At 75.3% G+C, this 47,201-nt stretch carries 42 protein-coding genes, 1 tRNA gene, 4 pseudogenes and 1 riboswitch (1 of these 48 only partly in view); of the genes and pseudogenes, 24 read left to right on the plus strand and 23 right to left on the minus strand.

From position 1 onward, the window contains the following. Window positions 1-1,301, minus strand: partial view of an efflux RND transporter permease subunit gene (locus BJF88_RS00750; protein WP_255371612.1) — the beginning only. 1,447 nt of this gene lie to the left of the window's left edge; 1,301 of the gene's 2,748 nt are visible here — the first part of the coding sequence; its start codon is at window positions 1,299-1,301; its stop codon lies beyond the left edge, outside the window. Between the two features lie 33 nt (window positions 1,302-1,334). Here BJF88_RS00750 and BJF88_RS20715 point away from each other — a divergent pair, with 33 nt between their 5' ends. Next, window positions 1,335-1,535, plus strand: a complete 201-nt coding sequence (locus BJF88_RS20715) for a hypothetical protein (protein WP_255371626.1) — start codon at window positions 1,335-1,337, stop codon at window positions 1,533-1,535. On the opposite strand, the pseudogene BJF88_RS20720 reads toward BJF88_RS20715, so the two are convergent. Further along, a pseudogene (locus BJF88_RS20720) lies at window positions 1,463-1,825 on the minus strand (efflux RND transporter permease subunit); the annotation flags it as partial. The gene BJF88_RS20715 and the pseudogene BJF88_RS20720 sit on opposite strands and share 73 nt — an antisense overlap. A 96-nt stretch (window positions 1,826-1,921) precedes the next feature. On the opposite strand from BJF88_RS20720, the gene BJF88_RS00755 reads away from it, so the two are divergent. Next, window positions 1,922-2,461, plus strand: coding sequence for a MarR family winged helix-turn-helix transcriptional regulator (locus tag BJF88_RS00755; protein WP_075827380.1), 540 nt, complete (start codon window positions 1,922-1,924; stop codon window positions 2,459-2,461). A gap of 7 nt (window positions 2,462-2,468) precedes the next feature. Here BJF88_RS00755 and BJF88_RS00760 read toward each other — a convergent pair whose 3' ends face one another. Next, window positions 2,469-3,701 carry an MFS transporter gene (locus BJF88_RS00760; protein WP_075827381.1) on the minus strand — a complete coding sequence of 411 codons (1,233 nt, stop codon included), beginning with the start codon at window positions 3,699-3,701 and terminating at the stop codon, window positions 2,469-2,471. A gap of 157 nt (window positions 3,702-3,858) precedes the next feature. Between BJF88_RS00760 and BJF88_RS00765 the strand changes: the two genes are divergently transcribed. Next, window positions 3,859-4,311, plus strand: coding sequence for a MarR family winged helix-turn-helix transcriptional regulator (locus BJF88_RS00765; RefSeq protein WP_255371613.1), 453 nt, complete (start codon window positions 3,859-3,861; stop codon window positions 4,309-4,311). 14 nt (window positions 4,312-4,325) lie between these two features. Here BJF88_RS00765 and BJF88_RS00770 read toward each other — a convergent pair whose 3' ends face one another. Then, on the minus strand, window positions 4,326-5,171 hold the full coding sequence (locus BJF88_RS00770) for an oxygenase MpaB family protein (protein WP_075827383.1): 846 nt from the start codon (window positions 5,169-5,171) through the stop codon (window positions 4,326-4,328). A gap of 108 nt (window positions 5,172-5,279) precedes the next feature. On the opposite strand from BJF88_RS00770, the gene BJF88_RS00775 reads away from it, so the two are divergent. Then, window positions 5,280-5,906 (plus strand): transcriptional regulator, encoded by a 627-nt coding sequence (locus tag BJF88_RS00775; protein WP_075827384.1) that lies wholly within the window; start codon window positions 5,280-5,282, stop codon window positions 5,904-5,906. 285 nt (window positions 5,907-6,191) lie between these two features. Here BJF88_RS00775 and BJF88_RS00780 read toward each other — a convergent pair whose 3' ends face one another. Together BJF88_RS00780 and BJF88_RS00785 are read right to left on the minus strand one after the other, a co-directional pair. Further along, entirely contained in the window at window positions 6,192-6,545 is a 354-nt protein-coding gene (locus BJF88_RS00780; RefSeq protein WP_083648746.1) for a helix-turn-helix domain-containing protein, read from the minus strand. 128 nt (window positions 6,546-6,673) lie between these two features. After that, entirely contained in the window at window positions 6,674-7,465 is a 792-nt protein-coding gene (locus BJF88_RS00785) for a TenA family protein (RefSeq protein WP_083648747.1), read from the minus strand. Beyond that, a riboswitch (TPP riboswitch) is annotated at window positions 7,456-7,588 on the minus strand. (Overlaps the previous gene by 10 nt.) An 82-nt stretch (window positions 7,589-7,670) precedes the next feature. Between BJF88_RS00785 and BJF88_RS00790 the strand changes: the two genes are divergently transcribed. Further along, window positions 7,671-8,081, plus strand: a complete 411-nt coding sequence (locus BJF88_RS00790; RefSeq protein ID WP_369824431.1) for a VOC family protein — start codon at window positions 7,671-7,673, stop codon at window positions 8,079-8,081. Continuing rightward, window positions 8,078-8,440, plus strand: coding sequence for an MmcQ/YjbR family DNA-binding protein (locus BJF88_RS00795; RefSeq protein ID WP_075827386.1), 363 nt, complete (start codon window positions 8,078-8,080; stop codon window positions 8,438-8,440). The genes BJF88_RS00790 and BJF88_RS00795 overlap by 4 nt, the downstream gene beginning before the upstream one ends. 11 nt (window positions 8,441-8,451) lie before the next feature. On the opposite strand, the gene BJF88_RS00800 is transcribed toward BJF88_RS00795, so the two are convergent. The 5 genes from BJF88_RS00800 to BJF88_RS00815 form a co-directional block, all read right to left on the minus strand. Then, window positions 8,452-8,525: transfer RNA gene (locus BJF88_RS00800), tRNA-Leu, on the minus strand. A 10-nt stretch (window positions 8,526-8,535) separates the two neighbouring features. Beyond that, window positions 8,536-10,224 carry an NAD(P)/FAD-dependent oxidoreductase gene (locus BJF88_RS00805; protein ID WP_083648748.1) on the minus strand — a complete coding sequence of 563 codons (1,689 nt, stop codon included), beginning with the start codon at window positions 10,222-10,224 and terminating at the stop codon, window positions 8,536-8,538. A gap of 89 nt (window positions 10,225-10,313) precedes the next feature. Beyond that, on the minus strand, window positions 10,314-11,474 hold the full coding sequence (locus BJF88_RS00810; protein ID WP_158068852.1) for a sodium:proton antiporter: 1,161 nt from the start codon (window positions 11,472-11,474) through the stop codon (window positions 10,314-10,316). Continuing rightward, the gene (locus BJF88_RS17900) at window positions 11,387-11,899 is read right to left on the minus strand and encodes a cation:proton antiporter (protein ID WP_158068853.1); all 513 of its coding nucleotides are present in this window, start codon (window positions 11,897-11,899) and stop codon (window positions 11,387-11,389) included. The genes BJF88_RS00810 and BJF88_RS17900 overlap by 88 nt, the downstream gene beginning before the upstream one ends. 67 nt (window positions 11,900-11,966) lie before the next feature. After that, on the minus strand, window positions 11,967-12,989 hold the full coding sequence (locus tag BJF88_RS00815) for a Ppx/GppA phosphatase family protein (protein ID WP_083648751.1): 1,023 nt from the start codon (window positions 12,987-12,989) through the stop codon (window positions 11,967-11,969). A 138-nt stretch (window positions 12,990-13,127) separates the two neighbouring features. Between BJF88_RS00815 and BJF88_RS00820 the strand changes: the two genes are divergently transcribed. Together BJF88_RS00820 and BJF88_RS00825 are read left to right on the plus strand one after the other, a co-directional pair. Beyond that, window positions 13,128-13,574, plus strand: a complete 447-nt coding sequence (locus BJF88_RS00820) for a PAS domain-containing protein (protein WP_075827387.1) — start codon at window positions 13,128-13,130, stop codon at window positions 13,572-13,574. 23 nt (window positions 13,575-13,597) lie between these two features. Continuing rightward, window positions 13,598-15,316 (plus strand): SpoIIE family protein phosphatase, encoded by a 1,719-nt coding sequence (locus BJF88_RS00825; protein ID WP_075827388.1) that lies wholly within the window; start codon window positions 13,598-13,600, stop codon window positions 15,314-15,316. Window positions 15,317-15,358: 42 nt separating this feature from the next. Here the strand turns inward: BJF88_RS00825 and BJF88_RS00830 are convergent, their stop codons facing one another. From BJF88_RS00830 to BJF88_RS00845, 4 genes and pseudogenes are all read right to left on the minus strand, one after another. Continuing rightward, on the minus strand, window positions 15,359-15,886 hold the full coding sequence (locus tag BJF88_RS00830) for a DUF501 domain-containing protein (protein ID WP_075827389.1): 528 nt from the start codon (window positions 15,884-15,886) through the stop codon (window positions 15,359-15,361). Between the two features lie 55 nt (window positions 15,887-15,941). Next, window positions 15,942-17,003 (minus strand): septum formation initiator family protein, encoded by a 1,062-nt coding sequence (locus BJF88_RS20725; RefSeq protein ID WP_255371614.1) that lies wholly within the window; start codon window positions 17,001-17,003, stop codon window positions 15,942-15,944. After that, window positions 16,885-18,163: pseudogene (eno, locus tag BJF88_RS00840) on the minus strand (phosphopyruvate hydratase). The gene BJF88_RS20725 and the pseudogene eno overlap by 119 nt, the downstream one beginning before the upstream one ends. 98 nt (window positions 18,164-18,261) lie before the next feature. Further along, the gene (locus BJF88_RS00845) at window positions 18,262-19,008 is read right to left on the minus strand and encodes a MazG nucleotide pyrophosphohydrolase domain-containing protein (RefSeq protein WP_255371615.1); all 747 of its coding nucleotides are present in this window, start codon (window positions 19,006-19,008) and stop codon (window positions 18,262-18,264) included. A 131-nt stretch (window positions 19,009-19,139) separates the two neighbouring features. Here BJF88_RS00845 and BJF88_RS00850 point away from each other — a divergent pair, with 131 nt between their 5' ends. The 4 genes from BJF88_RS00850 to BJF88_RS00860 all read left to right on the plus strand — a co-directional run bounded on the left by BJF88_RS00850 (window position 19,140) and on the right by BJF88_RS00860 (window position 21,720). Beyond that, window positions 19,140-20,138, plus strand: coding sequence for an ABC transporter permease (locus tag BJF88_RS00850; protein ID WP_255371616.1), 999 nt, complete (start codon window positions 19,140-19,142; stop codon window positions 20,136-20,138). Beyond that, window positions 20,129-20,656, plus strand: a complete 528-nt coding sequence (locus tag BJF88_RS20730) for an FtsX-like permease family protein (RefSeq protein ID WP_255371617.1) — start codon at window positions 20,129-20,131, stop codon at window positions 20,654-20,656. The genes BJF88_RS00850 and BJF88_RS20730 overlap by 10 nt, the downstream gene beginning before the upstream one ends. Window positions 20,657-20,708: 52 nt before the next feature. After that, entirely contained in the window at window positions 20,709-21,383 is a 675-nt protein-coding gene (locus BJF88_RS00855; RefSeq protein WP_075827391.1) for an ABC transporter ATP-binding protein, read from the plus strand. 118 nt (window positions 21,384-21,501) lie between these two features. Next, the gene (locus tag BJF88_RS00860) at window positions 21,502-21,720 is read left to right on the plus strand and encodes a PLD nuclease N-terminal domain-containing protein (protein WP_075827416.1); all 219 of its coding nucleotides are present in this window, start codon (window positions 21,502-21,504) and stop codon (window positions 21,718-21,720) included. Between the two features lie 63 nt (window positions 21,721-21,783). Here the strand turns inward: BJF88_RS00860 and BJF88_RS20735 are convergent, their stop codons facing one another. The 4 genes and pseudogenes from BJF88_RS20735 to mfd form a co-directional block, all read right to left on the minus strand. Next, entirely contained in the window at window positions 21,784-22,095 is a 312-nt protein-coding gene (locus tag BJF88_RS20735) for a phytanoyl-CoA dioxygenase family protein (RefSeq protein ID WP_255371618.1), read from the minus strand. After that, a complete protein-coding gene (locus BJF88_RS20740; protein ID WP_255371624.1) occupies window positions 22,053-22,268 on the minus strand; it encodes a phytanoyl-CoA dioxygenase family protein in 216 nt (71 codons plus the stop codon). Before BJF88_RS20740 ends, BJF88_RS20735 begins: the two co-directional genes overlap by 43 nt. A gap of 109 nt (window positions 22,269-22,377) precedes the next feature. After that, complete coding sequence (locus BJF88_RS20745) at window positions 22,378-22,680, minus strand: hypothetical protein (RefSeq protein WP_255371619.1); 303 nt, start codon at window positions 22,678-22,680, stop codon at window positions 22,378-22,380. Window positions 22,681-22,826: 146 nt separating this feature from the next. Further along, window positions 22,827-26,525: pseudogene (gene mfd / locus BJF88_RS00870) on the minus strand (transcription-repair coupling factor). 236 nt (window positions 26,526-26,761) lie between these two features. Here mfd and BJF88_RS00875 point away from each other — a divergent pair. Then, complete coding sequence (locus BJF88_RS00875) at window positions 26,762-27,412, plus strand: phosphatase PAP2 family protein (RefSeq protein ID WP_075827392.1); 651 nt, start codon at window positions 26,762-26,764, stop codon at window positions 27,410-27,412. Here the strand turns inward: BJF88_RS00875 and BJF88_RS00880 are convergent. Continuing rightward, the gene (locus tag BJF88_RS00880; RefSeq protein WP_075827393.1) at window positions 27,397-28,557 is read right to left on the minus strand and encodes a glycosyltransferase family 4 protein; all 1,161 of its coding nucleotides are present in this window, start codon (window positions 28,555-28,557) and stop codon (window positions 27,397-27,399) included. The two genes, BJF88_RS00875 and BJF88_RS00880, sit on opposite strands and share 16 nt — an antisense overlap. 238 nt (window positions 28,558-28,795) lie before the next feature. On the opposite strand from BJF88_RS00880, the gene BJF88_RS00885 reads away from it, so the two are divergent. Beyond that, window positions 28,796-29,839 (plus strand): glycosyltransferase family 1 protein, encoded by a 1,044-nt coding sequence (locus tag BJF88_RS00885; RefSeq protein WP_255371620.1) that lies wholly within the window; start codon window positions 28,796-28,798, stop codon window positions 29,837-29,839. A 32-nt stretch (window positions 29,840-29,871) separates the two neighbouring features. Here BJF88_RS00885 and BJF88_RS00890 read toward each other — a convergent pair whose 3' ends face one another. Both BJF88_RS00890 and BJF88_RS00895 read right to left on the minus strand, forming a co-directional pair. Beyond that, window positions 29,872-31,368 (minus strand): hypothetical protein, encoded by a 1,497-nt coding sequence (locus BJF88_RS00890; RefSeq protein ID WP_075827394.1) that lies wholly within the window; start codon window positions 31,366-31,368, stop codon window positions 29,872-29,874. Further along, a complete protein-coding gene (locus BJF88_RS00895) occupies window positions 31,284-33,032 on the minus strand; it encodes a hypothetical protein (RefSeq protein ID WP_075827395.1) in 1,749 nt (582 codons plus the stop codon). Before BJF88_RS00895 ends, BJF88_RS00890 begins: the two co-directional genes overlap by 85 nt. Before the next feature lie 410 nt (window positions 33,033-33,442). Between BJF88_RS00895 and BJF88_RS18715 the strand changes: the two genes are divergently transcribed. The 9 genes and pseudogenes from BJF88_RS18715 (at window position 33,443) to BJF88_RS00930 (ending at window position 41,037) form a co-directional block, all read left to right on the plus strand. Further along, window positions 33,443-34,657, plus strand: coding sequence for an ABC transporter ATP-binding protein (locus BJF88_RS18715; protein WP_075827396.1), 1,215 nt, complete (start codon window positions 33,443-33,445; stop codon window positions 34,655-34,657). Between the two features lies 1 nt (window position 34,658). Beyond that, window positions 34,659-34,817, plus strand: a complete 159-nt coding sequence (locus BJF88_RS19375; protein WP_158068855.1) for a hypothetical protein — start codon at window positions 34,659-34,661, stop codon at window positions 34,815-34,817. Then, window positions 34,810-35,493, plus strand: a complete 684-nt coding sequence (locus BJF88_RS19380; RefSeq protein WP_255371625.1) for an ABC transporter permease — start codon at window positions 34,810-34,812, stop codon at window positions 35,491-35,493. Before BJF88_RS19375 ends, BJF88_RS19380 begins: the two co-directional genes overlap by 8 nt. Continuing rightward, window positions 35,493-36,335, plus strand: a complete 843-nt coding sequence (locus BJF88_RS00910; protein WP_075827397.1) for a hypothetical protein — start codon at window positions 35,493-35,495, stop codon at window positions 36,333-36,335. Before BJF88_RS19380 ends, BJF88_RS00910 begins: the two co-directional genes overlap by 1 nt. Beyond that, window positions 36,332-38,563 carry a glycosyltransferase gene (locus BJF88_RS00915; RefSeq protein ID WP_075827398.1) on the plus strand — a complete coding sequence of 744 codons (2,232 nt, stop codon included), beginning with the start codon at window positions 36,332-36,334 and terminating at the stop codon, window positions 38,561-38,563. The genes BJF88_RS00910 and BJF88_RS00915 overlap by 4 nt, the downstream gene beginning before the upstream one ends. Next, entirely contained in the window at window positions 38,560-39,018 is a 459-nt protein-coding gene (locus tag BJF88_RS00920; protein WP_075827399.1) for a hypothetical protein, read from the plus strand. The genes BJF88_RS00915 and BJF88_RS00920 overlap by 4 nt, the downstream gene beginning before the upstream one ends. 32 nt (window positions 39,019-39,050) lie before the next feature. Further along, window positions 39,051-39,446: pseudogene (locus tag BJF88_RS22795) on the plus strand (GNAT family N-acetyltransferase); the annotation flags it as partial. A gap of 74 nt (window positions 39,447-39,520) precedes the next feature. Beyond that, a complete protein-coding gene (locus BJF88_RS20750) occupies window positions 39,521-39,700 on the plus strand; it encodes a hypothetical protein (RefSeq protein WP_255371621.1) in 180 nt (59 codons plus the stop codon). 65 nt (window positions 39,701-39,765) lie between these two features. After that, window positions 39,766-41,037 carry a GNAT family N-acetyltransferase gene (locus BJF88_RS00930; RefSeq protein ID WP_139315843.1) on the plus strand — a complete coding sequence of 424 codons (1,272 nt, stop codon included), beginning with the start codon at window positions 39,766-39,768 and terminating at the stop codon, window positions 41,035-41,037. Here the strand turns inward: BJF88_RS00930 and BJF88_RS00935 are convergent. After that, window positions 40,986-45,599 (minus strand): LamG-like jellyroll fold domain-containing protein, encoded by a 4,614-nt coding sequence (locus BJF88_RS00935; RefSeq protein WP_075827402.1) that lies wholly within the window; start codon window positions 45,597-45,599, stop codon window positions 40,986-40,988. The genes BJF88_RS00930 and BJF88_RS00935 overlap by 52 nt on opposite strands. Before the next feature lie 298 nt (window positions 45,600-45,897). On the opposite strand from BJF88_RS00935, the gene BJF88_RS00940 reads away from it, so the two are divergent. Next, on the plus strand, window positions 45,898-47,201 hold a 1,304-nt coding region (locus tag BJF88_RS00940; RefSeq protein ID WP_139315844.1), incomplete at its 3' end, for a hypothetical protein.

Consider the following 47,201-nt stretch of genomic DNA (forward strand, 5'->3'; position numbering starts at 1 on the left):
GCCTCGTCCTGCGCGGCGAGCGTCGTGCCCGGGGCGAACGACTCGGTGACGGTGAGCGTGTCCTGCCCGGAGTCGCCGAGGAAGTTGGTCTCGAGCCGCGGCACGAGCGCGAGGGTGCCCGCGAGCACGAGGACGGCGACGCCGAGCGTCACGAGCGGGCGACGCAGCGCCCCGCGCAGCGTGGGCATGTACGCCCGCTGCCAGACGCCGCGGCGCTCCTTCGCCTCGGCCTCGGCGCGGGTGCGCTCCGCGACCCCGGCGGCCCGGGCCACCGACTCCGGCGACCCGTCGTGCTCGACGACGCCCTTCGGCGGCCTGATGAACCAGTACGCGAGCACCGGGACGATGGTCAGCGCGACGAAGAGCGAGGCGAGCATCGCGATCGCGACGGTCACGGCGAACGGCCGGAACAGCTCGCCGACCATGCCGCCGACGAGCGCGATCGGGGCGAACACTGCGACGGTGCAGACCGTCGACGAGGTGATCGCCCCGCCGACCTCGCGCACCGCCGTCACGATCGCCTCGCGCTTCGGCTCGCCGTAGGACAGGTGCCGCTTGATGTTCTCGATGACGACGATGGAGTCGTCGACGACGCGCCCGATGGCCACGGTCATGGCGCCGAGCGTGAGGATGTTCAGCGTGTAGCCGGTCACGTCCATGACGACGAACGTCACGCACAGCGACAGCGGGATGGAGATCGCGGAGACGAGCGTCGAGCGGACCGACGTGAGGAACAGCAGGATGACGACGACGGCGAAGACGAGCCCGAGCCCGCCCTCGGTCGCGAGGCCCTCGATGGACTCCTCGATGAACGGGGCCTGGTCGAACACGACGGCGACGCGCACGCCCTGGTCGGCCAGCGCCGCGTCGAGGTCGTCGAGCGCGTCCTGCACCGCGTGGGAGATCTCCACCGTGTTGCCCGCGGGCGTCTTGGTGACGGCGACCGCGAGGGAGGGCGCGCCGTCGAGCCGCGAGTACGACGTCGGGTCCGCGTCCACCGCGGCGACCGACGCGACGTCCGCGAGCGGCACGACCCCCTGCGTACCGCGGAGCGGCAGCGCCGCGAGCTCCTCGACGGAGGTGACCTGCGACCCGATCTGGACGGTGAGCTCCGTGTCGCCCTCGACGACGGTGCCGCCGGGGACCAGGACGCCGTTGTCCTCGAGGAGCGAGGACACGTCGCCGGCGGAGACGCCGGACGACGCGAGCGCCTGGGGGTCGAGGTCGACACGGACCTCGCGGTCCGCGACGCCGGTGACCGCCACCGACCGGACCTCGTCGATCTCCTCGAGACGCGGCACGAGGACGGACTCGACGACGGCCCGAGCTCGGCGGTGTCGAGGGCCGCGTCGTCCGCCGCGTCGTCCGCCGCGCCGTCGGTGCCCTCGGCGCCCGCGGCGGCGAGCTGGATCACCGGCAGGTCGTCGACCGACCCGGTCACGACCTGCGGCTCGACGTCCGCGGGGAGCTGGTTCTGGATGCGCGTGACCGCGGTCTGCAGCTGCTGGCTCGCCGCGTCCATGTCCGTGCCGTAGTCCAGCTCGACGGTCGTCACGGACAGGCTCGTCGACGCGGTCGAGCTGATGTCGGCGACGCCGTCGACGGCCTGGACGGCCGCCTCGACCGGCTCGGTCACCTGGTCCTCGACGATGTCCGGCGCGGAGCCGGGGTAGACGGCGACGACCGCCGCCGCGGGGATCTGGAGCGAGGGGATGAGCTCCTGCTTGAGCGAGCCGAGGCTGAGCACCCCGAAGACGGCCGCGGCGACCGCGATCAGGGCGACGACGGCGCGGTTCGCGAGCGACGTCCGGGCGAGGTGGAGCACGAGGCCTCCAGGGCGAGCGGGGGTGGGCCACGACGTCGTCGTCGATGTTTAGCCTAACGCTAAGCATCCCGGACGGGTTCCGGCTAGGGTCGAGGCGTGGATGGCGGGACGCCGCGGCGGGGCGAGCGGGACGAGCGCGAACGGGACGAGCGCGAGCGGCTCGCGGCGGGCATCGACGGTGCCGGCCGGGCGCTCGGCGAGCTGTTCCTCGCGCAGCGTCTCGAGCCGTTCCTCAGCACCCGCCTCACCGTGGTCCAGCTGCGCGCGCTCGCCGTGCTGCAGGTCGACGGGCCGAGCGGGGCGCACCACCTCGCGGACGTGCTCGGGGTGTCGGCGGCGACGGTCTCCGGCATCGTGGACCGGCTCGTCGCGGCGGGCATGGTGGAGCGCCGGCCCGACCCGCAGGACCGCCGCGTGCGCCTCGTCGCGACGACGCGGCGCGGCGCCGACGCCGTGCGGGAGCTCGCGGCGCGCGAGGAGCCGACGCAGCACCTCCTCGAGCGGCTCGACCTCGAGGACCTGCGTGCGCTCGCGCGAGGCGTGGACGCGCTGCTCGCCGCCGCGCACGACGAGCTGCGGGACGAGCCGGACGGCCGGGACGGTGGGGGCGACGAGGACGTCCCGGACCTCGCCTGAGCCCTCCTCAGACCTCGCCGAGCGCCTCGTCGGGCGAGCCCTCCACCGCGCGGGCGCGCCGGTCCCACCGCGACCACAGCACGCGCTCGCCGATCTCGCCCGCCATGCGGTGGGCGGTGGCGAGGAACACGACCACCCCGAGGACGAGCACGCCGGCGCCGACCCAGAACGGCGCGGTGGGCGAGACCGGGTGGAGCAGGCCGGCGATCACCGGCGCCGGCGCGGCGAAGCCCCAGCGCACGAGGTTGAACGCCCCGGTGGTCACGCGCCGGTCGGGGTCGCCGAGCGCGAGGGACAGGTCGGTGAGGTTGGCGTTCGCGACACCCATGCATACGCCCGACAGCACCACCACGACGACGGACCCGACGGTGCCGAGGTCGAGCGCGAGCAGGACCAGCGCCACGAGCACGCCCAGGACGGCGAGGCCGAGCGTCTGCACCGCACCCACGCGGTGCGCGAGCCGGTGCCCCACGACGAGGATGCCCACCGCGAGCCCGACCCCCCAGGCCGTGAAGACGAGGCCCAGCGGGACGACGGCGAGACCGAGGAACACGGGCGTGTAGCCGAGCACGACGAAGAAGCAGAAGTTGTACGCCGCGGTGACGGCCGCGAGCGCGAGGAACCCGGGCCTGCGGAACAGCCGGAACACCTGGCCCACGCGCAGCGTCGCCGGCCTCGCTGCCGGGTCCTTCAGGCGCGTGGCCGACACGAGCAGCGCGACGAGCATGAGGACGCCGCACGCGAGGAAGGGCACCCGCCAGGAGATCCCGCCGAGCAGCCCGCCGAGCAGCGGGCCGACGGCGAAGCCCAGGCCGACGCAGGTCTCGAAGAGCCCGACGACCCACTCGCGGTCGCGCGCGAGCGAGACGAGCAGGACCATCGCCGTCGCGAAGAACATGGCGTTGCCCAGGCCCCACAGGCCGCGGAGCGCGGCGAGCTGGCCGATCGTGCTGCTCAGGGCGGCGAACCCGGCCGCGACCGCGACGAGCGAGACGCCGGCGACGAGGATCTTCTTGTAGCCGAACCGGCCCGTGGCCATGACGGCGGGGATCATGCCGAGGGCCATGACGGCGATGTACGCGGTGAACAACAGCTCGATCTGCCATGTCGACGCCCCGATCTCCTCGCCGATGACGGGCAGGATCGGGTCGACGACGGCGATGCCCGCGATCGCGAAGAACGCCGTCAGCGCGGTGGCGTAGATCGCGGTCCGGTTCGGTTCGTCGCGCGCGGCAGCCACTCGTCCTCCTGCGGTCGGGATCGTCGTACGGGGCGCGCGTCGAGCCTGGGGCACGGTGTCGCACCGCAGTTGCCTGCATCTACCAGACAACTCGCTGTACGATACACCCATGTCCGTTGCCCGGGGAAACGATCGTCCGCGCGTCGCCGAGGACGCTGTGGCGACCGTCGAGCTGGAGGTGGCCCACCTCCTGCGCCGGGCGGAGCGCACGCGCACCACCGGGGAGCGCGGGGATCCGCGCCCGGACGGCTCGCTCGACCGGTCCGGCTACCTGCTGCTGCAGGCCCTGCGCATCCACGGGCCGCAGCACGTCACCGCCCTCGCGGAGCGCCTCGGCCTGGACGGGTCGACGGTCACGCGACAGGTCGTGGCGCTCGAGCGCGCGGGGCACGTGACCCGTGCGCGCGACCCGCTCGACGGCCGGGCCGTCGTCGTCGAGCCGACGAGCGCGGGCCTCGACCAGCTCGACCGCCACCGCACGGCTCGGTCGGCCGTGTACGCCGACGTCCTCGACGGGTGGTCACCGCTCGACCGCGCCCTGCTCGCGGAGCTGCTCGCGCGGCTCAACGACGACCTGGACGACTACCGCCGGCGCCGCGACGCCGACTGAGGCCGGGGCGCGTCTCAGGGCGCGGGCGGCAGGGCCCACCGGATGAGGCGGGTGACGAGCGCTCCTGCGGGCGCGGCCAGCGACCGGGGCACACGCACGTCGGGCATGCCCGCACGGGCCCAGTCCGGCAGGGACGCGAGCGCGGCGGCGGCGAGCCCCGCGTACACGGGCCGGACCGCGCGCGGCAGCGGGGGCTCGACGAGGAGGAAGCGGGCGGCGTCGCGCGCGGCATCGGTCAGCGCGAGGTCCGGCCGCGCGGCCTCGACCGCGGCATCGAGCTCGGCGCCCGTGCGCGGCACGTGCTCGACCCCCAGGCGCTGCCCGACCACGGCCGCCTGCGCGACGTAGTCGTCGCACCCGCGGGGGTCCAACGGGCGCCGCCCGTACAGCTGGTGCGCGACGAGGAAGCTCTGGGTCTCGGCGACGTGCACCCAGCGCAGGAGCCGCGGGTCCGCGGCCGCGTACGGGCGTCCGTCCGGGGCCGTCCCGCGGACCCGGTCGTGGACGGCGCGCACCGCGTCGACCGCGCGCTGCGCGTCGTCGGACGTCGCGAACGTCGTCGTCGCGATGAACGTCGAGGTCCGCTGCAGCCTCCCCCACGGGTCGCCGCGGTATCCCGAGTGGGCGGCGACGCCGGCCATCGCGAGCGGGTGCCAGCTCTGCAGGAGCAGGGCGCGCAGACCGCCCACGAACATCGACGCGTCGCCGTGGACGCGCTGGATCGGCGAGCCGGGCGCGAACCAGCGCGGCCCGGGGGTCTCGTGGATGCGCGCCCGCGTCGCGGTCGCGTCCGGACCGGCGACGCGCGCGAAGATCGCCGCGCCCGCCGACGTCCGAGCTCGCTCCAGCACCGGGACCATGACCCGATCATCACACCCGTCACGCCCGGCCACCGGACGGCGATGTGCAGAGAAGTCGCTGCAAAGAAACTCTTGCAAAGCTACCTTTGCGACTTTAGAGTCGACGCCATGAGCACCGAGGACACCCCCACCCCTGCCGCGGAAGGCCCCGCCTCGTCCGCGGAGCGCGTGCTCGGGCCCGAGCAGCTCAAGGCGCTCGCGCACCCCCTGCGGATCCAGATCCTCGACCTCCTGTCCTCACACGGGGCGCTCACCGCGAGCGGGATCGCAGACCTCGTGGGCGAGTCGAGCGGGTCGACGAGCTACCACCTCCGCCAGCTCGCGCGGCACGGCTTCGTCCAGGAGGTCCCCGGTCGCGGCACAGCACGCGAGAGGTGGTGGGAACGGCGTCCCGGCGGCTTCACCGTGGAGATGCCGGGGGATCCCGGCGACGTCGCCGCGACAACCACGACAGCGATGGTCAACCGCGAGTTCGAGAGCGCGCGTGCACGCAAGATCCAGGCCCTCCTCGAGCGCGGGCACGAGCTCGACCACCGCTGGCGCGACGCCTCTCGCCTGCAGACGGTCAGTCTCTGGCTGACCGCCGACCAGGCGAGCGAGGTCCTCGCCGCCTGGGACCGCTTCTCCGAGATCCTCGACCGCTACAAGGACCAGGACGACGCTCCCGGCGCCCGGCCCGTGCAGCTCCACTTCAACCTGTTCCCCCTCGTCGACGGCACGGAGAACCCCTCATGAGCGCGTACTCCCCCACCCTGCCCCGCACCGCCGAGCTGCGGGGCCTCGACCGGCACCTCGTCCGGCTCGGCTCCGCGCTCACCGCGCTCGGCCGGCGCCGCGCGGAAACGCGCAGCCGAGCCCTCGCGGCGGCGAGCGACCGCGCCGCGGCCCGGCCCGCGGTGGCCGCGTCCGGGCGCGGCACCTCGAGCGGCTGCGCGACAACGCCGCGCAGGTGCACCCCCTGCTCCTGCGCTGATCCCGCGCTGCGCGCGGGCACGTACCGACGCCGCGCGACGCGCCGCGTCAGGCGGCCAGCACCACCGCACCGCGCGACGTCGCCGCACCGCGCCGCGCCGGCGACGGTCCGGACAGCGCGTACACGCCGGCCGCGGGGCGCAGCTCCTCGCCCGTGCGCGCGACGAGGTCGAGGAGCCGGATCCCGAGCGCCGCGCAGACCGCGGCGAGCACCTCGGACGACGCCTCCTTCCGCCCACGCTCGACCTCCGAGAGGTAGGCCGTCGACACACGGGCCGCGGCGGCGACGTCGGCCAGGGTCCGCCCCTGGGAGGCGCGCGCTCGGCGGAGGATGCCGCCGATCACGTGGCGCAGCAGCGGTTCGGGCCGCTCGCGGGCCGCCGTGGTCCGTCGCTCGTCCATCGCCGCTCCCGTCCGCGCGTCGCCCGTCGACACGTGCGCCTCACGCTACTCCCGCCCCGGACCGCGAGGGCCGGGGCGGGAGCGGTGATCTGCTGACGGCGTAACGCCGCTCGTGGCCGCGCCCGGCCTCACCAGGTCTCGAGCGTGTGCGCCATCTGCCAGAAGCGGATCTCGTGGCGGCAGCTCAGCTCGAAGGCGAGCTCCATGCGGCGCCGCTCCGACGCGCCGGCGTCCGCGGCCAGCGCGTCGAGCCGCGCACGCTGGTCCGTGAGGACGGTCCCCGTGGCCTCGTCGGCGTAGAACTCCCACCAGCCGGCCAACGGGTGCTCGGGCGCGATCGCGCCGTCCGTCGTGGCCCGCTCGCCGAGCCAGAACCGGCGCGCCGACCAGATGTACGTCCACGGGCACGGCAGCAGCGAGGCGAGCAGGACGCCGAGCGAGTCCCGACCCGCCGCGAGCATGTGGTCGACGTACGCCTGGGCGCTCGGCGCGAGCCGGTTCGTCTGGGCCTCGGCGTACGAGACGCCGAGGAAGTCGCACATCGCGTGGTGGGCGTGGGACTCGTCGTCGAGCAGGAAGGCCGCCTTGTCGTGGAACCACGCCGCCCACGTGCGGTCGGGGGCGAGCGTCATGCCCAGGCCGTAGCAGCGCAGGTACGCCGTGAGGTACTGGTGGTCCTGACCGACGTAGCGCCGCACCGCCGCGGGCGCGACGGAGCCGTCGCGCAGGCCCGCGAGGAACGGGTGGTCGTAGAACTCGTCGAACAGGTGCGCGTACCGGCGGCCCAGCTCGGCGCTGAAGCCGGTCTCGTCGTCCGCGACGAGGACCCTCGGGTCCTCGCCCGGCGCAGTGCCCGTCGATGTGCCCGTCGATGTGCCCGTCGGTGCAGGGTTCAGGGTGATGGCAGCAGGCGTCGTCATGCCCACGTTCCTCCGCTCGTGCTAGCGAGATCAGGTTCGACGGGTCCGGGCGGCCGTACCGCCCGTCTCAGTCCCTCGGCCCGGCGACGCAGGTCACCGGACGGGACACCCCGCGTGGTTCGTCCGCACCCTAGCAGGACGGCGCGCACGTCCGGCGCCGGGGGCGCACCATGGGACGGACGGCGCCGTCGGCACCGCCACGGACCTGCGAGGAGGCGCGATGTTCCGCAGCCTGTTCCCGATCATCACGGTGTCCGACGTCGAGCGGTCGCTCGGCTTCTACCGCGACCTGCTCCGCGGGACCGTCGAGTACGCGTTCCCCGACGACGGCCCGCCCGTGTACGTCAGCGTGCACGTGGGCACCTCGCCGCTCGGCATCGGGCTCGACGCCGGGGCGACCTTCGACGGCAGCACGACGCTGTGGGTCTACGTCGACGACTGCGACCGCGCCGTCGAGCACCTCGCGGCCGCCGGGGTGACCGTCGTCGAGCCCCCCACGGACCAGCCCTGGGGAGAGCGCGTCGCGCGGGTGCGCGACCCGGACGGCCATCTCGTGGTCCTCGGGCAGGAGGCCGCTCCGGACCCGGAGCCCGAGGGCCCGACGGGGCTGTCGTGAGCGGGCCGTCCACGCGCCCGGGAGGCGCGGCCACCGCGTCGCAGGGCCGGTCGTTGTTCGCCGAGCTCTCGGAGCCGTTCCTCGAACGTCCCGGCGTCACGGCCGGGACGATGTTCCACAGCCCGGGCCTGCGCACCGGCGGGAAGTTCTTCGCCTTCGTCGACACCGAGGACGGGCTGGTCGTCAAGGTGCCGCGGGACCGTGCGGTCGAGCTCGTGCGCGCCGGGACCGCGGACGTCGTCACGCTCGGCCGGCGGACGCTGCGCGAGTGGGTCACGCTCCCGTGCCCGGCCCCCGGGCCCGCGGACGCCTGGCGCGACGCCCTCGAGGAGGCGTACGACTACGTCGCCTCGCTCTGACAGGGAGAGCGTGCCCCCACCGGGACTCGAACCCGGAACACGCCGGGTTTAAGCCGGCTGCCTCTGCCAGTTGGGCCATGGGGGCCGCCACGACCTTATCGCCGCCGGCGCGCGGTCCCGCCCGGACGCACCCCGAGACGCACATGACGCGAGGGGCGAGCCGACCGGTCGGCTCGCCCCTCGTCGTCGGGCCGGGACGTGAGGTCCCGGAGCGGCTCAGGAGGCCTGGCTCGCCGGCGTCCGCTCGTCGCGTCCACGGTCGGCTCGCCGGACCCGGACTCGGCCGCGGCGGCCGATCCCTGCGCCGTCTGCTTCACCTGACCGTCCTTCTTCGGCGGCACCGACGCGGCGCGGAACTCGGCGCGCGGGTCGTGCAGCGAGCCGAGCGAGACGAGCTCGCGGCCCATGAGGAACTGGCCCATCCAGCCGACGAAGATGCGGATCTTGCGGTTGCCGGTCGGCATCGCCATGACGTGGTACCCGCGGTGCATGAGCCACGCGAGCGTGCCGCGCAGCTTGAACACGCCGAAGAGCTCCGCCACGCCCTTGTAGAGGCCGAGGGACGCGACCGTGCCGACGTTCTTGTGGCGGTACTCGACGGGCGGCTCGCCGTGGAGCTCGAGCGCGAGGTTGTCGGCCAAGCGGGTGGCTTCGCGGATCGCGTGCTGGGCGTTCGGCGGGCAGAACTTGCCGGGGTTGAGGACGTCGGGCACGGCGGCGCAGTCGCCCGCGGCCCACGCGTTCGGCACGAGGTTGCCGTCGGCGTCCTCGACCTGGAGCGTCGGGCGCACGGTGACGCGGCCCATCTTGTCGACGGGCAGGTCGGAGTCCTCCTTGAGGACCGGGTTCGCCTTGACGCCCGCGGTCCACACGATCGTCTCGGAGTCGAACTCCACGCCGGTCGACGTGACGACGTGCCCGCCCTCGCACGAGGACAGGAACGTGTTGAGGTGGAACTCGATGCCGCGCTTCTTCAGCTCCTCGAGGGCCCACGCGGCCATCGGCTCGCTGAGCTCGGGCAGGATCCGGCCCGCGCCCTCGATCATCACGAAGCGCAGGTCCGTCTCCTCGATCGTCGCGTAGTTGCGCGTCGCGTGGCGGGCCATGTCCTCGATCTCGGCGAGCGCCTCGACGCCGGCGAAGCCGCCGCCGACGAACGTGAAGGTCAGCATGCGCCGGCGCAGGTCCGCGTCCCACGTGGAGGACGCGACGTCCATGCGGTTGATGACGTGGTTGCGGACCGCGATGGCCTCCTCCACGTTCTTGAAGCCGATGGCGTTCTCCGCCAGTCCGGGGATCGGCAGCGTCCGCGACACGGAGCCCAGGCCGACGATGAGGTGGTCGTACGTGACCGAGTAGTCGTCGCCCTCCTCCGGGTGGATCGTCACGGTGCGGTCGCCGTGGTCGATGCCGACGACCTTGCCCTGGAGCACGTCGATGCCCTTGAGCGCACGGCGGTGGGGCGCGACGACGTCGCGCGCGTCGATCGAGCCCGCCGCGGCCTCGGGGAGGAACGGCGCGTACGTCATGTACGGGCGCGGGTCGACCACGACGATGGCGGCCTCGCGGCGGCCGAGCTTCTTGCGCAGGCGGCGCGCGGCGTACAGGCCGACGGAACCACCGCCCAGCACGACGACGCGCGGCACCTTGCGCGGCCGCGGCGAGGCGGCCTGCGGGGCCACCGCGGTCGCCGTGGTGGGCGACGAGGCCACCTGCGTCGCGGCAGACGTCACCTCCGGCGCGTCCTGGGCACGGTCGACCGAGGTCAGGTCATTCTGAGGCATGGTCCCAGAGTATTACTGCTGAGGACCCCGGCACGTCGAGGAGGTCCGTCCTGCGGGCGTGACGCGCAGCACGGCCGGTCCCGGCCCGGTCACCGCACGTCCCGCACGGCGCGCGACTCCACCTCGTCGAGCACCGCGTCCGCGGCCTCGGCGCTGACGTCGCCGCGCGACCTCGCCTCGATCACGTGCTCGCGCTCCGCCTCGCTCGCGCGACGCAGCAGCTCCGTCACCTCGCGCCCCGGCTCGTCCTCGGGCCGTGCCGTCCCGTCCCGCGCCGCCGCGAGGGCCTCCTGCGCGCGCAGGCGCCCCTCGTACTGCAGCTCGACGGCGCGGCGCACGTCGTCCGGGTAGGGCCGCCCCCGCTCGTCCTCGGTCGCGGCCCGCACCGCGTCCAGCCCCGCACCGGCGGCGTCCCGGCGCAGCACCGACGTCTCGGCCGAGAGATCCCCCTCCTCCCCCACGCGCAGCGCCCGCACGAGCGGGGCGAGCGTCAGCCCCTGGGCGACGAGGGTCACGAGCACGCACACGAGCGCCGTGAACACGATGCCGCTGCGGTGCGGGAACGCCTCACCGCCGTCGATCGCCAGCGGCAGCGCGAGGGCGCTCGCGACCGTGACGACGCCGCGCATGCCGGCCCACGCCATGACGGTCGCCTCGCGCGGGGTGGCCGGCTCCGCGCTCCCGCGGCCCGCACGCCGCAGGCGGTGCCGCACCCACGTGACGGGGAAGATCCAGGCGAAGCGCACCGCCACGAGCACCCCTGCGACGACGAGCGCGGTCGCGAGGGTCGCGACGCGGTCGTCGCTGCCGTCGCGCAGCACCGCCGTCAGCTCGAAGCCGATGAACACGAAGACCAGGCTCGTGACGAGGTAGTCGGCGAAGTCCCACACGGAGCGGCCGAGCAGCCACCCGGCCGACGTCAGCGCGTCGTGGCCGGTGGTGCGCAGGTACAGGCCGAGCGCGAGGACGGCCAGCACGCCGGACCCGTTCAGCTCCTCCGCGCCGAGGTAGACGGCGAACGGGACGGCCAGGGTCACCGTGGTCTCGGGCGCGGCGTGGTGGAGGTGGCGCAGGGCGAGCCGCGTGAGCCACCCCGCGGCGAGACCGAGCCCGGTCCCGACGACGACGGCCTCGACGAGCTCGAGCCCGATCTGCCCGGCGCTCACCGTGCCCGCGACCACGGCCGCGACCGAGACGTTGTACAGGACCAGCGCGGTGGCGTCGTTGAACATGCCCTCGCCCTCGAGCACCGCCACCATCCGTCCCGGCAGGCGCAGCGTCGCGCGACCGCGGTCGCGGCCACCGGGTCCGGCGGCGCGACGACGGCCCCGAGGACGACGGCGGCTCCCCAGCCGAGGCCCAGCGCGTGCGCGACCACGGCCACGACCCCGGCGGTCACCACGGTGAGCCCCACGGCCAGGAGCAGGATCGGGCTCGCGTTGCGGCGCACGTCGTGCACCGACGCGCGCTGGGTCGCCGCGAAGAGGAGGGGCGGGAGCACCGCGGGCAGGATGTACTCGGGCTCGACCCGCAGCTCGGGCACGCCGGGCACGAGCGGGACCGCGAGACCGAGGACGGTGAGGAGCACCGGGGCCGGCACGCGCAGGCGGTCGGCCGCCGGCGTGAGCACGACGACGCCGGCGAGCAGCACGGCCACGAGCAGCGCGGTGGGCACGGGGGCGCCTCCTGGGTCCGGGGTCACGGCGAGGTCGGCGGGCGCACGCTCGCACCCGCCGGCGCGGTCAGGCGATCGACCAGGCGATCCCGTCGAGGATGTCGTGCTCGCTGGTGACGACCTCGGTGAGCGACCCGCCGGCGGCCGCGACGTCGTCGCGCACGCGCCGGACGACCTCCGACCACACGAGCGCGCCCGCACCGATGACGTCGACCCGTCCCGGGTGCATGAACCCGAGCGCGGCGCGGTCGGCGCGTGTGCGGTGGAGCAGGTCGTCGCACGCGGCGAGCACGTCCTCGACGGGCAGGACGGCGCCGTCGATGCGGTCCCGGTCGTACGCGGCGAGAGCGAGGGCGTGCGCCGTGACGGTGGTGACCGAGCCCGCGAGCCCGACCAGCGTCGCCGCCCGGCCCAGCGGGACGACGCCCGCCGCCTCGTCCAGCGCCGCGCGCACGTCGGCGCGCGCCGCGGCCTCCTCGTCCGCGGTCGGCGGGTCGCTGCGCAGGTGCCGCTCGGTCATGCGCACGCAGCCGACGTCCATCGAGAACGCGGCGTCCGGCGTCGCCGTACCGTGCACGAGCTCGGTCGACCCGCCGCCGAGGTCCACGACGACGTACGGCCCGGGCCGCACCTGCGCCACGGTCGACGTCGCGCCGCGGAACGACAGCTCGGCCTCCTCCTGACCCGAGACGACCTCCGGCTCGACCCCGAGCGCGTCGAGCACGCCGCGCACGAAGTCGTCACGGTTCTGCGCGTCGCGCGTCGCCGACGTCGCGACGAAGCGGGTGCGGGTCGCGCCGAGGTCGGTGATCACCTGCGCGTAGCGGCGCGCCGCGTCGAGCGTCCGCTCGAGCGCCTCGGGCGCGAGGCGGCCCGTGCGGTCCACGCCCTGGCCGAGGCGCACGACCTCCATGCGACGGTCCAGCTCGACGAGCGTCCCCGTGGCCGGGTCGACGTCCGCGACCAGCAGGCGGATCGAGTTCGTGCCGCAGTCGACGGCCGCGACGCGCGCGGGTGTGCTGCCGGTGGGGCGGTCGGTCTCGGGCACGGTGGTCTGCGCGGCGGTCGGCGAGGTGGAGCCAGGTGTCATGCGACCAGGGTGCCACCCCCGCCGCGCCCCGCGCGGCGCGCCGACACGGCCCGGGCGCGCCCGTGTGCACGCGCACGGCTCGCGACAGGGGATGATGTCCCGCGGAAGGATCGAACGCTCGGCGGAGGGGACACGCACATGCAGCACCCGGCGGGCAGCGGCGGGGAGCCGGCGCCCGACGCCGCCGGCCGGACGCGCCACGCGGTGGCGACCCGGGACGGGGACCTCGCGCCCGACGTCGAGGCGACGCGCGCCCAGCGTCTGGAGCTGCTCGACGCCGCCGCCCAGGCGGCAGGGCTGGGCACGTTCCAGTGGGACCTGTCGTCCGGCGCGCTGCACTGGGACGCGGCGCTCCTCGAGGTCTTCGGTTACGACGAGACGTCCTTCGGCGGCACGATCGACGCGTTCAACGCACGCCTGCACCCCGACGACCTCGGCCCGGTCACGGCGGCGCTCGACGAGGCGATCGCGGCGTGCGGTGTCTACGAGGCGGAGTTCCGCGTGCTGCGGCCGGACGGCTCGACGCGCTGGCTGACCGCACGAGGGCGGGCGCTGGGGGGCCTTCGGGCGTCGCCGAGCAGCTGATCGGCGTCACGACCGACACGACGGTGCTGCGCGCGGGCGAGGAGCGCGTCCGGCAGATCCTCGACGACATGACGGTCGGCTACTTCTGGCTCGACCCCGAGTGGCGCTTCGGGTACGTCAACCCGGAGGCGGAGCGCATCCTCCAGAGCACGCGCGAGCGCCTCGTCGGCGGGGTGATCTGGGACCTGTTCCCGGCGGCCGTCGAGTCGGTCTTCGAGGACAGCTACCGTGGGGTCGCGCGGACCGGCGAGCCCGTCGTCTTCGACGCCTACTACCCGGCCCCGCTCGACGCCTGGTACGAGGTGCGTGCCGTGCCCGAGCGCGGTGGGGTCGCCGCCTACTTCACGGACGTGACCGAGCGGCGCCGCGCGCTCGAGCTCGCGCAGCAGGCCCAGGAACGCTCGCAGCTCCTCGCGGCCGTCGCGGCCGAGCTCGCCGAGACGCTCGACCCGGTCCGGGCGCTCGAGGCCGTCCTCCCCCACCTCGTGCCCGCGGTCGCCGACTTCGCGATCGCGAGCGTCCTCGAGGAGGGGGCCGGCGGGTGGCAGCAGCGCCTGCGCGACGTCGCCTCGCTGCACGCCGACCCGGCGATGCAGCCGGTCCTCGACGCGTACGCGCAGGTGCGCGTGCCCGCCCTCGTCCCCACCTCGCTCGTCGCCCAGACGGTGGCCGGTGCGCCGCACGCGCTGCGCACCGGGACGCCCCGCCCGGGCGACCTCGTGGAGGAGGGGCCCGCGCACGACCTGCTGACGCGCCTGGAGCCCTACGCCATGGCCGTCCTCCCGCTGCGCGGGCGCGGCCACACCCGCGGTCTGGTCACGCTCGCGCGGCGGGCCGAGCGAGGCCGCTTCACCAAGGCCGACGTGGCCGCCCTGCGCGACGTCATGGCGCAGATCGGGCTCGCGCTGGACAACGCGCACCTGCACGCCGCCCAGCGCACCCTGGCCGAGGAGCTCCAGCGCAGCCTCCTCACCGCGCTCCCCGAGCCCGACCACCTGCACCTCGTCGCACGCTACGTCCCCGCGGCGACGGGCACCCAGATCGGCGGCGACTGGTACGACGCCTTCCTCGTGCGCGACGGCAGCACGTGCCTCGTCATCGGGGACGTCACGGGCCACGACCTGCGGGCCGCCGTCTCGATGGCCCAGGTGCGCAACGTCCTGCGGGGCGGCGCGCACGCCGTCGTCCGCTCCCCCGCCGCGATCTTCGAGTCGCTCGACTGGGCGATGCACGACCTCGGCGTCGGCGCGATCAGCACGGGCGTCCTGGCGAAGCTCGAGCAGCCGGAGGAGCTCGCCGAGCAGGGCCTGCGCCTGCTGCGCTGGTCGAGCGCCGGCCACCTCCCGCCGCTCCTCCTGCACCCGGACGGCCGGGCGGAGCTCCTGCACCGCTCGACGAACCTGCCGCTCGGCCTGCGCGTGCACGAGGAGCGCCACGACCACACCGAGATCGTCCCGCCCGGCTCGACCGTCCTGCTCTACACCGACGGGCTCGTCGAACGTCGGGGCGAGTCGCTGCACGTCGGCCTCGAGCGGCTGCGCACGACGGCCCAGGAGCTCGCGGAACTCCCCCTCGAGGAGCTGTGCGACCGCCTCATCGCGGACCTCGCGACGGACGGCGAGGACGACGTCGCGCTCCTCGCCGCACGCGCGTACCCCCAGGACCGCCCGCGTCCCGCGGAGGCCGGGCCCGAGGTCCTCCCGGGCGACCTCGACGAGGCGGCGCACCGCGACAACCTCTGACGCCCGGCGTCCGCGCCCGCCGCACGGACGGGTGCGACAGGGTCAGCAGGAGCAGCGGTCGGGGCGCCAGACGTCGCGGACGCGCTCGAGCGCCTCGTCGCCGAGCGGGTTGACACCCGCCCCGGCGGCGAGCGCGTGGCCCACCAGCACGTGCAGGCACTTGACGCGCGTGGGCATCCCGCCCGCCGAGATCCCCTCGATCTCCTCGACGTGGCCGAGCTCCTCGCGCTGCGCGAGGTAGTGCTCGTGCGCCGCCCGGTAGGCCTGCGCGAGGGCGGTGTCCTCCGCCAGGCGCTCCGTCATCTCCTTCATCACGCCGTTCGCCTCGAGGGTCGAGGCGGCCGCGACCGCGCCCGGGTGGGTGAGGTAGAACGTCGTCGGGAAGGGCGTGCCGTCGTCCAGCCGCGGCGCGGTGCGCACCACGAGCGGGCGCCCGCAGGCGCAGCGGGCCGCGATGCCCACGACGCCGCGCGGCGTCCGGCCGAGCTGCTCGGCGAGCACCTCGCGGTCGTGCGCGGACACCTCCGCGGCGGGGTCGTCGGCGGGGATGGCCAGGCGGGCGTCGGTCACAAGGAGTCCTCGGGGTGGCTCGGGCACGGGTCGGGCACGCGGCGCACGGGCCGCGTCATCCATTCTCCCCGGTCCCGGAGCCCTCCGTGCCCGTCCCCGCGGGCTGGCGCCCGGCGACCTGGACCGACTCCCACATCGCCTGGTACCACGGCGTGCCGTCCGCGTAGCCCTGGACCGGCCCGTCCGAGATGGGCCGTCCCGTCTGCGGGTCGACGTCGTCGACCACCGTCTCCGGGTCGAGCACGCGCCACGGGCGCTCGCCCGGCATGACGAAGTTGAGCCGGTCGCGGGCCTGCCGCTCGACGTACGCGCGGTCGTCCCAGCGCTCCAGCTCGGCCTCGAGACCGTCCCGCTCGGCCTGCGCGTCGGCGAGCTCGGTGCGCAGGGCGCGCAGCTCGTCCGTCTGGTTCACGTACGCGCGGACGGTGGGCAGCACGAGCACGACGGCGAGCAGCACGACGACGGACAGCACGAGCGTGCGGACCGTCACCACCTCGGGAAGGAGGAAGCCGTAGCGGCTGCGGCGCCGGTCCTCGGGGCCCGGGCCCGCCGGGCGGCGCGTCTCGGGCCGGCGCGCCGGGCGCGTGGACGACGAGCCCGACGACGCGGAGGACGCCCCCGTCGACGACCGCTGCCCGCCGCCCGACGGCGAGCCCGACGACGTGCGGGTCCCGCGGCCCGCACGGGGCGCGCGACGTGCCCGGGCTCGGGGGGCGACGGGAGGACGGCATGCCCCGATTGTGCCGCCCCGCCGCCACCCCGCGGGGCAGCACGCGCGGGTGCCGGGCGCCCGACCGTCGATCGACACGATCTCTTCACCACCGCCCGCCGTCCGGCGACGTGCCCGGCTCCCCACCGGGGACCGTTCAGGGACGTGCCCGGCTCGCCGCCGCGTCGCAGCGCCGTCCGCCCCGGACGCCGGAGGCCCGGCGGACCGTGACGGTCCGCCGGGCCTCGGCGTGCGGGCGAGGAGCCCGCGGGGGTCGAGCCGGAGCTCGTCAGGCCGACCAGCGCGGGAACGCACCGCGGCCGGCGTAGCGCGCGGCGTCGTCCAGCGCCTCCTCGATGCGCAGGAGCTGGTTGTACTTGTTGATGCGCTCGCCGCGGGCGGGTGCACCGGTCTTGATCTGGCCGGCGTTCGTCGCGACGGCCAGGTCGGCGATCGTCGTGTCCTCGGTCTCGCCGGAGCGGTGCGACACCATCGCGGTGAAGCCGTTGCGCTGCGCGAGCTCGACGGCGTCGAGCGTCTCCGTGAGCGAGCCGATCTGGTTGAGCTTGACGAGCAGCGAGTTCGCCGCCTTGAGCTCGATGCCCTTGGCGAGACGCTCCGGGTTGGTGACGAACAGGTCTCGCCGACGATCTGGACCTTGTCGCCGACCTCGGCGACGAGCTGCGACCACGAGTCCCACTCGTCCTCGGACAGCGGGTCCTCGATGGACACGAGCGGGTAGTCGCGCACGAGCTGCGCGTAGTACTCGATCATCTCGGCCGGCGACTTCGCGCCGCCCTCGAACTGGTAGGCGCCGTCGGAGAAGAACTCGGTCGAGGCGACGTCGAGCGCGAGCGTCACGTCGGTGCCGGGCGTGAAGCCGGCCTTCTCGATCGCGACGAGGATGAGGTCGAGCGCCTCGCGGTTGCTCGACAGGTTCGGCGCGAAGCCGCCCTCGTCGCCCAGACCCGTCGCGAGGCCCTTCTCCTTGAGCACGGACTTCAGGGAGTGGTAGACCTCGGCGCCGGTGCGCAGCGCCTCGCGGAACGAGGACGCGCCGACCGGCGCGACCATGAACTCCTGGATGTCGACGTTCGAGTCGCGTGCGACCCGCCGTTGAGGATGTTCATCATCGGCACGGGCAGGACGTGCGCGTTGGGACCGCCGACGTAGCGGTACAGGTCGAGGCCCGCCGACTTCGCGGCGGCCTTCGCCACGGCGAGCGACACGCCGAGGATCGCGTTCGCGCCGAGCTTGCCCTTGTTCGGGGTGCCGTCGAGGTCGATGAGCGCGGCGTCGATGAGGCGCTGGTCCTCGGCCTCGAACCCGATGAGCTCCGGGGCGATGTCGTCGATGACGGCGTTGACCGCACCCTCGACGCCCTTGCCCAGGTAGCGGGACTTGTCGCCGTCACGACGCTCGACGGCCTCGAACGCACCCGTCGACGCGCCCGACGGCACGGCGGCGCGGGCGAACGTCCCGTCGTCCAGGACGACCTCGACCTCCACGGTCGGGTTTCCACGGGAGTCGAGGATCTCGCGCGCTCCAACGGCTTCGATGCTGGCCACAGGTGCTCCTTCAGGCAGGGCTCGCAGGCGCTGCGTCGTCGGCCGTCCCGGGCACGGGAACCCGGGCGGCGCGTGCGCGCCCGCGACGGTGGTGGGGTTTACGGCCCCAGCCTAGTGCCCGGACGTGGCCCGCGCCGCTGCGTCCGCTCCGCGGGCGCGCTCCGCCGCCTCGATCCCGGCCTCGACGCGGCGCAGCTCGGCGCGCAGGGCCGCCTCGGCGTCGACGCCCTCCGCCTGGGCGCGCACGACCAGCGCGTACAGCTCGCGGCCGAGCGCGTCGGGGGTCGTGTCCGGGGTACCGCCCGACGGCGCGGGCGCAGCGCCCCGTGCGACGTCGCCGAGGCCCCCGCGCCCGGCGCGCGAGAGCACCTTCTGCGCCCGCGCGAGCGCGCCCTGCGTGTGCGAGATGCCCTCGAGCACGGACGACCGCTGCTTCTCCGCCTTCTTGATCGCGTCCCACCGGGCGTGCAGGTCGGCCGGGGCGCCGTCGAGGTGCCGGTGGCTTGGTCGCCGAACACGTGGGGGTGGCGCCGGACCAGCTTGGCGACGAGGTCGGCCGCGACGTCGTCGACGGTGAAGGGGTCGGGCTCCTCGCTCGCGATGCGCGCGTGGAACAGCACCTGCAGGAGCAGGTCGCCGAGCTCCTCGCGCATGCCGGCCCGGTCGTCGGTCTCGATCGCCTCGGCGAGCTCGTGCGCCTCCTCGAGCAGGTAGTGCACGAGCGAGGCGTGCGTCTGCTCGCGGTCCCACGGGCACCCGCCGGGCGAGTACAGGCGGTCCATGACCTCCACCGCGTCGCGCAGCGGGTCGGCCGTCGGCGGTGCGGTGGGCTGGGGTGCGCTCATCGCCCCATCGTAGGGACGCCGGGCGCGCGCCGGCGTGCACAGCGGGCGCACAGCGCCGTGCTGCGCCGGGCCCAGGAGCCGTTCCTACGGTCCCGGACGACACACGTCCGTCGTCCCGTGAAGGGTCTCCCATGTTCCTCACCTACCTCCGCCGCGAGCTCGGCAACCGGCGCAAGCAGACGGTGGTCGTCGCCGTCGGGCTCGCGCTCGCCGTCGCGCTCGTCGTCGTCGTCAGCTCCGTGTCCGCGGGCGTGCAGGCCGCCCAGACCACCGTCCTCGCGTCGGTCTACGGGGTCGGCACCGACATCACGGTGACACAGCCCGGGGAGCGCGGCGCGGGCGGCCCGGGCCGCTTCGACGTCGGCGCCGAGGACGGCGCCACCGACGAGGACGGCTCGCGCACCTTCTCCCAGGACCGCCTCGCCGTCTCGCCGCGCCGGCACCTTCGACGTCTCGGCGCTCGACGCCGTCGCCGGGCTCGACCACGTCACCGCCGTCGCCGCGACGCTGGAGCTGAGCAACACCTCGTTCGACGGCGAGATGCCCGACCTGTCGCAGACGGGTCAGGACGGCCTCCCCGGACAGGGCGGGCAGCCACCGGCGGGCGGGGCGGACGGGGCGGGAGGCAGCGCCTTCGAGGTCGACTCGTTCAGCGTGACGGGCGTCGACCCGACGGCCGGCGCGGTCGGCCCGCTCACCACCGTCGAGCTGGCCGACGGTCGCACGCTCGACGCGGACGACGCGGCGCGGAGGTCGCCGTCGCTGACGCGACGTATGCGCAGACGAACGAGCTCGCCGTGGGCGACACCGTGAGCGTCGGCGGGACCGACGTGGAGATCGTGGGCACCGTGACGTCGACGACCGGCGACGGCGTCGCCACCGCGAGCGACGTCTACGTGCCGCTCGCGCTCGCGCAGTCCCTCGCCGACCTCGACGGGCAGGTCAGCGACCTGTACGTCCAGGCGGACTCCGCGTCCGAGATCGACGCCGTCGCGGACGCGATCACGGACGCGCTGCCCGACGCGACCGTCTCCACCCAGTCCGACCTCGCGTCGTCGGTGACGGGGTCCCTGTCCACGGCGTCGAGCCTCGTCTCGAGCTCGGGACGTGGCTGTCCGCCGTGGTGCTGACCGCCGCGTTCGGCCTCGCGATCCTCTTCACCGTCTCGGGCGTCAACCGCCGCACGCGCGAGCTCGGCACCCTCAAGGCCATCGGCTGGCCGCGCGGCCGTGTCGTCGGTCAGGTCGCCGGCGAGTCGGTGGTGCAGGGCCTGATCGGCGGCGTGCTCGGGGTCCTGCTCGGCGTGGTCGCGGTCGTCGTGGTCAACCTCTCCGGCATCACCCTCTCCGGTGCGTCCGGCGGCTTCTCGTTCGGCGGGCCCGGCGGAGGCCCGGGAGGCGGCGCCGGCACGGCCGGGCAGACGGCGGGGCGGACGGCCGGACAGGGCGGCGGGCCGTTCGGCGACGGCGGCGACCCGTTCTCCCGGGCCGCGAGCGCCGTCGACGTGGTGCTCTCCGCGCCCGTGCTGCCGCTCGTCGTCGTCGCGGCCGTGGGACTGGCCGTCCTCGGCGGGCTGCTCGCGGGTGTCGTGGGCGGCGCCCGGGCGGCGCACCTGCGGCCCGCCGAGGCGCTGCGCTCCGTCGCCTGAGCACCCCACCCGAGACCTCGCCCCGACCGGGGCCCTCCCGAGAGGCACTGCCATGTACGAGATCAGCGGACTGACCAGGACGTACACCCAGGGCAAGCGCACGGTGCACGCGCTGCGCGACGTCGACCTGCACATCGACGACGGCGAGCTCGTCGCCGTCCAGGGACCCACCGGCGGCGGCAAGTCGACGCTGCTGCAGATGCTCGGCGGGCTCGACCGCCCCACGTCGGGACGGATCGCGCTCGACGGGACCGACCTCGCGACGACGGGCGACGCCGCGCTCACCGCGGTGCGGGCCCGCACCGTCGGTTTCGTGTTCCAGGGGTTCAACCTCGTCCCGACGCTCACGGCGCAGGAGAACGTCGAGACGGCGCTCGTGCCCCTGAAGGTCCCGGCCGCGCAGCGGAGCACGCGCGCGACGGAGGCGCTCGTCGCCGTGGGGCTGGGCGAGCGGGCCGGGCACCTCCCCGCCGAGCTCTCCGGCGGTCAGCAGCAGCGCGTCGCGATCGCCCGCGCGCTCGTCAAGGAGCCGCGGGTCCTGCTCGCGGACGAGCCGACGGGCAACCTCGACGAGGCGACACGCGACGAGATCGTCGACCTGCTCGAGGGCCTGTGGAAGGAGCAGGGCCTCACCGTCGTCATGGTCACGCACGACTCGGTCGTGGCGAAGCGTGCGCAACGGCGCCTGCGGATCGCGGACGGCCGGGTGACGGACCTGGGGCGCTGACCCGACGTCGGCGGGTGGGCGCCGCGCGGCGGCCCGTCCCGCGCGCCTCGCGCGCGCCGGACGTAGTCTCGTGCGCATCGCGGCCGTCCGGGCCGCGCAGCGGCAGGAGGGGACGACCATGGGTACGCACCGACGCTGGAAGGACCTCAGCCGCGGCCAGCAGGTGGCCGTCGGCGTCGTGGGGGCCGTGCAGGTCTCGTTGACGGCGGCCGCCTACCGCGACCTCCTGCGCCGACCGGACGACAAGGTCAACGGGACCAAGCTGGCGTGGGGCATCGCGCTCCTCGTGAACTGGGTCGGCCCCATCGCGTACTTCCTGGACGGCCGCAAGGACTGACCCCACGGCCGCGGCGGCGGGGCCGGCCCGAGGCCGGCCCCGCCGCCGCGGTCCTGCTGCCCGTCAGGCGAGCGGCGTCGCGTCCCGCCGGCCGATGTGGTCCGGCCGCGGCGCGGGGGCCGCGAACGGGTCGGTGAGCGCGTTCTCGACGCTGTTGAACACCAGGAAGATGTTCGAGCGCGGGAACGGGGTGATGTTGCTGCCCGAGCCGTGCATGATGTTGCAGTCGAACCACAGGGCCGACCCGGCGTCGCCGGTGAACTGGTCGATCCCGTAGCGGTGGGCCATCTCGGTGATGGCGTCCTCGGACGGCACGCCGATGCGCTGCTCCTTCAGCGAGGCCTCGTGGTAGTTCTCCGGCGTCTCGCGACGCACGGCACGAAGGTGCGGTGCGACCCCGGCATCACCATGAGGCCGCCGTTGTAGGGGTAGTTCGGCGTCAGCGCGATCGAGCAGCTCACGGCGCGCGGCGCCGGCATGCCGTCCTCCGCGTGCCACGTCTCGAAGTCGGAGTGCCAGTAGAACCCCGTGCCCTTGTAGCCCGGCATGTAGTTCACGCGCGCTGGTGCAGGTAGACGTCCGAGCCCAGGAGCTGGCGCGCCCGGCCGAGCACCCGCGGGTCCCGGCTCAGCGCGTCGATGGCGGAGCTGAGCTCCGTCACGTCGAACACGGAGCGCACCTCGCCCGACGCTTCTCCGTGATGACCCGCACGTCGCCGCGCAGGTCGGGGTCGGACGCGAGCCGGTCGAGCTCGGCCGTGTACGCGGTGACCTCGTCGGGCGTGATGAAGTCCTCGAGGATCGTGAACCCGCGCTCCGCGTGGGCCTCGAGGGCGGCGGCGTCGAACGGCCCGTCGTCGGGCCCTCCCCACACCGTCGGGTGCTCGCGGGGGATCATGGCACCCGGCGTCGTGAGCCTCGTCGGATAGTCGTCCGTCGTCGTCTGGATGGTCGCGGTCATGTCGCTTCCCGTCTCCCGGGGGATCCCGGGGTCGTGGTCGTGTCACTCTCGCCGCCGGTTCCCTCCGCCGCAGGCAGGAGGGTCCGGCACACCCAGCATGGCTACGCGAGCCCGCGTGACCCTGTCAAACAGGCCGGGACCACCGGTCAGCGCGCCGCGGCCGTCCCCACGGTCGCGGCGGCCGACACCTCGCCGAGGATCACGGCGTCGATCAGCTCTCGCGCCCAGTCGAGCACCTCGGAGCCGCGCAGCGGACGGCCGCCGATGCGCGCGGTCGTCGGGAACGGCACGAGGACCGCGCGGATCGCCGGCTTGAGCAGCGTGCCCGGGTAGAGCCGCTTGAGCCGCAGCTGCGCCGACTCGGGCAGGTCCACCGGGGCAAACCGCACGAACTTGCCCTGCGCGGTGACGTCCGTGAGGCCTGCGCGGCGCGCGTGGTTGCGGAAGTCGGCGACGTCGAACAGCGCGGACGCGACGTCCGGCAGCGCGCCGTAGCGGTCGACGAGCTCGGCCCGGATCTCCACCAGCGCGGGTGCGTCGGCCGCCGCCGCGATCTTCCGGTACGCCTCGAGGCGCAGCCGCTCGGTCGCGATGTAGCTCTCGGGCAGGTGGGCGTCCACGGGCAGCTCGATGGAGACCTCCGGCTGCTCCTCGGGCCCGTCGCCGCGGAAGTTCGCGACGGCCTCCCCGACCATGCGCACGTACAGGTCGAACCCGACGCCCGCGATGTGCCCGGACTGCTCGCCGCCGAGGAGGTTGCCCGCACCGCGGATCTCGAGGTCCTTCATCGCGACCTGCATCCCCGCCCCGAGGTCGGTGTGGGCCGCGATCGTCGCGAGGCGGTCGTGCGCCGTCTCCGTGAGCGGGCGCTCCGGCGGGTAGAGGAAGTACGCGTACGCGCGCTCGCGCCCGCGGCCCACGCGGCCGCGCAGCTGGTGCAGCTGGGACAGGCCGAGCATGTCGGCGCGTTCGAGGATCAGCGTGTTCGCGTTCGAGATGTCGAGGCCGGTCTCGATGATCGTCGTGCAGACGAGGACGTCGAGCTCCTTCTCCCAGACGCCCGGATGACCTGGTCGAGCTGGTGCTCGTTCATCTTGCCGTGCGCGACGCCCACCCGGGCCTCCGGCACCAGCTCCCGCAGGCGCGACGCCGTGCGCTCGATCGTCTCGACCTTGTTGTGCACGTAGAAGACCTGACCCTCGCGCAGCAGCTCGCGGCGGACCGCGGCCGCGATCTGCTTCTCCTCGTAGGCGCCCACGTAGGTCAGCACGGGGTGCCGCTCCTCCGGCGGCGTCGCGAGCGTCGACATCTCGCGGATGCCCGTGACCGCCATCTCGAGCGTGCGCGGGATCGGCGTCGCGGACATGGCGAGCACGTCGACGTTGGTGCGCAGCTGCTTGAGCGTCTCCTTGTGCTCGACGCCGAAGCGCTGCTCCTCGTCGATGATCACGAGGCCGAGGTCCTTGAAGCGCACCTCGCCCGTGATGAGCCGGTGGGTGCCGATGACGATGTCGACCGCACCCGTGCGCAGTCCCTCGACCACCTCCTGCGACTCCTTGGGGGTCTGGAAGCGCGAGAGCGCCTTCACGGTCACGGGGAAGCCCGCGTAGCGCTCGGAGAACGTCTCGAGGTGCTGCTGGCCGAGCAGCGTCGTCGGGACGAGCACGGCCACCTGCTTGCCGTCCTGGACCGCCTTGAAGGCGGCCCGGATCGCGATCTCCGTCTTGCCGTAGCCGACGTCGCCGCACACGAGCCGGTCCATGGGGACCGTCTTCTCCATGTCGGCCTTGACCTCGTCGATCGTCGCGAGCTGGTCGGGCGTCTCGACGTACGCGAACGCGTCCTCGAGCTCGCGCTGCCACGGCGTGTCCGGGCCGAACGCGTGCCCCTGCGTCGCCATGCGCGCCGAGTAGAGGCGGATGAGCTCGCCCGCGATCTCGCGCACGTGCTTGCGGGCGCGCGACTTGGTCTTCGCCCAGTCGGCGCCGCCCATCTTGTTGAGGCTCGGGGACTCGCCGCCCGTGTACTTCGTCACCTGGTCGAGCTGGTCCATGGGGACGAACAGCCGGTCCCCCGGCTGCCCCCGCTTGGACGACGCGTACTCGATGACGAGGTACTCGCGCGTCGCCGCGTTGCCCCCCGTGCCGAGCGTGCGCTGCACGAGCTCGACGAACCGGCCGACGCCGTGCTGCTCGTGGACGACGAAGTCCCCGGCCTTGAGCTGCAACGGGTCGACGACGTTGCGCCGCCGCGACGGCATCCGGCGCATGTCGCGCGTGCTCGTCCCCGCCCGGCCCGTGAGGTCGGCCTCGGAGAACACGGCGAGCCGCAGCTCGGGCGCGACGAACCCCTTGCCGACCATCGCCGGCGTGACGAGGACGATGCCGCCCTCGGGCTCGTCGTCGAGCCGGGGCACCAGGCGCGCCGGGGTGTCGGCCGCACCGAGCTGCTCGACCATGCGCTTGGCCGGGCCGTGGCCCTCCGTGGTGAGCACGAGCCGCCAGCCGGCGTGCTGCAGGCCCCGCACGTCGTCGAGCGCGCGCGAGACGTCCCCGCGGTAGGACTCCACGTCGCGCGCGCCGATCGTGAAGGTGGGCACGCCGGACGCGCTCTCCTGCGCGTCGGCGGGCGCGTCGTCGAGCTCCGGGTTGTCGAGCGCGAACGAGGACAGCGTCCACCAGCCCAGACCGCGCCGCTGGGCGACCGCGCGCACCTCGGCGAACGTCGCGAACGACGCCGCCGACAGGTCGATCGGCGCCGCTCCCCCGGCCACCGCGCCGGTCCACGCGCCGCGAGGAACTCCTCCGTGGTCGCGACGAGGTCGTGCGCGCGGCGGCGCACGCGCTCGGCGTCGTCGAGGACGAGGAGCGCGTCGTCGGGCACGAGCTCGAGGACGGGCACCATGCGGTCCACGAGGACGGGAGCCAGGGACTCCATGCCCTCGACCGCGACCCCCGCGGCGAGCTTGTCGAGCATCTCCGCGGCTCCGGGCAGGCTCTCGACGAGCGCGGCGGCGCGCTCGCGCACCGCCGCGGTGAGGAGGATCTCGCGGCACGGCGGCGCCCACAGCCCGTGCTCGGCGATCTCGAGGCTGCGCTGGTCCGCGACGGCGAACCAGCGCACCTCGGAGACCTCGTCGCCCCAGAACTCCACGCGCAGCGGGTGGTCCTCGGTGGGCGGGAAGACGTCGAGGATGCCGCCGCGCACGGCGAACTCGCCGCGCCGCTCGACCATGTCGACGCGCGTGTACGCGGCGTTCGTCAGCCGCTCGGCGACGTCCGTGAGGTCGGCCGTCTCGCCGTGGTGGAGCTCGACCGGCACGAGCTCGCCCAGGCCGTCGACGACCGGCTGGAGCAGCGCCCGGACCGGCATGACGAGCACGCGGACGGGACCGGACGGGCCGATCTCCGGGTCCGGGTGCGCGAGACGGCGCAGGACGGCGATGCGCCGCGCGACCGTGTCCGCACGAGGGCTCAGGCGCTCGTGCGGCAGCGTCTCCCAGCTCGGGAGCACGGCCACGAGGTCGGCCAGCTCGTCGGGCAGGTAGGCGCGCACGCTCGCGGCGAGCTCGTCGGCGTCGCGACCGGTCGCCGTGACCACGACGAGCGGCCGCGACCCGGTCGCGGCACGTGAGATCACCGCGTCCGCGTCGGGGCCCGCCGGCGCGGCCGTGGTGTCCTCGGCCACCGGCCCCGTCGCCCGGCGCCCGCCATCGCGGCGAGGAGCGGCGGGCGGACCCCGGCGGGCCCGACGACGTCCGCCTCGCCGCGGGCGCGCACGTGCTCGACGACGGCGGCCGCGGCCGGGTCCGCGAGCAGCGCGGGCAGGATGCCGGTGAGGTTCATGGGACGCGGGGACCTTCCAGAGGCGGGCGCGGCGCGGTGACGCGGCGCGGGGCGACGGGCGTCGGGGCAGCACCGACGGCCGGACCGAGAGGCCCGGAGGGGCCGACGGGTCCGGGACGGTCGCGCTCGACGACGCCCACCAGCGTACGCCCGGGCACGGACACCGGCCGGTTTCACCCGCTCCGGCCGTGCGCACCCTGGTGACAGCGCACCCCGGTCTCACCCATGCTCGGACCGTGCCCACGACCTCGCGGTGGCGCGCCGCGGCCGGAGCGCGCCGGCTGCCCGCGCACGCCGTCCTGCTCGGCGCGATCGTCGTCGCCTTCGTCGCGCTCTGGGCCGCCTCCCACCTCACGGCCTCCGGCCAGGCGGCCGACGCCGGGGCGTTCCGCACGTTCGCGCCGTGGCACGACCTCGCGGTGGGCCCCGCGGGGACGCTGCGCCGCGGGCTGCCGGTCGCCTGCACCGCCGCCGTCGTGGTCCTCGGTGTCGTCGCCCTCGTGCGGCGCACGTGGCGCGACCTCGCGGCCGCGGTGCTCGTCGCGGGCGGGACCGTCGGCGTCGCGCTCGGGCTGCGCGAGCTGCTCGTGCGGCCGGACCTCGGCGGGTTCGGCTACGCCCACCAGACGTTCCCGAGCGGGCACGTGGCCGTCGTCGGCGGCCTGTGCGTCGCCGCCTGGCTGCTGTGGCCGTGGCCCGCGTCGCGGGCGGTCGCGGGCTGCGCGGGCCTGGCCCTCACGGCCGTCGCCGCGCTCGCGTCCGTCGTCACCTACGCGCACCGGCCGAGCGACGTCGTCGGGTCCCTCCTCGTCGCCGCCGCGGCGGCCGTCACGGTGTCCTGGGCGCTCGGCGTGCCGGCCGGCGCCCGCCCTCAGAGCGCCGCGTAGAGCTCCTCGTAGCGGTCGACGACCCGTTCCCACGTGAAGTCCTCGACCCGTCGCCGCCCCGCGGCGCCGATCCGGTCGGCACGCTCCCGGTCGTCGAGCAGCCCGAGCACCGCGCCCGCGAGCGCCGGGGTGTCCTGGGGGTCGACGAGCACGCCGTCGACCCCGTCCGTGACGATCTCGGGCGGTCCGCCGCGCACCGTCGCGACCACGGGACGGCCCGACCGCCAGCCCTCGAGCACGACGAGCGGCGCGGCGTCGGCCCGGCTCGGGACGACCACCACGTCCGCCGCCGCCATGCGGGCCGCCACCTCGGCCGGCTCGAGGCGGCCCGGCAGCTCGACGCGGTCCTCGAGACCCTGCGCCGCCACCCGGCGCCGCAGCGACGCCGCCTCGCCCCCGTCCCCGACGACGACGAGCCGGGCGCGGTCGCGCAGCGCCGAGGTCGCGAACGCGTCGACGAGCAGGTCGAACCCCTTGACGTGCTCGATCCGTCCCACCGCGAGCACGACGGGGTCGCTCTCGACGGAGTCGCCGACGGAACCGCTGTCGGGGTCGCCGTCGGGATGCCGACCGGGCTGCCCGTCGAGCTCCACGCCGTTGGGCACGACGACGGCGTGCTCGGCCCCGAAGCGGACGAGGTCGTCCGTGACGACGCGCGAGCACCCCGTGACGGCCGCGGCGACCTGCACCGAGCGCCGCAGCGCGGTGCCGAGGACGCGCGAGTGCTCGAAGACGTCGAAGTCGTCGGCGAAGGTCTCGCCGTGCGAGCTGACGACGAGCGGCGTCCGGGTGAGCGTGCGCAGCGCGAGCGCGTAGGCGCCGTTCGGGCCGAAGCACTGGACGTGCAGCACGTCGGGCCGGAACGCGGCCTGCGCGCGCCCCCACGCCAGCGCCGCGCCGGGCGCGGCGAGGCCGAACCGCGCGACGTCGCCCGGCCGGCTCGACGGCTGCGGGCACGGGAGGTACCGCACGGGGACGCCGTCGACGCGCCGGGTGCCGAGCCGCTCCCCGCGGTCGACGGTCCACACCTCGACCGCCCGGCCGCGTGCCGCCAGGACGCGCGCGACGTGCCGCACGTGCGACTCCACGCCGCCCGTGTACGGGTGGTACGAGCTGGCGACGAGCGCCACGCGTCGCACGGTCATGCGCCTCACCTGCTCCTGGTCGAGCCCTGCGGTCGTGCCTGTGCCTGCCGACGGCCGGGTGCGTCGCGCCCGATGATCACCCGCCCCGGGCCGACGTCGCCGGCGGGCCCGCCGCTAGAGTGGGCGCCACTCTACCGACCGGCCCCGCGGGCCGGTGCCGCCCGTCCCGAGGGGGTCCCGACCCGATGCCGCAGCTCGTCGTCGCGACCGTCGCGGTCGAGGTCCCCATGGCGCCCAGGTGTACCAGGAGGAGGTCGCGGCACGCGCCGCCGGCGCGCTCGCCGCCACCGGCGGCGCCACCACGGACGGCTCGGCGGGCGCGACGGACCGCTGGTCGGTCGACCGCGCGGTCGTGCGCTCGCTGCGCTCGCCGCTGCCGGGGACGCACCGCCTCCCGCTCGGCCGGCTGTCGGCCGCGGGCCCCGCCGTCCGCCGAGCCACGGGCCGGGCCGTGTACCCGCGCGGCGCCGTGGTGCACCGCGTGGGCCTCGACCTCCCGCCGCACCCGACGCGCGACGTCGTGGCCGTGCAGGACGTCGTGTCGTGGCGCTACGCCGACGAGTCCGCGCCCGTGCGCGCCGCCGCGGAGGAGGTCCGCCGCGCCGCGGCCGTGGTGTGCGTCTCGGAGTTCAGCGCCGACGAGGCGGCGGAGGTCCTCGGGCTCACCGAGCGCCCCGTCGTGGCGTACAACGGCGTCGACCCGGTCTACCACGACGCGCAGCCCCTGGACCGCGAGCGCCTCGCCGCGCTCGGCGTGACGGGCCCCTACGTGCTGCACGCGGGCGGGGCGTCGCGGCGCAAGAACCTCGACGAGCTCGCCGTCGCGTGGCGTGCGGTGCGGTCCGCGCGCCCGGACCTCACGCTTGTCATGAGCGGCCCGGAGCACCCGCGCCGCACGGACCTGTTCGCCGGCCTGGAGGGCACGCGCCTCGTCGGCCGCCTGCCGGCCGAGCTCATGCCCGGCCTGGTGGCCGGTGCCGCGGCGGTGGTGGTCCCGTCCCGCTACGAGGGCTTCGGCCTGCCCGCGCTGGAGGCGATGGCCGCGGGCGTGCCGGTCGTGGCCGCGCGGACGAGCTCGCTGCCGGAGGTCGTGGGCGACGGCGGGGTGCTCGTCGAGCCCGACGGCGCGAGCATCGCCGAGGGCCTGCTGTGGGCGACGGGCGACGACGGGGAGGTCGCGACGCTCGTCGCGCGCGGCCGGGCCCGGGCGGCGACGTTCACCTGGGAGCGCAGCGCCGCGGTGCACGCCGAGGTGTGGCGTGCCGTCGCCGCGCGCGGCTGAGCCGCGGACCGCCCGCGGGCGCACCCGGGCCGTCACCCCGCGGGCTCCCACGCCCGGACGGCGCTGATCGTCGCGATCCAGTCGCTCTCCGTCGCGAGCGGGATGAAGTCGGGGTGCAGGCCGCCCACGATGCCCGTGTAGTTCGCGGCCAGCACGGGCACGTCGCGCTCGGTCGTCATCGGCACGCGCACCCGCACCGCCGTGACCTCGACGGGGTCGAACCGGAAGAGCGCGACGCGGTCGAAGAACTGGCCGGTCTGGGTCGCGACGTCCTGCCACGCGCCGTCGGGCGTGCGGACCGAGACCGTGTAGTCCCGCAGGCCCGAGGTGCAGCACCGGATGCCCGCGGTCGCGACGGCGACCCGGTCGACGGTCCGCGGTCCGTCCGTGGTGATCTCCACGCCGGGGCTCTCGTCCACGACGCCGTCGGCGAGGCGGCCCGAGCGCCACGGCTCGCGCACCGCGAACGTGCCCGAGGTGACGACGTCGGCGTCGTTCGCGTCCTCGTGCGTGGACGTCGCCGTCACCGGCCGGCCCTCGAGCACGTCGTCGCCGAACGCCTCGACGGGCGCGACGTCGACCCCCGCGCCGGGCGGCAGGAGCAGGAGCACGGGCGCGCCGGTCACGGGCACCTCCACGCCCTCGGCCGGGACGGCCAGGGGCCGCTCGGCGCCGTAGAGGTCGCGGGCGGTCGCGGCGACCGGGGCACCGGCGGGGGTGAGGCGCACCGTCGTCGTGAGGTCCTCGCTCCACAGCGCGAGGAGCCCTCGGCCGCCCAGCGCGCCGCCCGCCCCGGTCGCGCGCACCGCGCGCACCCCGGGGGTCCCGGTCTCGACAACGGTGAACCCGTCGTACCCGGCGAGCACGGGCGCGGTGGCCGCGAAGGCCGCCCCGGCGGGCTTGACGTACTGCCCGAACTGGAGCAGCGACCACGAGTTGCCCGCCTCCCCGAAACCGCCCTCGGAGAAGAAGTACGTCCACTCGTCGACGCCCTCGAGCCCGTACCAGACGAGCTTGCGCGCGACGTCCGACCCGCCCGCCCAGAAGTTCGCGACGCCGTCGGACCACCACCCCGTCTCCGTGTCCCACAGCGGGAGGTCGCCGCACGGCGCGACGGCCTCCCGGAGCTGGTCGAGCTCCGCGCCCTCCTCGGAGAAGCCCTCCTCCTCCCACGACCGGTTGAACCCGGTGTACGGGTGGATGCCGACGACGTCGAGCGAGTCGCACCCCCCGGCCTCCACGAGCCGCTCCCACCAGCCCGGGTCGACCCCCAGGGTGTTGCCGCCGACCACGACGACGTCGGGGTGCGCGGCGCGCGCCGCGGCGGCGAACGGCGCACCGACGGCCTCCTCGTAGGCGGCGCCGTCGAAGCCGGTGTTGTTGGGCTCGTTCCAGGGCTGCCAGTACCGCAGCTGCGGGGCGCGCTCGTGGATCTCGGCGACGATCAGCCGCGACCACCCCTCCCAGGTCCCGGCGTCGACCGCGGCCCGCTCGGCCTCGCCCCCGGAGCCGAGCTGGAGCGCGAGCACCGTGCCGGTCTCGTCCGCGAGCTCGGCGGCCGCGGCGAGCTCGGCGAACGGGTCGACCTCGGCCGGCTCTCGCCCTCCTCGACGTCGGGCTCGAAGGCGGCGTTCGGCAGCGCGTCCCACACGATGCCGTCGGGGTCCGGGTCCCCGGTGGGGTCCGGCACGAGCGCCCCGAAGTCGAGCTGCGTGCGGTGGCTGCCGACCCCGAGCTGGACGGCGAGCTGCACGCCGCGCAGCGGTCCGGCCCCGCCCCAGTCGGCGCCGTCGGCGAGCTGCGCGGGGTCGAGCGCGCTCCCCGGCGCGGCGACCGTGTACCGCAGGCACGCCCCCGAGACCGCCTCCCCCGTCGCCGTCTCGACGAGCGCCGCGTCCACCTCGTAGACGCCGGGGCGCGTCGGCGGCAGCTCGAGCGCGACCTCGCCACCGTCCGCGGGGAGGTCGACGAGCCGTTCCTCGCCCACCACGGCGTCCCACACGCGCGGGTCGCCGCGCACCTGGTAGCGCAGGCGGTACGTGTCCGCGCGCTCGCCCCACACGTCGTCGAACGCGGCGACGACGCGCGGCTCGACACCGTCGGGGAAGACGCCGTACGGCCGGTCCGTCAGGAGACCGGCCCCCAGGCCGAGGCCGCCGAACAGCTCCTCGTTCGCGGCGTTGAGCTTCACCGGCGCCCCGAGCTGGTACGCCATCCGGTCCGCGGTGATCTCGGTGATCGCGAACCCGCCCTCCTCCCCGTGCGTGAGCACGTAGTAGGGCGCGTCGCCGTCGGTGCCGTCGCGCAGCACCGGCGTGCGCTCCCACAGCGCGAACGGCTGCTCGAGGTCCTTGTGCGTGTCGAGCCACACGCCGCGGAAGACGCCGTCGTCGCCGTACCAGCGCAGCCCCAGCGCCTCCTCCGCGACGAGGAGGCCGTCCCCGTCCGGTCCCGTCGTCACGCCCGTGGCGTCGTCCAGCCACGGCACGCGCGGGACGCCGAACGGCCGGCCGCGCTGCCAGCTCGCCCCGACGTGCAGGCCGGGCTCCAGCTCCTCGTCGACGGCGACGAGGTCGACCGAGCGGACGTCGCCGTCGCGCTCGTCGGTCGCCACCAGGGCGCGACCGTCGGGGAGCTGGGCGAGCACCCCGCCGACGAAGGGCACCGTGTCGAGCAGCTCGCCGTCGCCGGACAGGCGGTGCAGCACCTCCCCCGCCTCCTGGACGCCGACGACGTCCCCCGGGCCCGACGGCCAGCGCACCGTGCCGTACAGGTCGAGCAGGCCGCCCGCGGTGTGCTCGTTCTCGGGGATCGTCGTCGACCACACCGTGGCGCCGTCGGGCGCGACGCGCAGCACGTCGCGGCGCTGCATGAGCGTGTCGAGGAGGTACACGTCGCCGTCCGGCGCCACCTCGAACGTGTCCGTGCTGAACGTCTCGCTGGCCCCGTCCCAGTCCAGCTCGACGGGCGTGGTCGCGACGACGTCGCCGGTCGCGAGGTCGTAGCGCGTGACCGTGTACGTCGCCTCGCGGTCCCACTCGAGCACCCAGGCGCCGCCGTCCTGGACCCGGAACGTGAGGAGCTCGCCGTCGTCGAGCGTCGTCACGTCGTCGACCACGGTCCGGACGCCCCCGAGCTCCTCCGTGTCGACGCCGTCCTCGGTGACCTGCTCGAGCCGGGGGAAGCCGCACACCGGCGCGGGCCCGGCACGGTCGACCGGCGCGACGGCCGGGGCGTCGCCGGACGCCCCGGGACCGCTGCTGCCCGCGGGCCCGCCGCGCCCGCCCAGCAGCGCCGTCGCGGCGACCAGGGCCGTCGACGCCCAGCGCGGTGCCGCCGGCGAGGAGCGCCGTGCGCCGCCGGGACGGCGTCGCGCCCGGGGCGTGCCCGGCGCCGTCGGCCCGTCCGTTCTCGTCCGCCGCCATCGCCGCTCCCACGTCTGCGCGGAGAACCGGCCGCGAGGGCCGCTCCGCCGATCGTAGGACCGGGCCGGCTGCGGGCTGCAGGGCCCGTGCGGAGTTTCACCCGCCCTCACGGCGTGTCCCGCGGGATTCACCCGACCGTTCTCGTGGACGGGTGTCCAGCAGCGACTATCTTTCACGTGTGCAGGCGACGAGCGACCCCGCCATCCGTGTCGCCGGGCTGGGCAAGACGTACCGGCTCGGCGCCTTCGGCGAGCGCCCGTCCACCGCGGCCGCGGCCGCGATCCAGTGGGTCCGCTCGACCGGCAAGCAGAAGTACACGTTGTTCGACGCGCTCGACGACGTGTCCTTCGAGGTCCCGCAGGGCGAGGCGCTCGGGATCGTCGGGCGCAACGGCGCGGGGAAGTCGACGCTGCTGAAGATCCTCACGCGCGTCACGGCGCCGTCGCGCGGGCGCATCGAGCTCAACGGGCGCGTGGGCTCCCTCCTCGAGGTCGGCACGGGCTTCCACCCGGAGCTGACCGGTAAGGAGAACATCTACCTCAACGGCGCGATCCTCGGCATGACGCGCAAGGAGATCAACCGCCGCTACGACGAGATCGTCGCGTTCTCCGGCATCGAGAAGTTCCTCGCGACGCCCGTGAAGCGGTACTCGTCGGGCATGTACGTGCGCCTGGCCTTCTCGGTCGCCGCGCACCTGGACACCGAGATCCTCGCGATCGACGAGGTGCTCGCCGTGGGCGACGCGGAGTTCCAGCGCCGCTCGATCCAGAAGATGCGCGAGGCCGCGGCGGGCGGCCGCACGGTGCTGTACGTCAGCCACCAGCTCCAGACCGTCCAGGCGCTGTGCACGTCGGCGGTACTGCTCGACCGCGGCACGCTCACCTACTCGGGCTCGGTCGAGGGCACGCTCCAGGCCTACCGGGACAGCTTCGAGAGCTTCGCGGCGGCGCAGTCCGACCCGGCGAAGCGCCCGGGCAGCGGCGACCTGCGCCTGTCCTCGGTCCGCATGGACGACGAGTTCGTCAAGTCGTCCCAGGACCTCGTGGTCGAGTTCGAGGCGCCGCCCAGCAAGCACCTCGTCGGCACCTACTTCGTGTCGATGCACGTCAACAACGACCAGGGCACCGTCATCGCGCAGTGCGACTCGCGGCTCGTCGGCCGGTGGTTCGACCCCGAGCAGCACCAGAAGGGACGCCTCGTCGTGCGCGACCTGTGGCTCAAGCCGGGCCGGTACACCGTCGACGTGTACGCGTGCCAGTCCGGCGTGCTCGACGCGTGGGAGGGCGCCTGGCAGTTCGAGGTGCTGCCCGACCTGCCGTACCCCGAGTTCACGGAGTCGTCCGGCACCGACAAGGGCGTCGTCTTCGCCGACTTCGACTACGAGGGGGCCTGACGTGGAGGAGACGCTGCAGCGCACCGTCATCACGCCGCCCGGCGCCTCAACCTGCCGGCCTGGCGCGAGCTGTGGAACGCGCGCGAGGTCGCGGTACGGCTCGCGCAGCGCGACATCATCGTGCGGTACCGGCAGACGTTCCTCGGGATCTTCTGGGTGATCGCCAGCCGCTCGTCAGCGCCGGGATCTTCACCGTCGTGTTCGGGCAGATCGCCGACCTCTCGACCGGCGACTCCGCGATCCCGTACTTCCTGTTCACGCTCGCGGGGATGCTCGCCTGGAACCTGTTCAACGGCTCCCTCGGACGCGCGTCGAGCTCCATGGTCGGCAACCAGTCCCTCGTGCAGAAGGTGTTCTTCCCGCGCCTCCTCGTCCCCGTCTCGAGCCTCGCGTCCGTCGTCGTGGACTTCCTCGTGGCCCTCGTCCTCGCGGTCGTGCTGCTCTTCGTCTACGGCGTGAACCCCGGGTGGGCCGTCCTGCTCCTGCCCGTCTGGATCCTGCTCATCCTCATGATCGGCACGGGGATCGGCCTCGCCGCCGCGGCGTACATGGTCAAGTACCGGGACGTGCAGTACGTCCTGCCGTGGACGATCCAGATCCTGCTCTACGCGAGCCCGGTGGCGTACGCGCTGTCGGAGGTGCCCGACAACCTCCGCTGGCTGTTCGACATCAACCCCGTGACGTGGTTCCTCGAGGGCTTCCGCTGGTCGCTCCTCGGCACCGAGGCCCCCGTGACGTGGCAGGTCGTCGCGCTCGTCGTCGCGGCGCCGCTCATCTTCCTCGGCGGCACGCTCGTGTTCCAGAAGAACGAGCGCGAGTTCGCGGACTTCATCTGATGCGCCTCACCGCGTACGCCCTCGTCGCCGACCCCAGCTTCCTGGCGTCGAGCCTGCGGGCGTACTACGACCACGTCGACCGCATCGTGCTGTCCTACGACGCGACGGCGACGTCGTGGACGGGCACGCCGCTGCCGCTCGACGAGTGCCTCGCGGTGATCAAGGAGCTCGACACCGCGGGCAAGTGCGAGCACGCCCCCGGCGACTACGCCCGTCCGGGCACGGCGCCGCTCGACGCCGAGACGCAGCAGCGCCAGGAGGCGCTCGACGCCGCGTCGCAGGACGCCGACTGGGTGCTGCAGCTCGACACCGACGAGGTGATGCTCCGGCCGTCCGCGTTCCTCGCGTCGCTGCGCCGCGCCGACGGTGCCGGCGCCGCTGCGCTCGACTACCCGTCGCGCTGGCTCTACACGCGCGTCGCGCCCGGCCGCTACCTCGAGGCGAGCCGCCGGTTCGGGCAGCCCGCCGCGTCCTACCCCGGCCCGCTCGCCGTGCGCGCCGGCACGCGGCTCACCCATGCGCGACAGGTCGACGGCCCGCTCTACCGGGTCGACCTCGGCCCGTGGAACACCGACCCCGCCCGCCCCCGCGACGCGATCGTGCACGAGGTCGTCCGGCCGCAGGACGCCGTCCTGCACTTCTCGTGGGTGCGCCGGCCGGAGGCGATGCGCCAGAAGTTCGGCTGGTCCGGCCACACCGCGCACTACTCGCGCCCGGGCGTCTACGAGCGCTGGGAGCACCGGACGCGGCACCCGTACCGCGCCGCCCTCACCTCGCCGCTGCGCCGCCAGGAGTGGTACCGCCTCGTCACCGTCCCCGAGCCGCCGGGGGGCGAGCCATGAGCACCGCACCGGACCTCACCGTGAGCGTCGTCGTCGTCACGTACGGCCGGCCCGACAGCGTCCGCGAGTGCCTCGAGCACCTCGGTCGGCTGCGGACGCCGGCGCTCGAGGTCGTCGTCGTCGACGCGTCGCCCGACGAGCGCACGCGCACCCTCGTGCGCGAGGAGTTCCCCGACGTGCGCCTCCTGCACAGCACGCTCGGGCGCGGCACGACGCCGGAGTCGCGGCAGATGGGCTTCGCCGTGACGCGCGGCGACGTCGTCGCGTTCGTCGACGACGACGCCTACGTCGCGCCCGACTGGCTCGACGAGCTGCTCGCGCCGTACGCCGACCCCGACGTGGTCGCCGTCGGCGGTCGGGCGGACAACGGCATCCCGGGTGAGGAGGCGGAGGGGCTCGACCGCATCGGCCGCCTCCTGCCCGACGGCCGGCTCACGGGCTACTTCGCCGCGGACCCCGGGCGGGCCGTCGAGGTCGACCACCTGCTCGGCGCGAACATGTCGTTCCGGCGCGAGGCGCTCGCGGCGATCGGCGGGATCCGGGGCAACTACCCGGGCACGTGCCTGTGCGAGGAGTCCGACATCTCGCTGCGCCTGCGCGCGACCGGCGGCCGGCTCGTGTACACGCCGCGCGCCTCGTGCGGCACATGGCGGCGCCGTACGGCATCGGCGGCAAGCGGTTCGACCGCCGCTACCTGTACTACGCGCGGCGCAACCACGTCGTCATGCTCGTGCGGAACTTCGGCTGGCGCGACCCGATGGTGCGCCGCTACGCGCGCTCGACGCTGCGCGCGCAGTCGAGCTACGTGTGGGCGGTGCGCAGCCGCCTCGGCCCCACCATGGCCGACGGGTCGCCGCGCTCGCTCGTGCGGCGCGTCACCGCGCCGGTCGTCCTGTCCCGGGCCGTCGCGGAGCTCTCCGGTCTCGCCGCGGGCGTCCCGGCCGCGGCCGGCGCCGTGCGCCGGGACCGGCTCGACGGGGTGCCGAGACCGTGACGCGGCGCCTGGTGCACGTCATCACGCCGGGCGACCACTTCTCCCCCCGGACGGGCAGCGCCGTGCCGACCGTCGTCGACGGGCTGAGCCGCGCGGGGCGCCCGGCACGCCGGCCGCGCGCGTCCTCGTCGCGCGCGGCACGTACCCGGACCGGTACGCGAGCGCGACGGTCCTCGAGTACCCCGAGGCCGTGGCCCGACCCGCCGACCGGTACCTCGACGCGGCGCTCCCCCGCCTCGGCCTGCCGCGGCTCGCGGCGCGGCGGGTCCTGGGCGCCGCGACCCGCACGCAGGACGCGTGGGACCCGTCCTGGGTGCTCGCGCACAACGCGCCCGCGCTCGTCCCGCTGGTCGACGCGCGGCGGCACGCCCCGGTGCTCTACTGCCACAACCAGGTGCTGCGCACGTACTCGGCGCGGGAGGCGGCGCGCACGCTCGCGCCCGCGGCCGCCGTCGTGTGCGTGAGCGACCACCTCGCCGAGCAGGTCCGCGACCGCCTGCCGCGGTCGTTGCGCGGGCGCGTGGCGACGGTCCGCAACGGCGTGGACGTCGAGGCGTTCGCGCTCCCCCGCGTCCCGCGGACGGGACGGCTCCGGGTCGCCTACGTCGGCCGCGTCATCCCGGACAAGGGCGTGCACGTGCTGCTCGACGCCGTCGCCCGCCGCGGGCGCGACGACGTCGAGGTGACCGTCGTCGGACGCCCCGGCTTCGCCCGCGACGCGCCCCTGACCCCGTACGAGCAGGAGCTGCGCACCCGCGCGGCCTCGTCCCCGGCACCCGTCCGGTTCGCGTCCTTCGTGGACCGCGACGCGCTGCCCCGCCTCCTCGCCGCGGCCGACGTGCTCGTCGTCCCCTCCGTCTGGGCCGAGCCCTTCGGCCTCACCGCGCTCGAGGGCATGGCGGCCGGGGCCGCGGTCGTCGCGTCCGACGTCGGCGGCCTGCCGGAGGCCGTCGGGGACGCCGGCGTGCTCGTCCCGCCGGGCGACACGGACGCGCTCGCGGCCGCGCTCGCGGCGTTCGCCGACGACGAGGGCGCCCTGGAACGCGCCCGCGCGGCGGCGGTCCGGCACGCGCGCGACCACGACTGGCGCGCGGCCCGGCGACGGCTCGACGCCGTGCTGTCCGGGGCGCCCGCCGCCACCGCCGGACCCCTCCGGTCGCCCGATCGTGCTCCTGGCCGTTCCCCTGCCCCTGCCCCTCCCCCCGTACCCGACGACCCCACCACGAGGCCGTGACCACGCTCCGCACCCGCACCGTGCCGGTGCGCACCATGACCGCCGACGACCTCGAGCGCTGGGCGCGGCTCACCGACCGCGCGCTCGAGCCCAACCCGTTCCTCTCGCCGGCCTACCTCGCGACGGCCGCGCGCCACCTGCCGGAGGCTCGAGGGGTCGTCGTCGTCCTCGTCGAGGACGACGAGCGCCTGCGGGCCGTCCTGCCCCTCAGCCCGAGCCGCTCCGAGCCTCCGGCACGCGCTACGCCACGACGGCCGGCCCGTTCCTCGGCAGCGACTCGCCCCTGTGCGCCCCGCTGGTCGACGCCGAGGGCGCGGACGACACGCTCGACGCGCTGCTCGCGCACCTGCGCTCGCGGGCGAACGGCTTCCCCGGCCTGGTCGAGCTCACCCTCGTCCCCGGCGACGGCCCGCTGTGGGAGGCCCTGCACCGTGCGTGCGCGCGCCGCCGGGTGAGCGTGTTCGAGCGGTCGCGCTTCGAGCGGGGGGTGCTGCGCCGCACCCCCGGCGCACCCGCCCCCCGCGCGGCGCTGAGCACCTCGCGCCGCAAGCAGGTCGACCGGATGCAGCGTCGGCTCGAGCGCGAGATCGGCCCCGTCACGGTCACCGACCGCGGCGACGACCCGGACGGCTTCGAGGAGTTCGTCCGCCTCGAGGCCGCGGGGTGGAAGGGCACCACCGAGGAGGGTGGCGCGCTCGCCGTCGTCCCCGGGCGGGCCGCGTGGTTCCGCGACGTCGCCGCGGGACTGCGCGCGCGCGGCAACCTCGTCGTGTTCCGCGTCCGCGCGGGCGACGAGACGGTGATGATGTCGGTGCTGCTGCGCGCCGGCCGGTCGCTGTACTGCCTCATGGACGCCTACGACGAGCGCTGGGCGCACTGCAGCCCGGGCACCGTCGGGCGGGTGCTCGAGCAGGAGTTCGTGCTCGAGCACACCGACGCGACCTGCTCGACCCGTGCGTGCACCCCAGCAACAGGATCCCCACCGGCCTGTACCGCGAGCGCCGGTCGCTCGTCGGGCTCGTGCTCGGCACCCGCCCGGGCGCCCGGGCGCTGCTCGCCGTCGGCCGCGCTCGACGCACGGTCCGCGACCGGCTGGCGGCCCGGAGGTCTGCCCCGCAGGAGGAGGCAGCGACGTGAGTCGCGGCGCGGCGACGGCTCGACGCCGCGCCGGCCGGGACGGGGCGCGAGGAGAGGACCGGGCCATGACACCGAGACGTACCGTGCGGACGCTGCGGCTGGCCGACGTGGGCGCGGACGACGCCGCGCGCTGGGCCGACCTCGCACGCCGCGCCGTGGAGCCGAACCCGTTCCTCGACCCGTCCTTCCTCCTGGCGGCGCACCGGTGGTTCGACGACACCGGCGACATCCGTCTCGTGGTGGTCGAGGAGGACGACCGCATGGTCGCTCTCCTGCCGCTGAGCCGCCGACCCCGCTTCGCCCCGCTCCCCCTCCCGTACGCGACGACCGCCGGGCCGTTCCTCGCGCGTCGCGCTCCCCTGTGTGCGCCGCTGGTCGATCGGCACGACACGACGGACGTGCTCACGACGCTCCTGCGTCACCTCGGCCGGCGGAGCTCCGGGTTCCCCGGTCTCCTCGAGCTGACCCTCTTCCCCGGTGACGGCACGCTGCACGACGCGCTCCACGACGCTGCGCGGGCCACCGGGACGCCCGTGCTCGAGCGGTACCGGTTCGAGCGCGCCGCGGGACGACCGGTCGCTGCGCCAGGAAGCTGGCGGGACCTCCTCAGCACGTCGCGGCGCAGGAAGCTGCGGCGGTTCGCGCGAGCGCTCGAGGAGGAGCTCGGGCAGCCGCTCGTCGGGGAGGAACGCGGCGACGACCCGCGGGCGCTCGCCGACTTCGTCGAGCTCGAGGCGGCGGGCTGGAAGGGGACCACGCCCGGCGGCGGCGCCCTCCGGGTCGTCCCGCACGGTGTCGAGTGGTTCACGGAGGTCGCGGAGGGCTTCCGCGCCCGCAGGCTGCTCCGGATCTTCGTGCTGCGCGCTGGTGACGTCACCGTCTACATGTCCGTGAAGCTCGTCTGCGGCGGGGGCGTCTTCGGCGTCATGGACGCCTACGACGAGCGCTTCGCGCGGTGGAGCCCCGGCGTCGTCGGGCGCGCCGCCGAGGTCGACCAGCTCCTCGCCGACCCACGGGTCGAGCTGTTCGACCCCTGCATGCACCCGAAGAACGCCGCGAGCACGGCGCTCTACCCGCAGCGACGGACGTTGGTCGGTCTGCTGCTCGCGCCGCGCGGGGCGATCGACCGGGCACTCGTCCGGTCCGTGCCGTGGCTGCGCTCGGCACGCTCGACGCTGCGCGACGGCGTGCGCCGTGCCGGCGACGTCACGGGACGGATGCGGGGTCGCCGTGCACCGGCGCCCGGAGGGGGCGCTGCGAGCAGCGGCGCCGGTGCCCCGGACGGTCAGGGTCCCGCGAGCGTCGCGACCTCCCCCGCGGACAGCGCCCGGTCGTAGACGGCGACCTCGTCGACCGCGCCGCGCAGCGGGTAGCCGCCGCCCGGCTCGTTGCCGACGAGCAGCGGCAGGTCGTTGGCCGCCACGGCTGCCGGCCCGGGGACCGACCCCTGCTCGACGCCGTCGACGAAGAGGCGCACCCGCGAGCCGTCGAACGTGCCGACGAGGTGCACCCATCGCTGCCCGTCGGCCGGGTACGCGGAGGTCGCGTCCGCCCGGTGGGCGTTGCCGGCCGACGCCTGGTCGAGGCGGAAGAACGCGCGGCCGTTGCTCGCGAGCCCGAGCTCGTAGCCGTCCACCGTGTACCCCTGCGCCTTCTTGACGACGTACTGCGTCGCCACCCGCTCGGGCCGCACCCACGCGGAGACGGTCAGGCCGTCCTGCGGGTCGAGCCCGTCGGCGTCGGGGACGGTCACGAGGCCCGAGACGCCGTCGAGGCGCACCGCCCCGCCGACCACGCCCGGGACGCGCGTCACCCCGCCGGAGGTCGCGCCGCTGCGCGCCCAGCCGGAGCCGTCGAGCACCGCGGTGCCGGACGGCTCGCCCAGGCCCCACGACCCCTGGACGCCGGCGGCGAGGAGCACGGTCACCGTCACGGTCGCGGGTTCCGACCACACGCCGTCCGCGCCGGCGCGCACCGTGAACGTGTCCGTGCCGACGACGCCGGCGGCCGGCGTGTAGCGCACGGTGCGCGTCGCCGGGTCGAGCACCTCGGTCGTCCCAGCGGTCGGCTCGTCGACGACCTCGACGGCGAGCACCGCGCCGTCCGCTCCCGAGACCGCGAGCGGCACCTCCACGGCTGTCCCCGCGGTCGTCGTGAGCGCCGCGTCGTCCACGACCGGCGGAGCGGCCGGCTCGACGGGCGGGTCGGTCGGGTCTGTGGGCTCCACCGGCGGGTCGGCCGGGTCCGTCGGCTCGACCGGCGGGTCGGCCGGGTCCGTCGGCTCGACCGGCGGGTCGGTCGGGTCCGTCGGCTCGACCGGCGGGTCGGTCGGGTCCGTGGGACCGGTGGGCTCCGTCGTCGGGTCCGTCGGCTCCGGCTCGGTCGGGACGGAGCCCTCCGGTGCCCCGGGCTGGGCGTCCGCGGTCGCGGACAGACCCGCGACCTGCGCGGCCGTGAGCGCACGGTCGTAGAGCCGCACCTCGTCGACGGCTCCGCGCAGCGGGTAGCCGCCCGCCGGCTGGTCGCCGACGACGAGCGGGAGGGCGTTGGTCGCGACGCTCGACGGCCCGGCGACGGATGCCACCTCGACGCCGTCGACGAACAGGCGCACGCGGTCGCCGTCGAACGTGCCCGCGAGGTGCACCCAGGTGCGCCCGTCCGCGGGCAGCGCCGTGGACGCGTCCGCCCGGTAGGAGTTGCCGCCGCTCGCCTGGTTCACGCGGAAGAACGGCCGGCCGGTGCTCGCGACCGCGAGCTCGTACCCGTCCACCTGGTACCCGTCGGCCTTCTTCACGACGTACTGCGTGTCCGTGCGCTCGAGCCGCACCCACGCCGAGACGGTCAGCGCCGCGGAGACGTCGAGCGCCGCGGCGTCGGGCACCGTGACGCGCCCGGTCGCGCCGTCGAACCGCACGGCCGAGCCGGAGACCCCCGGGACCCAGGCGGACCCGCCCGACAGCGCGCCGTCGAGGTCCCGCCCGGACGCGTCGCCTGCGACCGTGCCCGCCCCCTCGTCGAGGGACCAGGACCCGCGCAGGCCCGCCTCGGCGACGACGGCGAGCGTCACGGTCGCGGGCTGCGACCACGCGCCGCCGCCCGCGCGGACCCGGAACGTGAACGAGTCCGTCCCGACGAACCCGGCACGCGGGGCGTAGGTGTACGTGCCCGTGGAGGTGCCGGTGAGGGTGAGCGTGCCCGACGTCGGGGCCGTGACGACCTGGAACTCGGGCGTGCCCGACGCGACCTGGGCCCCGAGGACGCCGCTCACCGGGGTCCCGGACGTGGTGGACGCCGAGCCCGGGAGCGCGACCGGCGCGGCCGGCGGCGGCGTCGTGCCGGAGTGCAGCGCCGCGACGTCGGCCGCGGACAGCGCCCGGCCGTAGACCCGGATGCCGTCGACGGCACCGCGCAGCGGGTACGCGCCGTCGGCCTGCCCGCCGAGGACCAGCGGCAGGTCGTTGACCTCGACCTCGTCCGGCCCGGCGACGGACGACTGCTGGACGCCGTTCACGTACAGGCGCACGCGGTCGCCGTCGAACACGCCGGCGAGGTGCACCCAGGTGCGGCCGTCGCTCGGGTACGCCGACGTCGCCTCGGCGCGGTGGGCGTTGCCGCTCGAGGCCTGGTTGACGCGGAAGAACGCGCGCCCGCCGCTGGACAGGCCGATCTCGTACCCGTCGGTCTCGTACCCCGCGGCCTTCTTGACCACGTACTGGGTCGCGACGCGCTCGGGGCGCACCCACGCGGAGACGGTGAGCGCGCCCGCGACGTCGAGCGCGGGGCCGTCGGGCACCGTCACCCGGCCGGACGACCCGTCCAGGCGGACGGCGGAGCCCGCGACCCCGGGGACCCACGACGCCCCGCCGGAGAGCCGGCCCTGCCCGCCCCAGCCGGACGCGTCCGCGGTGGGCGTGCCGGAGCCCTCGTCGAGCTCCCACCGTCCGCGCAGGCCGGACTCGTCCGTCACCGCCACGCTCACGCGCGCGGTGTTCGACCACACCGTGCCCGCACCGACGCGGAACGTGAACGACGCGGCGCCGACGAAGCCGGCGGCGGGCGTGTAGACGAACGCGCCGGTGGCGGGGTTCGTGACCTGCACCGTGCCCGACGCCGGCCCGGTCACCACCTCGAAACGGTCGCCCGTGCGGGTGCCGGACGCCGTCAGCGTGCCCGCCACGGGCGTGCCACGGGTGGTCGCGACGGTCCCGTCGGACGCCACGGGCGCACCCGGGTGCGTCCACGCGAGCCGCGCGGTCCCCGCGGTGCTCGTCGACGCGGCGAGCACCAGCGTCTCGCCGGGCACCTGGTCCTTCGGCCCGGTGGCGTTGTTGTACGCACCGTCGAGGACGACGTCCGCGGCGCCGGAGAAGTCGAGGTCGCCGAGCGGGACGACCTTCTCGAGGATGTCGTCGAGCTGCTCGCTCGCGGTGTAGACGACGCGCAGCATGCCGGTCTGCTCGTCGATCTGGACGATCGGGCGCGTCCCGCGCCGGTCCACCTCGCGCAGCGGGTCCCACGTGCCCGACGGCCGGCGCACGAGCAGGGCGATCGTCGTCGCGGACGGGGTGTCGTAGGACGTCTTGACGGCCGCGTAGAGCGTGCCGTCGGACGCGAGCGCGACGTTGAGGTGGTCGTCCGCCATGCCGTCGCCGAGGTTCAGCGCCGACGACCCGGCCGGCACCTCGTCCGCCGTCCAGGTCTGCGGGCTCGCGCCGTCCTGGTGCGTGCGGAACCCGAAACGCTCGGTCTGCTGGTTCGACCAGAGCACGCCGATCCGGTTGCCACCGAGCCGCGTGACGAGCGCGATGTCGTCCTCGGTGACGCCGCTCGCGACCGTGACGGGTGACGAGAAGGTCGTGTACGGCGCGTCGCTCCAGCGCGCGACCACGGACGACGACGTGTCGGCGACCAGCCACATCCGTCCCGTGGAGTCGACGTCGATCGTCGCCGTCTCGCTGCCGGGGAGGGAGACGGACGTCGCGGTGGTCCGCTGCGACCACGGCGCGTACGTGTTCGACGATGCGACGTGCTGCAGCGACACGAGCGACGTCGACGGACCGTGCAGGAGCACGTGCACCACGTCGCCGACCGGCTTGACGTCCGCGCGCACGTCCGTGCGGCTGGAGATGCGCGTCACCGCCGTCCAGGAGGCGGCCCCCGCGTCGTAGCGCCACACCCAGGTGCCCACGGGCGACGTGGACGTCGACGCGAGCACGGCCCACCAGGTCCCGTGCGCGCGCCACACCTTCGACTGCGGCTTCTCGCCGGTGTTGCCCGCGATCGGGACGTCCGCCGCCGCGAGCGTCAGCGCCTCCGACCCGGCCTCCGGGGCCGCGTCGGGCGCGGCGTCCGGCGCGGGCTGCGCGTCCGCCGCCGGCGCCTCGGGCTGCCACGACAGCGTGAGCAGCCCGCCGTCCGGGTCCTGCGCTCCGACCTCGACCAGGTACTCCTGCCCCTCCTCGGCGTCGAACGTCACGCGCGAGGTCGCGAGGTCGCCGTCGTCGTCGCCCGCGGCCACGACCGGGCCGTCCGCCGTGCCCGCGCGGACCTCCAGGGTCGTGGGCAGCTCGCTCCCGGCCGTGGAGAACGTCACCGGCCCGGTGGCGGGCGCGGTCCAGCGCCACCACAGGGACCGCGCGACGAGCGAGGCAGGGCCGGGACCCCGGTGCTCGGCCGGGAACGTGGCGGCCACGTCCTGGCCGGTCGCGCCGCCGATCGCCCGCGCCTCGCGCGCGACGTCGCCCTCGACCTCGGGCTGCGCGGCGACCGCGTCGGGGGCGGCCCACGGCGACGGGGCGGCCGACGCCGCGAGGACCGCGGCCACGAGCGCGACGGACGCCGCACCCGCGGTGATGCGCTGGAGCCCGGTGCGCCGGTGGGCGGGAGAGGTGCGTGCCATGCGGACGGTCCGGTTCTGCTCGACGGTGCTCGGGGACGACGGCGCGAGTCCCCCTGCGGTGCTCCGTCTACCCAGAATGGAAGCATCCCGACACGCCGGAGGGGAGCCGTTCAGGCCAAGTTCACCCGCTCGAGAGGTTCATGCGGCTCGTGCCGCCGCCGTACCTTGATCTCTGCCGGTCCGCCGGGACCCATCCCTCGACCCAGGAGGCCGCATGGCGCGCCAACGGACCGCGACGGTCGCCAGGCCCCCCGCCGACTCCCCGCGGAGGTCCGCGGCACCGGGCACGGACGTGGACGTGGACGTGGACGTCACGACGTTCACCCCGGGCGACTACGCGTTGCACTGGGACGCCGGCCTCGGCGCGTTCCGCCACCAGTACGACCGCGACCTGCAGATGGTCGCGCTCTGGTCGGGCGCCCGGCACCGCGAGGCCGAGATCCTCGACATCCTCCGCGAGCGCTTCCACGTGCTCGCGGAGATCGAGGTGCGCTGGTCGCCCGACCGGGTGGTCACCAACTTCGAGCGCCTCTACGGCCAGGGGCTGTGGGGCACGTCGCCGAAGCACCTCGAGGTCGGCGCCGGCCCGTTCCTCCTCCTCGTGCTGGAGGACCCCGAGCCGCGGTACGCCTACCGCCAGAACGTGTCCGGGTACGTCGAGCCGACGAACGTGCACGTCGCGCAGGCGAAGGCGGCCGCGCGCCGGCTCGCGGGCGGGTACACCGTCCACTCGAGCAACAACCTGCGCGAGTTCTTCCGCGACACCACGCTGCTGCTGGGTCCCGACCGCCTCGACGAGGTCCTCGCGCGCGACCCCCACGTCTCCCCCGCGCGGGAGACGCTCGAGGCCGACCTCGTCGGCGACGCCGGCTGGACCGACCTCGACGAGCTCGCCGCGCTCCTGCGCCGCGCCGGCGAGTACGTCGTGCTGCGCAACTTCGAGGGTCTGCCGGGCGTGCTCGCCGACGACCCCGAGATCGACGTCCTCGCCCGCGACCAGACCGACTTCGCGGCGCTGCTCGGCGCGCGCCCGCTGGACCACGACGGCACCGGCGCGCGCTTCGGCACGACCGTCGGGGGCGCTCCCGTGGCGTTCGACGTGCGCTGGGTCGGCGACGGGTACCTCGACGTGCGCTGGCAGGACGACCTGCTGCGCCGGCGCACCTGGACCCCCGAGGGTCTCGCGGTCCCCCGGGCCGACGACCACCTGTTCTCGCTGCTGTACCACGCGAAGGTGCAGAAGCCTGCGGTCAAGCCCGCCTACGTCCCGCGCCTGGGCGCTCTCGCCCGCGACCTCGACCTGCCCGCGGCGCTCGCCGACGACATCACCACCGACGACGTCGCCGCGCGCGTCCTCGACGGGTTCCTGTCCGGGCACGGCTACACGGTGCCGCGCACGGCGGACCGCGGCGTGCACCGCAACGACGCGTTCGTCGCGGCCCTGCGCCTGACGACGGTCGAGCCGACGGCCGTCGACCGGGCCCGCAGCGAGCTCGTCGCGGCGGCCCGCGCCTCGCGCGCCGGCGAGCTCGCCGCACGGGTCGGAGCTCGCGCGGCGCGCCTACCGCGGCGCGCGCGCGCCGGCGGCGGAGGCGGGGCGGC

The organism is Cellulosimicrobium sp. CUA-896 (genome assembly GCF_001942335.1).
Classification (GTDB): Bacteria; Actinomycetota; Actinomycetes; order Actinomycetales; family Cellulomonadaceae; genus Cellulosimicrobium.

Bases quoted from the DNA above. Each gene is read 5' to 3' on its own strand.
- BJF88_RS00880 (WP_075827393.1), bottom strand. From the start codon at position 28,557: ATGACCGTGCGACGCGTGGCGCTCGTCGCCAGCTCGTACCACCCGTAC.
- BJF88_RS00820 (WP_075827387.1), top strand. From the start codon at position 13,128: ATGCAGCACCCGGCGGGCAGCGGCGGGGAGCCGGCGCCCGACGCCGCC.
- BJF88_RS00850 (WP_255371616.1), top strand. From the start codon at position 19,140: ATGTTCCTCACCTACCTCCGCCGCGAGCTCGGCAACCGGCGCAAGCAG.
- BJF88_RS00915 (WP_075827398.1), top strand. From the start codon at position 36,332: ATGAGCACCGCACCGGACCTCACCGTGAGCGTCGTCGTCGTCACGTAC.
- BJF88_RS00860 (WP_075827416.1), top strand. From the start codon at position 21,502: ATGGGTACGCACCGACGCTGGAAGGACCTCAGCCGCGGCCAGCAGGTG.
- BJF88_RS00845 (WP_255371615.1), bottom strand. From the start codon at position 19,008: ATGAGCGCACCCCAGCCCACCGCACCGCCGACGGCCGACCCGCTGCGC.
- BJF88_RS00775 (WP_075827384.1), top strand. From the start codon at position 5,280: ATGAGCACCGAGGACACCCCCACCCCTGCCGCGGAAGGCCCCGCCTCG.
- BJF88_RS00815 (WP_083648751.1), bottom strand. From the start codon at position 12,989: ATGACACCTGGCTCCACCTCGCCGACCGCCGCGCAGACCACCGTGCCC.
- BJF88_RS20740 (WP_255371624.1), bottom strand. From the start codon at position 22,268: ATGCCGGGCTACAAGGGCACGGGGTTCTACTGGCACTCCGACTTCGAG.
- BJF88_RS00855 (WP_075827391.1), top strand. From the start codon at position 20,709: ATGTACGAGATCAGCGGACTGACCAGGACGTACACCCAGGGCAAGCGC.
- BJF88_RS00935 (WP_075827402.1), bottom strand. From the start codon at position 45,599: ATGGCACGCACCTCTCCCGCCCACCGGCGCACCGGGCTCCAGCGCATC.
- BJF88_RS20745 (WP_255371619.1), bottom strand. From the start codon at position 22,680: ATGACCGCGACCATCCAGACGACGACGGACGACTATCCGACGAGGCTC.
- BJF88_RS00785 (WP_083648747.1), bottom strand. From the start codon at position 7,465: ATGACGACGCCTGCTGCCATCACCCTGAACCCTGCACCGACGGGCACA.
- BJF88_RS00910 (WP_075827397.1), top strand. From the start codon at position 35,493: ATGCGCCTCACCGCGTACGCCCTCGTCGCCGACCCCAGCTTCCTGGCG.
- BJF88_RS00805 (WP_083648748.1), bottom strand. From the start codon at position 10,224: ATGCCTCAGAATGACCTGACCTCGGTCGACCGTGCCCAGGACGCGCCG.
- BJF88_RS00930 (WP_139315843.1), top strand. From the start codon at position 39,766: ATGACACCGAGACGTACCGTGCGGACGCTGCGGCTGGCCGACGTGGGC.
- BJF88_RS00770 (WP_075827383.1), bottom strand. From the start codon at position 5,171: ATGGTCCCGGTGCTGGAGCGAGCTCGGACGTCGGCGGGCGCGGCGATC.
- BJF88_RS00780 (WP_083648746.1), bottom strand. From the start codon at position 6,545: ATGGACGAGCGACGGACCACGGCGGCCCGCGAGCGGCCCGAACCGCTG.